The following is a 55,934-nucleotide window of genomic DNA, read 5'->3' on the forward strand; positions in this document are numbered from 1 at the left end:
ATCTCGTCTAAACAGCCGCCGAGGCGGGCGTTTTCGGGCATAGATCACTTTGAAAACGCACCGCCTCACCTTTCAATCCTTATCTGAACACCGCCCCGGCGGAGCGCCGCCGAACGACGGCGAGTCGCCTCACAGCGACGCGTCGGCACTGACGACGTCCCACTCCGAGGGGTCGACGACGGACGCCTCGAGAGCGTCGTGTTCGGGGTACGCCGTGAACACGAGGTACTCCGCCCGTCCGTCGAGGTACTCGACGAGCGTCGAGAGGTTCCCCGCGGAGAGCCCGCCGAGCCGGTCGAGAAGCAGGACCGGAACGTCCTCGCCGACTTCGAACGCCTCGTGGCCGGCCAGCGCGGCGACGATCCCGAGCAGCTCCAGTTCTCCCTCGCTCAGTGCGTCGAGCGAGGCGGTCCGACCGTCACGGGCGACAACCAGTTCGAACTCGCTCGTCAGCCGCGCGGTCTCGAAGCTCGTGTCGAACCGATCGAGGAGGTCGGCGATCGCCTCGTCGAACGCCTCGCGCGTCCGGCGTTTCATCTCAGTCTTCCGGTTCCGTAGCTCCTCGATCTCCTCGCTCAGCGCCTCCCGCTCGTCCGTCAGCGTCGAGCGTTTGTCGGCGTGACGCTCTAGGTCCTCCAGTTCCTCGCGGCGCTCCTCGAGTTCGGTCTCCACCCGCGCGAGATCGCTCGCGACGTCCGTGACCTCCTCGTCGCGCTCGGCGACCGTCTCCTCAAGCGACTCGATCCGTCTCTCGAGTTCCGAGAGGTGCTCGCGCGCGGACTCGAGGCTCTCCTCGCGGTCGGCCAGTTTGGCCTCGAGGTCGCCGATCCGGCGGTCGAGCTCGTCGCGGCGCTTCGTCGCGTTCCGGATCCGGTCGCGGCGTTCCTCGAGCTCCTCCACGCGGTCGTCGTACTCGGCGCGCTCGGCGGTGAGCTCGGAGATGCGGTCGCTGAGGTCCTCGAGGCGCTCGCGGAGGCTCTCCTCGTCGGTCTCGGTCCCACAGAGCCAGCAGGCGACGTCGTCGCCGAGCAGACCGCGGTCGCGGTCGGTGAGCAGTTCGACGCGGCCCTCCGTCAGCACCCGGCGGTTCGCCGAGTAGACGGCCCGCAACAGCTCCACGTCGGTTCGGATCGACTCCCGACGGTCGCGGATCCACGAGAGCTCCTCGCTCACGTCCTCCTCGGGGACGGTGAGCGACTCGCGCTCCTCGCGGAGCTCGGCCAGCGTCCCCTCGATGCGCTCGACCGCGTCGGAGAGACGGTCGACGCGCCGTTCGGTGCGGGAGCGTTCGGCGCGCAGGCGACTCAGCTCCTCGCGTTCGGCCTCCTCGCCGTCCGCGTCGTCCGGCTCCGTGAGCGATTCCCGGCGCTCCCTCAGCTCCTCCAGCCGGGCGTCAAGCCGGGTCACTTCCTCTTGGACCGACGGAAGCCGGCTCGCGGCGTCCTCGGCGTTCGACAGCTCGGCGTCGACGCTCGATCGCTCGGACCGCAGCTCGGCGATCCGTTCCTCGATGTTCTCGAACTCCAGCGGCCGGGTCAACAGGTCCGCGAGGTCCTCACCGCGGCGGACTGCGTCGCGGATCGCGTTGTCCTCGTCGAGGAACGCGTACAGGTCCGCCCGGATCCGGTCGTACTCGTCGAAGAGCAGTCCGGACCCGCTGCTGACGACGGTTCCGTCCCGTCGCTCCAGTTCGACGACGTGAGTCCCGTCGGGTGTCTCGAGTTCGACCCGGCCCGCGTCGGCGTTCTCGGTGAGCGGCGCGGCCGTTCCCATGGCCGTCTCGATGGCCTGGAGGAAGCTCGACTTTCCCTGCCAGTTCGCGGCGCGCACGACGTTGTTCCCCGGGTCGATCCTCGCGGACCCCTCGCGGATGCCAGCGACGTTCTCGATCGTGAGCTCCCAACCCATAGCGGCCCTTCGTAGCGGCCGCGTTAAGTTTTACTACTGCGGAACCCGACGGTCGGGTAACCGATGCGAGGACCCCAACCGCATGAGTTGTAAGATCGACGCCGCGATCGACGAGTACGGGGTCGACGTCCCCCAGCCGGGGTACGACGGCGTCGACGACTACCTGCTCCGGCGGTGGCGCGGCGACGACGGCCGGTCGGCCGACGGCTACCGGACGCTGACCGACTGGTTCAACAAGCGCCTGCTCAAGCGGGTGTACGACGAGCACAATCGTGAGGCGACGGGCGTCCGGCTCGAGGGCGAGTACGAGGCGTTGCAGTCCGACGACGACCTCGTCCGCCGGGAGGTCGCCGACGACCTCCGAGGGGACGGGATCGAGGTCGAGGAACTGACCACGAGCATGCCCTCATGGAGCACGATGCGCCACCACCTGAACGACTGTCTCGAAGGGTCGAAACCGACGGAAACGGCGACTTCGGAGTGGGAACTCGAGAGCGTCCGGATCGCCGCCGACCGTGCCGCGGAGAAGGCCGAGAAGGCGGTGGGATCGCTGGCTTCGAAGGGAGAACTCGTGGATGGCGACGACATCGAGGTCGACGTCGACGTCCAGTTGACCTGTCCCGTTTGTCACGTCCGGACCCCGTTCCGGGAGGCCGTCGACCGCGGGTACGTCTGTCGGGAACACGCGGAGAGGGAACGCGCGGAGGGGATCGACGGGGACGCGAGCATGGGGGAAGCCGCGAACACGGGCGCGAGCGGTGACCGATCGTAACGATCGACGAACTGACCGATCGACGGATCGATCGGCCGTGACCACCGGGCTTCAGTCGAAGTCCGGGCGGCGTCCTTCGAGGAACGCCTCGACGCCCTCCCGGTGGGCGTCGGTGTCGTACGCGAGCGTCTGGAAGTGGGCCTCGCGGCGGAGCCCGTCGTCGATCGGCTGCCCGAGGTTCTCGTGGAGCGCCTCCTTCGCCAGCGCGAGGTTCTCGGTCGGCCGGGCGGCGAGCGTCTCGATGAGGTCGTCGACGGTCGCCTCGAGTTCGCCGTCGGGGGCGACCTCGTTTATCAGGTCGAGCGCCGCGGCACGCTCGGCGTCGATCAGGTCGCCGGTGAACGCGAGCTCCTTCGCGGTTCTGAGCCCGACGAGCCGGGGGAGCGTCACGGTCCCGCCGAGGTCGGGGACGAGCCCGACGTTGATGAACGACGCGCCGAAGCGCGCGTCGGGAGCGGCGTACGCGAAATCCGCGGCCGCGACGAGCGAGAGGCCCGCGCCGACTGCGTCGCCGTTCACCTTCGCGATCACGGGCAGGGGCGCGGTGAGGACGGCCTCCGCGACCCGACCTAACGTCCCGCGGACCCGGTCGTACGCCTCTCGGGCGCTCTCCTCGCGGTCGGCCATCGCCTGAACGTCTCCGCCGGCGCTGAACGCGCTGCCGGTGCCGGTGATCACGACCGCGTCGAGCGCGTCGGGATCGAGTCCCTCGAGCGCGCCCGCGAGGTCACGGGCGACGTCGGCGGTGAGCGCGTTCTTCGAGTCGGGGCGGTCGAACGTGACGTGTCTGACGCCGTTCTCGTCGCGAACGTCCATGTGAGTACCGTGCGAGCGGCGCGTATATATTGGTTGGCAGCGCGCTTGGTTGGCGGCGCGCCGACGGTTCACCGGATCGATCCGGTCGATCGGATCAGTTCGGCTGGATCGACGAAAGATAATAGAAAAATAATACCAATCTATCAGTCATTTCGGGGCGGATCGTGTGGGGAGAGGGGATCGCCGTGACGTGCCTCGAGTAGATCGAACCGATCGATCACACGTCGTCGCCAGCACGGAGGGCGTTCACGTGGGAGAGATCGGAGGTATTCGGCCGAAATTCCGGTAAAAACGCCGAACAGCCAGCCGTCGTGTCACTCCCAGAGATCATGGATATCCGACTGAGTTCCACCCCGTGACGCGCGACACGGAATCGCACTTCACGCCTCCTCGTCCTCGATCCTGGGTCTCGCCGGAACCGCCGACGAGCCGTCTCGAGCTCCCGCACGCTCCGTCTCGCGCACCGTTTCGTGCGCCGGCGAACGCTCTCGAGGGCACACCACCGCGAACGCAGCCGGTTCGGATGGATCGGAATTTGACGCCCGTTGAAATACAATACTACGTATGCTTTTGTATTTTATCAATATATTTTATATAATATATCGCCGTGACTGACAGTTGAAGACGAGGGTCGACCGTGGAGACGCGCGGTCGAAGAGCGGGCGACGACGGTCGGACGGTCTCGCCATCGATCGACCGCTACGACCGACGATATCCCGGAGACGAAACGTTGAAACGCCGTTCGGGCGAATCACGGGTATGGAACTGCGGGTCATCGAGAAGACCGACACGGAACTCCGCATCGAGATCGCCGGCGAGGACCACACGTTCATGAACGTGCTGAAGGGCGCGCTGTTGGAGGCCGACGACGTCGCCGCCGCGACCTACGACATGAACCCCGAACAGTCCGGCGGCCAGACCGAACCCGTCCTCACGGTGAAATCCGAGTCCGGCGATCCCCTCGACGCCGTCGAGGCGGCGGCGACCTCGATCACGGACCGGACGGCCGCGCTTCGCGACGCCGTCACGGCGGCCTGAAGGACGGTACGGTCACGTTTTCGTTCTCCCCGAGTCCCCTCGACCACGCTCTAGTCGATCCCGTTTCCGGCCCGTTCATCCGGGCGACATCGACCCCGTCGACGACGAGGGACCATAGCTAAGTAGCGACTTCCCATTCGTAGGCGTATGCCGCCGAGCGTGCTCATGTTAGGTTGGGGGTATCCGCCGAACGTCACCGGCGGGTTGGACGTCCACGTCGGGGAGCTGTTCTCCGGGCTGCGAGACGAGTTCGGCGTGGACGCGAAGCTGGTGTTGCCCGCCGAGTTGGCACCCGACGACGAGCCGGGGCTGGAAGGCGTCGAGACCGGCGAGGGAGACGTGGCGACCCGCGTGGGTCGTCTCAGCGACCGCTTCGTCGAGCTCGCGCCCGACTACGACGTGATCCACACCCACGACTGGTTCGGCTACGGGCCGGGCCGGGAGGCGTCGCGGGCCTCTGACGCGACGTGGGTCTCCTCGTTCCACTCGCTGGCGAGCGACCGCAACATCGACCCGCCCACGCGCGAGGTCGAGACCGAGCGCCGGCTCGCGAACGCCGCCGACACCAACATCGCCGTGAGCGAGATCGTCCGCGAGGACATACGAGAGCTGTACGGGGCCGACTCGCGGGTCGTCTACAACGGCTTCTCGACGCCGAAGTTCTCCGGGAAGGACGTGCGCGAGGACCTCGGTATCGACGGCGAGATGCTCTTTTTCGTCGGACGGCACACCGACCAGAAGGGCATCTCACACCTGCTGTACGCGATGAAGAAGCTCCGCGGGCGCGACGTCACGCTCGTCGTGGGCGGCTCGGGTCACCAGACCGAACAGCTGAAGCGGTTCGTCGAACTGGTCGGAATCGAGGAGAAGGTCGAGTTCGTGGGCTACGTGCCCGAGGCAGAGCTCGGCGACTACTACGCCGCGAGCGACGCGTTCGTCTCTCCTTCCTTCTCGGAGCCGTTCGGGATCACGATCACCGAGGCGCTGGAGGCGGGCACGCAGGTCGTCTCCACGCGCTGTGGCGCGGCCGAGATCCTGCCGGAGGGCTGTCTGATCGAGGTCACGCCGGACTCGGAGTCGATCGTCGACGGGCTCGCGGCCGCGCTCGACCGAGAGTCGCCGCCGGAGTACGAACGGCGCGACTGGTCGGCGGTCGCCAAGGACACGCTCGCGGTGTACGAGGACGTCGCCTGAGCGGGCCGACCGGCGACGCTTCTAAGCTCCTCGATACACGTCGAACTCGGTCACCGGTTCCGGGTGCCGGATCCGGAAGCCGTCGGCGGTTTCGATCACGCCGCGGGTGCTCTCCGTGGCCCCGCGGTACGGCGTCCCGTCGTCCTCGCGAGCCGCCGCGCCCTGGTACGGCGAGGTGTACGGCGACGCGTACGACGACTCCGAGACCGGATCGTCGAATCCCTCCGGGGGGAGGTAGATCCGCTCGCCGCTCTCCGATCGTACGACCACCGCCACGTCCCGCGTCCCGGTCACGTCGATGACGGTCCGCTCCGCCGTGACACGCGTGTCGATCCCGACCTCGCTCGCCTCGATGTCGGCCATGTCCCTCCCTGTGGACGGGAGCGGTTTAGCTGTGCCGGACGGGAGGGGGTGAACCCTTTTGTGCGGTGGCGTCGAAATCGCGACCGATGGACGTCAACAGCCATGCCGAGGAGCTCGCCTCCGACCTCGGCGTAGACAAGGCGGAGGTCAAAGCGGACCTGGAGAACCTACTCGAGTACAGCGTCCCGATAGACGAGGCCAAACAGAGCGTCCGGCGGAAACACGGCGGCGGTGGCGGCGGGTCGAGCCCGACGCCCGAGTCGGTCGATCTGTCCGAGATCACGACCGATCACGGCAACGTCACGGTCACCGTCCGGGTGCTCACGCGCGGCACCCGCACGATCCGGTATCAGGGCGACGACCTCACGATCCGCGAGGGGGAACTCGCCGACGGGACGGGGACGATCTCCTACACCGCCTGGCAGGACTTCGGCTTCGAGCCGGGCGATTCGCTCACGATCGGCAACGCCGGCGTGCGCGAGTGGGACGGCGAACCCGAACTCAACCTCAACGAGTCGACGACGGTGGCCATCGCCGACGAGTCCGTCACGGTCGATCAGGAGGTCGGCGGCGACCGCGACCTCGTCGAGATCGCGGCCGGCGACCGCGGCCGCAACGTGGAGGTCAGGGTCCTGGAAGTCGAGTCGAAGACGATCTCCGGCCGGGACGGCGAAACGGAGATCCGCGAGGGCGTCGTCGGCGACGCGACCGCGAGGCTCCCCTTCACCGACTGGGACCCGCGTCCGGAGCTGGAAGCCGGCGCGAGCCTCCGGATCGAGGACGTGTACGCCCGCGAGTTCCGCGGCGTCCCCTCGATCAACCTCACCGAGTTCACGACGGTGACGCCGCTCTCCGAGTCCGTCGAGGTCGCCGAGAGCGCGCCGCGGCTGTCGGTCGCGAAGGCGGTCGCCTCCGGCGGGATGTTCGACGTGGAACTCGTCGGAAACGTCCTCGAGGTTCGGGACGGCTCGGGGCTCATCGAGCGCTGTCCGGAGTGCGGTCGGGTGATCCAGAACGGCCAGTGCCGGAGCCACGGCGAGGTCGACGGCGAGGACGACCTCCGCGTGAAGGCGATCCTCGACGACGGCACCGACACCGTCACCGTCGTGCTCGACGACGAGCTCACGGCGGAGGTGTACGGCGGCGGGCTCGAGGACGCGCTCGCGGCCGCCAAGGACGCGATGGACAAGGAGGTGGTCGCGGAGTCGATAGCCGAGACGCTCGTGGGCGGGGCCTACCGCGTCCGCGGGAGCCTCTCCGTCGACGAGTACGGCGCGACGCTCGACGCGACCGGGTTCGAGGCGGCAGACGACGACCCCGCCGACGCGGCCCGCGAGACGCTCGCGGAGGTGCGCGCATGAGCGACGACGGACCGGGCACCCGCGAGGTCGCCCATCGGCTGTTCGCCGCGGAGTTCGACGACGCCTCGCTGTCGTACTCCGAGAGCGACGAGGAGCGCGCCCCGAACTACGTCGTGACGCCGACGGGCGCGCGTGTCAACCGGCTGTTCGTCGCGGGCGTGCTCACGGAGATAGAGCGCGTCAACGACCAGACGAGCCGCGGCCGGGTCGTCGACCCGTCCGGCGCGTTCGTGACGTACGCCGGCCAGTACCAGCCGGACGAGCAGGCGTTCCTCGAGCGGGCCGACCCGCCCGCGTTCGTCGCGCTGACGGGCAAGGCCCGGACGTTCGAGCCGGAGGACTCCGACCGAGTGTTCACCTCCGTCCGCCCGGAGAGCCTCAGCGAGGTCGGCGCCGACACCCGTGACCGGTGGGTCGTCTCCGCGGCCGAGCGGACCCTCGACCGCCTCGCGGTCCTCGAGCGAGCGCTCGAGTCCGACCTCCGCGGCGAGGAGTTGCGGGGCGCGCTCGAGACCGGCGGGGCCTCCGCGTCGCTCGCGGCGGGGATCCCCAAGGCGCTCGCCCACTACGACACCTCGCCCGCGTACGTCGAGGCGGTCCGACGGATGGCCGTCGACGCGCTTGAGCTGATCGCCGGCGAGCGCGACGAGGTCCGTGCGCCCGATATCGCGCCCGGCGACGACGGCGACGCGACGATCGGCCCGCTCCCTGACACCGACGTTCGGATCGAGGCTGCGGCGGCCGGAGCGGACGCGACGACGCCGAGCGAATCGGGCGAACTGGAAGGGTCGGACGAACCAGACGAACCGGACGAATCGATCGAGACGTCGATCGGATCCGCGGAACCGACTGACGAATCCGCGGAACCGACCGACGAGTCGACGCTCGACGCCGGAGACGCGTCCTCGGACGACTCCACCTCGAGCGAGTCTCCCCCGACCGCGACGCTCGACGACGGACCGGAGGATCCCGACGCCGCGGGCAGTCCCGACGGTCTCGGCGATTTCGGCGGCTCCGAGAGCCTCGACGACGACGGCGTCGATGACGCCGACGATATCGACGTCTCCGACCCCGACGACCCCGTCGACTCCGCGGACGACGACGGGGAGCCCGGTCTCGGAGACTTCGACGACGGCGGGACCGACGAGATGTACGAGCTCGACGACGAGGAGCGCGAGGAGATCGAAGCCGAGTTCGGCACCGACTTCTCGACCGGGTCCGAGGTCGACGAACCCGGCGAGGCCGACATCGACGTGCCCGAGCCCGACGAGCCGTCCGAGGACGCCGGAGACGTGAGCGACGCCGAGCCCGTGGACAACGGAACCACCGGCGAAGACGACGACGCCCCCACTGAAGACGCCTCACCCGACGACGTCGACCTCGAGGCCGCGGCGGTCGAGGAGATGGAGGCGCGCGACGACGGCGACGGCGCGGACCGCGAGGCGGTCGTCGAGGCGGTCGCGTCCGAGTACGGCGTCGACCCCGAAGCCGTCGAGGACGCCGTCCAGGACGCGCTGATGGGCGGGAAGTGTTACGAGCCGGGTGACGGGCTACTCAAAGCGATCTGATGGCCGCGGTCGAGCCGGTCGTCGGCGAACCGGCGGCCGTCGCCGATCTGGGCGAGAAGCGGGCGCTGCTCGTCGCGGACGTCCACGCCGGCATCGAGATCGGCCTCCGCTACGAGCGCGGGGTGGAACTCGAGAGTCGCGCCGCCGAGCGCCGTGACCGGCTGTGTTCGCTGATCGACGAAACCGGCGTGGACCGGCTCGTCGTCCTCGGCGACCTCGCCCACCGAGTCGGCGCGCCCGAAGGCGAGGAACGAGCGGAGCTGGAGACGCTCGTGGCGGCGGTCACGGACCGCGTCCCGATGACGCTGATCGAGGGGAACCACGACGCCGGCGTCGCGGAGGCGTTCGCGGACGATATCGACGTGATCGACCCGCGCGGAGGAGTCCTTCGCGGGAACGGTGGGGGACCCCACGGTTCGGGCGTCGCCGTCCTCCACGGCCACACTCGGCCCGATCCAGCGCTCCGGTCCGCGGACGTGGTCTGTATGGGCCACGAGCACCCGCAAGTCAGACTCGAGGACGCCGTCGGCGGATCCAGAACCGAGCGCGCGTGGCTGCGCGGTCCGCTGAAGCCGTCCGTCTTCGACGACGACGCCGACAGTGGGCCGAAAGACGGGGCGGATCCTCCGAGTGACGGTCCCGAACTGATCGTGTTTCCGGCGTTCAACGAGCGCTCCGGCGGCACGTGGATCAACGTCGAGGGCGGGTCGTTCCTCGCGCCGTTCCTCCCAGAGGGGCTCGACGCCGGCGACGCGTACCTCCTCGACGGGACGCGGCTCGGCGATTTCCGTCGGATCTAGACCACGACCTCACTCGACGGGGTCGTCCGAGAGCGGCCAGCCGTCCTCGACTGCCGCGGCGTGGTCCGCCGGCGTCCGCGCGTTGCGGTAGAGGTGTTCGAGGTTCTCCAGAGTGCGCCACACGTCGTATCGCTCGACGGCCGCCCTCGTGTCTCGATCCGTCGAGAGGCACGTCTCGATCGCCTCGATCATCCCCTCGAGGTCCCCGTGGACGAAGCGTTCGCCGTTTCCGGAACCGATCGTCTGGTCGAACGGCGCGACGTCGGCCGCGGCGACGGGCGTGCCGCACGCGTTCGCCTCGAGCGTGGACAGCCCGAGCGTGTCACCGGTGGAGGCCGTCACGAACGCGTCCACGGAGGAGTAGAAGGTCGGCAACTCCTCGCGTGGGAGGAAATCGCGGAGCTCCACGTTGGAGGGCGCGTCACGTTCGAGCGCCTCGCGGCGCGGCCCCTCGCCCACGACGACGAACCGGTACTCCGGCAGTTCTTCGGCGACTCGCAGGATCTCCTCGACGTTCTTTTCCATGCTCAGACGACCGCTGTAGCCGATCACGGTTTCGTCGGGGTACCAGTCCTCCGCGGTCGGTTCGAAGAAGTCCATGTCGATCCCGACCGGCAACGGGACGTGCTCGACGTCGCGGTCGATCCGCTTCGTCGAGGCAGTCACCACGTCGAACGTCCGGAGGAACGCGTTCTCGAGCGGGACGTACAGCCGCGAGAGGGCCGACGCGACCGCCTCGGACCCGACGCTCTGGTGGAAGTACTCCTCGAGCGGTGTGTGGTGGGTGTACACCGACGGGAGGTCGTGTTTCCGGGCGTAGTACCGGCCGAGCATCCCGACCGGCGCGGGGCCGTGACAGTGGACCACGTCGAGCGCCGGCAGCGTCGAGAGGCGACGGTACGTCGGGATCCGGTACCCCTTATAAAACGGGTTCGGGAGGGACCTGACCGGAATCTCCCGGTCGTCGGGCTCGTAGTCGCCGTCGGGATAGATCACGTACACCTCGTGGCCTCGGGACTCCAGCTTCTCGCGCCAGAGGTCGATGGTGTAGGTGACGCCGTCGATCCCGGGGAAGTAGCTGTCGGTGAAGAAGCCGATCCGCACTCAGATCACCTCCTCGTACAGCGACCGGTAGCGCCCCGCGACCGTCTCGAGTGAGAACTCCTCGCTCCGTTCGGCCGCGTTCGCGCCGAGCCGCTCGCGCAGGTCGGGGTCGGCGAGCCGCTCGATCGCCTCGACGAAGGCGTCGACGCCGGCGTCCGCCGCGGTCTTCACACACTCACGGCCGTCCTCGAGCCACTCGAACGTCTCGATGTCGCGGACGACGACGGGCTTTCCCGCGGTCATCGCCTCCAGCAAAGCGATCCCCTCGTTCTCCTCGTGGGTCGGGAAACAGAACACGTCGCCGGCGGCGTACGCTCCCCGGACGTCGTCGACGTAGCCGGTGAACGTACAGTTCTCCGGCGACTCCTCGATCAGCGCGGTCGTCTCGCGGCCCTTCAACGAGAGGTCGAGCGGGCCGAACCACGCGAAGTCGACGTCGGGCAGTCGGCGAGCCGTCTCGACGAACGTCTCGAGGCCCTTGCGCTTGATCACGTGGCCGACGAGGAAGACGACCGGCGCCTCGAGGTCGTACCGCTCGCGGTACTCCGCCTCCAGCTCCTCGAAGCCGGCGAGCTTCTCGCGGTCGACCCCGTTCGAGATGACCGTCGTCGGGACGTCGGCGTACGACTCGATCACCCCGCGGTTGTACTCGGAGGGACAGACGAGCGCGTCCGCGAGGCCGTACGCCCACTCGAGGTACGGCCGGAGTGGCCTCGCGAGCGCGTTCGTAAAGCGGAAGCTGTCGCCGAAGTCCTCGGCGGTGACGTGGGTGTTCGCGACGACCGGCACGCCGCGGCGGGCCGCGCGACGCGCGTACCACGCCGACCGGGGGCCGAGCAGGTTACAGTGGAGCACGTCGGCCTCGAGCGTCGGCTCCGTCGTGTACTCGATCCCGAGCCGATCGAGCATCTTCCGCTGGTGGGCGACGGACTCGCGGATCCCGCCCGTGACCCGCGACTCGAACTCGAAGTAGTGGCTGACCTTCATCGTCCGACCGTCACTCCACTTCGAGCCACGGCACCTCCATCAGCGGCGGGATGTGGGTCTCGATGTGGTGTTCCCAGACGCCCTCCTCGCCGAACGCCTCGCCGTGGTCGGCGGTGACGACGACCGTCCCGTCGAGTTCCTCGACCAGGTCGGAAACGGACTCTAAGGCGATCCGCAGGTTCTCCTCGTAGAGCCGGAGCGCGGTCACGCGGGTCCCGTCCGTCACGAGGTCGGTGGGATCGAGCTCCAGCCACAGCCCAGCCTTCTGGGCGAACTCGCTGTCGTCCAGCCGGCTCTCGATCTTCGGCCGGATCGAGTCGCTCAGCGAGGAGAGGAGTCCGTCGCTTCCGTCGTCGCCGTCATTGTCGGCTTCCGCCTCCTCCTCCTGGCGTTTGATCCCCTTCTGGATCTGTTTGAGCTTCTGGCCCTTGCCGCGAGAGAGGTACGGCGCGTGCGGCTGCATGTAGTGGAGCACGGTTCGGTCGGCGGCCTCGACGGCGTCGAGGTTGTCGTGGAACGCCTCCGCGATTCCCTCCGGCGGGACGGTCCCGAGGTCGTCGTCCCACCCGCTCTTCCAGACGTCGTGGATGTCGCTGATGTGGTCGGAGGCGGTCCACTCGTAATCACAGCTCGCGCCCCACTTGAGCTCGTTTAACGGGATCCCCAGGTCGTTGATGAAGGGGTTCCCGGAGAAGTACGCGATGTCGTGATCGGCCGTGAAGGTTCGGTAGGCCCACTCGGGCGTCGAGGAGCCGACGCTCCAGCGCTTTTCCAACTCGCCCTCGAGGTAGTCGTCGTAGACGTCCCGGAACACGTCGTATCGGCACGCGTCGAGCACCAGACAGTAGTCCCACTCCGATTCGAGGAAACGCTGGTCTTCCATCGGTTGCGGGTACGTTTCGGATCGAACGTTGTATTCTTATTGATCCGGATCCGTCGCCGCGGCGACCGATCAGACGTTTCAAGTTCGCTACCGCGATAGGGTCGGGTATGGCCGACGGGAACCGCCGCGCGCTGCTTCTCGGGTCCCTCGCGGCGGTCGCCGTCCTCGCGGTCCTGTTCGTTCTCGTGGGCGCGGGAGAGGTCGTCGACATCCTGTCGTCGGCCGATCCGCGGTTCGTCGCGGCGACCATGGCGTTCGCGCTCTGCTGGCTCGTCGCCTGGGGGCTGATGCTGCGGACCGTCCTCGGCTCGCTCGACGTCTCGATCCCCGTCCACACGTCGGTGCTCGTCTACGTCGGGGCCGTCTTCGCCAACAACGTGACTCCGTTCGGACAGGCCGGCGGCGAACCGGTCGCCGCGCTGCTCATCTCGAAGGTCTCCGAGTGCCGGTACGAGACCGGCCTCGCCGGCATCGCGAGCGTCGACGTCCTCAACGTCGTCCCCTCGCTCTCTCTCGTCTTCGTCGGCGTCGGCTACTACGCCACCACCGCCGCCGTCGGCGACCGCCTCGGGACCGCGGTCGCCTCGGCCGTCGCGCTGGTCGGCGGGGTGGTTCTCGCGATCGCGGTCGTCTGGCGGTACCGTGAGACGCTCATCTCGCGGCTCCCGGCGCTCGTCACCCCGTGGGTCGGTCGGATCAGTCGAGGGCGGTACGACCCGGCGACGCTCGAGAGTAACCTCACCGGGCGATTGACCCGCTTTTTCGACGACATCGAGCGCGTCGGAACCGACCGGTGGCGGCTGTCGGCCGTCGTCGCGCTGTCGCTTCTGGGCTGGCTCGCGCAGGCGGTCGCGTTGATGGCGGCGTTCGCCGCGGTCGGTCACGCCATCCCGCCGTACGTGGTGCTCTTCGCCATCCCGCTCGCGAACCTCGCCGGCGCGACCCCGATGCCGGGCGGGCTCGGCGGGATCGAGGCCGCCTACGTGGCGCTGCTCGTGCCGATAACCGGGATCGACGCCTCCGCGATCACCGCCGCCGTGCTCGTGTTTCGCGGCGGGACCTACTGGACCCCGGTCGTCCTGGGCGGGATCGTGACCTCGACGCTCGGCGTCCACACCCTCCGGTGATCGAACGACGTCGATCTACTCGACCGGCCGGAACCGGAACCCGTCCCACGACTGGCTCTCGGGCTCGCGGATCCCCGCGCCGGGCTCGCGGAGCTCGCCGGCGTAAACGGGCTCGACGCGGTCGCCGATGGCGACGTCGAAGGTCCCGCCGTCGGGGTCGGCCGCGACCTGTCCGAGCGCGCGGACCGGCGGGCCACTGCGACCGCCGTCGTTGTCGTTGTCGTCGTCGCCCAGGTCGAACTCGACGATCGCGAGCGTGTTGGGCTCGCGGACGCCGGGCGGCGTCGCCGTCGAGGTGGTCCACGTCACGACGCGCGCCTCGCGGTCGCGGAGGTCCACGGTCCCGACCCGCTCCGCGCCGTTCGGGCCGACCGGATGCGGCGGGTAGGTGACCGTCCCGTCGGCGTACTTCGCCGCCTCGAAGACCGGATCCTCGTCGCCGTCGCTTCCGTCCGCCGATCCCGTCGCGTCTGAAGTCTCCGTCGTGTCGTCGTCGCTCATTGGTTTCCCTCCAGAATCGCCGTCGTCACGCAGTTCCCGAACCCGCCGACGTTACACGCGAGTCCGGTGTCGGCGTCGACCTGCCGCGGGCCGGCGTCGCCGGTGACCTGTTTGAATATCTCGTACACCTGTGCGACGCCGCTCGCACCGAGCGGGTGCCCCTTCGATTTGAGCCCGCCGGAAGTGTTTATCGGGAGGTCGCCGTCGCGGTCGGTGATGCCCGCCTCGACCGCCTTCCAGCCCTCGCCCTTCTCGAAGAAGCCGAGGTCCTCGCTCTGGAGGAACTCGAGGATGGTGAACATGTCGTGTAGCTCCGCGACGTCGACGTCGTCCGGCCCGATCCCGGCCATCTCGTAGGCGATCTCCGAGGAGTCGACGACGCCGCCCATCGTCGTGGGGTCCGCGCGTTCGTGGACGACGTGGGTGTCGGTCGCGCCGCCGATCCCGGAGACGACCGCGTACTCGTCCGCGGGGACGTACTCCTCGGCGACGGACTCGGGACAGAACACGAGCGCAGCCGAGCCGTCCGTGATCGGACAGAAGTCGTACAGCCGGAGCGGGTCGGCGACGACCGGCGACTCGAGGACGGTCTCGAGGTCGACCTCCTTGCGGAACTGCGCGTGAGGGTTGTCCACGCCGTTTTTGTGGTTCTTCACCGCCACCTTCCCGAGACTCTCGCGAGGGGCGTCGTAGGTGTCGAGGTAGAGCCGCGCCGTGAGCCCCGCGAACGAGGGGAGCGTGACGCCGTGTTTGTACTCGACGGGGTGGGTGAGCGAGGCGATCACGTCGGTCGCCTCCGCGGTGCTCCGGTGGGTCATCTTCTCGCCGCCGACGAGCATAGTGAGGTCGCTCGCACCGGAGGCGATCGACTGCCAGGCGGCGTAGACGCCCGCGCCGCCCGACGAGGAGGTCTGGTCGATCCGGGCGGTGTAGGCGGGCTGTGCCGCGAGGTCGTGTGCGAGCGCGTTCGGGACGCCGGTCTGTCCCTCGAACTCGCCGCTGGCCATGTTCGAGACGTACAGGTGATCGAGGTCCTCGCCGGCGATCCCGGCGTCGGCGAGCGCCGCCTCCCCGGCCTCCGCGAGCAGCTCTCGCACCCACGCGTCGCGCTGCCCGAACCGGGTCATCGACGCGCCGATGATCGCTACGCGTTCCATGTCTCGCGGTCGCTCCGACGCGGCAAAAGCGTACCTCTCCGCGGCGGGCGGGCCGGCGATCACTCCGAGCGCCGGCCGGCGTGTCCCGGGTAGTCGCGCTCGAATCGGGACTCCAGTTCCTCGCGGTCGAGCCGGATCACGACCGGTCGGCCGTGCGGACAGGCGTAGGGGTTCTCACAACCGTCGAGCCGCTCGAGGAGGTCGACGACGCGCCCCTCCGTGAGCGACGTGTTCCCCGTCACGGAGGGGTAACACGCGAGGTCGGCGAGCAGCTCGTCGACCGCGTCGGTCACCGGATTCTCGCCGCGGGTGTCGCCGTCTTCGTCGTCGTCGGATCCGACCGACGGATCCGCGGTCCGGGCCGCGCCCGCGACGAACTCGGTGAGGACGTCCCGGAGGAGTTCGGGGTCGAGCGCAGCGTCGAAGACGGCGGGGACCGCCTCGACGACGACCTCGCGCTCGGCCGCGCGCTCGGCGCGGAACCCGATCCCCGATAATTCCCCGAGGAACTCGCCGAACAGTGCCGCCTCCCGCGCCGTCAGCTCGATCGTCACCGGCTCCGCGAGCGCCTGGGCCGGAGGGCCGTCCGCGAACTCCTGCCTGAGGCGCTCGTAGTTCACCCGCTCGTCGGCGGCGTGCTGGTCGATCAACACCAGCCCGTCGGGGGCCTCCGCGACGACGTAGGTGTCGTGGAGCTGGCCGAGCACGCGAAGCGAGGGGAGCGAGTCGTACGCGCGCTCGGCGCTCGTCTCCTCGCCCCCGAGGGTGCGCTGGTTCGTCGGGGCGCGCCGCGACGTCGGATCGGATTCCGACCCGAGACCGTCGCCGGACCCGGATCCGTCGTCAGATTCCGGTCCGATGGCCGATTCGGGTCCGGTGGCGGGATCGGAACCGGAGTCGGCAGTGAGACCGGAATCGTCGGCAGCGAGACCGGAATCGTCGGCAGCGAGACCGGAATCGTCGGCGAACGAGTCACGGTTTCCGATCGAATCTCGGCCGGCGTCGACTCCCTTCGCGCCCGTCTCCGCGCCGTCGGACTGCCAACTCCGCGGCGAAGGACGGTCCGATTCGGAGGATATCCCCCCGGTGGCGCGGTCGCTGTCGCGGTCGCGGTCGCTGTCGCGGTCACTGTCGCGGTCCGCGTCGCCGCTTCCCGAGTCTGCGAGCCCCTCGACGGCCCAGGCGTCCTCGTCGTCCGGGTCGAGTTCGGTCGCCGACGCGGGATCCGGGTCTGTGCTCCCGTCTCGGCCCCGATCGACCTCGTCCGGCCCACGTCCGCTTCGCCCGTCCGCGGCGCCCGCCCCGCCGACGACCTCGCCGTCCGCGGCGCCCGCCCCGCCGACGACCTCGCCGTCCGCGGCGCCCGCCCCGCCGACGACCTCGCCGTCCGCGGCGCCCGCCCCGCCGACGACCTCGCCGTCCGCGGCGCCCGCCCCGCCGACGACCTCGCCGTCCGCGGCGCCCGCCCCGCCGACGACCTCGCCGTCCGCGGCGCCCGCCCCGCCGACGACCTCGCCGTCCGCGGTCTCGGGAGCGACCTCGACCTCGTCGGGGGCGGACCGTCCGCGCGGCGCGGTCGACCGGATCAGCCCGTGATCGAGAAGCGCCTCTTCGACGGCCGACTCGACCGCGGCTCTGATTCCGGCCTCGCGATCGAACCGAACCTCGAGCTTCCGCGGGTGGACGTTCACGTCCACCTCGTCGGCCGGGACCTCGACGAACAGCACCGCGAACGGGTAGCGGTCGGGCGCGAGCTGGCCGCCGTACGCCTCCAGCACCGCCTCGCGGAGCGCGCCGGCGGTGACGTAGCGGCCGTTGACGTACGTCGCGAGGTAGTCGCGGGCCGACCGGGTCGTCTCCGGATGCGAGACGAGACCGGTGACGCGTTTCACGGGGTGGTCTCCGCCCGCCGTCGAGGGGCCGGGTTCCCAGTCGACTTCGAGCATCGACTCCGCGACCTGCCGGCCGTACACCGCCAGCACCGCCGACCGGAGGTCGCCGTTCCCCTCGGTCGCGAACGTCTCGCGCCCGTCGTGTTCGAGCGAGACGGCCACGTCGGGGTTGGCGAGCGCGTACCCCGTGACGACCGTGTTGACGCGGTCGAACTCCGTGGTCACCCGTTTGAGGAACTTCTTGCGGGCGGGGGTGTTATAAAAGAGGTCCTCGACCACGACGGTCGTCCCCGTCGGACAGCCCGCGGGACGCACCTCGCCGACGTCGCCGCCCTCGACGGCGACCTCCGCGCCCGCCTCGGCGTCAGGGGGGCGCGACCGGATCGTGAGCCGCGAGACCGCGCCGACGGTGTATAACGCCTCTCCGCGGAATCCGAGCGTCCCGACGCCCGCCTCGAGGTCGTCGATGTCGGCGATCTTCGAGGTGGCGTGTTCGGCGACCGCGGCCTCGAGCTGGTCTTCCGGGATCCCGACGCCGTCGTCGCGGACGCGGATCCCCTCGGTTCCGCCGGCCTCGACCGAGACGGCTACGCGGCTCGCGCCCGCGTCGAGGCTGTTCTCGATCAGCTCCTTCACGACGCTGGCCGGGCGCTCGACGACCTCGCCCGCGGCGATCCGCTGGATCGTCCCTTCGTCCAACCGTTCGATCTCGGGCGGCTCCATCACTGCTCGTGGGTGGGGGAAGGGCGTACTTGAAACCGTCCCCGACGGGTCGCCCCCTTATCGTCCTCGGTCCGGCTCGAACGCGGTGGCGCGCCTCCGAGCGGCCCGCTGGGGCACGCAGAGCGCCGGCGACCGACGAGGCAGGGGAGGTGTTCACCGCGCCGACAACGATGTACGCTGAGAGTCGGAGACGTACCATCGGCCATACTCAAAGGCATTCATTCGCCGAACGCGCCAAGACTCGACTGGAGGTCGCGGTCGGGAATCTCCTCGGTGAGTTCGTATCCCACCAACTCCCGCGCGTCGACGGCGTACGTCGAGCCGTTGCGGTCGATCACCAGCACTCGGCCCTTCCAGCCGCGGACCGTCCCGGCCGCCATCGTCTCCGCGACCGGCCGCTCGTCGAGGTCGAGCCCGTACTCGAAGTCGAACCGCTCGATCGGGTCGAACCGCTCGACCAACGCCTCCCACGCCTCTCCGTCGACCGCCCGACCGAAGCCGTCGAGCTTCGTCGGCACCCGGACGCGGTCGACGAGGTCCGGTCCGCTCGCGAGCTCGGCCTCGACCTCGCGGGCGACCCGGCCGTCGGGGAACGTCCGGACGTGTGCCGCCCGGTCGGCCCCCTGCTCTCGGAGTCGGGTCTCGAGCCGCCACAGCCGGGTGACGCCCACCTTGAACGTGTCGGGCGCGAACGCCGCGAGGTACATCGCGTGCTCCTCGTGACAATCCATCTCGTCTTTGAGACACGTTCCGGTACACCGCGCGCACACCCAGACGCTCGAGTGCGCGTCACAGTAGGGGGCGCCGTCGGCGTCACAGGAGACGTGACCGCCGTCGTGGACCGTCCCGGCACACCGACGGTCGCCGAGCCCGAAGGAGAGGTCGGTGCCGGGGGCGGCGTCGACGTACTCCACGTCGCCGTCGACGGCGACGTGGAACCCGCCGCCCCCGGCCGCGCCGCTCCCGGACGCGTTTCCGTCATCGACGCCACCCGTCTCGTACCCGACGACCTGCACGGTCGAGATAGGGGATTCGGCGACTAATAACGTTCGCACGCCCGGCGTGATCCGCCGTTTCTCACTCCGTCCCGTCCCCGTGAACCGCGCGCTCGACCGCCGCCGCCAGCCGCTCGCGCGTCCGGTGACTCGACTCGGCGTCGGTCCGCACCTCGATCAGGTGGGAGCCGTCCGCGTCGCGGGCGCGGCGGTACGCGGCCGCGAGCGCGTCGGTCGGATCAGCCGTCTCCGACCCGGATCCATCACCCGACCCGGGCCCATCGCCCGATTCCCCTCCCGATCCGGGGCGGGCGTCGATCCGGACGTACTCGAGCCCGTGGAGGTCGGCCATCGGCTCGAACTCGAGCCCGTGCGGCGTCTTGAACTCCGACGTGAAGGGCGGGTCGAACGACTCGATCGGGAGCGCGTGGAAGATCCCGCCGCCGTCGTTGTTGAGGAGCACGACCGTGACGTCGACGTCACACCGGTCGATCGCGAGCAGCCCGTTCGTGTCGTGATACAGCGCGAGGTCGCCGACGACGAGGGTGAGGTCGTCAGTGGTCGCCGAGCCCGCGCCGAGCGCGCTCGAGACGATCCCGTCGATCCCGGAGACGCCACGGTTGCCGAGGACCGTCAGGTTCGTCGTCGACGGCGGGACGAACCGGTCGAGGTCGCGGACCGGCATCGAGTTGGAGACGAAGAGCGTCGACGGGTCCGGGGCCTCCTCGGCGACGACACGAAGCACGTCGCCCTCGTGGAACCCGCCGGGTCCCTCCAGGTCGGCTCCATCATCGTCGACCTCTCCCCGGTGGAACTCGCTGGCGGCCCGGTCGGCCGCCTCCCACTGCTCGCGCCACGCCGGGTCGCCGCTGCCGGCGACGAGCCGCGAGAGGCGGGCGCAGAGGCGGTTCGGCTCGGCGACGACGAGGTCCGTCGCCGCGAACTCGGCCTCGCGCCATCGTCCGGCGGGATCGACCGCGTACTGGTCCGCGCCGGTGCCGGCGAGGTACTTCCGGAGCCGCTTCGAGGTCGGCGACGCGCCGAGCCGGATCACGACCTCGGGGTCGGTCCAGCCGTCCGCGACGGGCAGCTCGTCGTCCGCCCCGCCATCGCCCGCAACCGCCGCCGACAGGTACGCGTCGTAGTTGCCGACCACCGGCGCGACCCGCGTGTGCCCGCCGAACCGGAGCCCCGAGAGCGGGTCGGCGAGGATCGGGTATCCCGTGGCGTGGGAAAGCGCAGTGACCGCCTCGGGATCGAGTCCCGGCGGATCCGCCGGTCCGGCCACGATCAGCCCGCGGTCCGCGGAACACGCCTCCGCGAGCGCCCGGAGGGCGGTTTCCTCCGGCTCCGGTGACCCCGGCATCACGTCGACGTACGGCCCCTCGCGACCCGTGGCCGCGGTCGTCTCGAGGTCGTCCGGCACGTCGCCCTCGACCGGCGTCGGCTCGAGCGGCTTCGCGAACGGAACGTTGAGGTGGACGGGTCCCGCGTTCGCGCTCTCCGCGGTCGCCACCGCACGATCGACCGTGGTCCGGAGCGAGCGGAGCGCGCGGTCGGTCGCCGCTGGCTCGGAGAGGTCCTTGTAGAGGCGGACCGCGTCCCCGTACAGCTTCTCCTGGTCGGCGGTCTGGTTGGCCCCGGAGTCGCGGAGTTCGGGCGGCCGGTCGGCGGTGAGCGCTAAAAGTGGCACGCGAGCGTTGTCGGCCTCCATCACCGCGGGGTGGTAGTTGGCGGCGGCGGTGCCGGAGGTACAGATCAGCGGCGTCACGCGGCCGGTTCGACGCGCGCGGCCCAGAGCGAAGTAGGCGGCCGAGCGCTCGTCGAGCTGGGAGAACAGGTGGAGATCCTCGTGGCGCGCGGCGGCGACCGTCAGCGGCGTCGATCGACTGCCGGGCGAGACGACGACGCTATCCACGCCCATGGCGACGAGTTCGTCGACCATCGCCCGCGCCCACAGGGTGTTCCGGTTCGGTGCGGTCATCACCGACCGTAAGTCGTGCCGGGATAAGTAACCCGGCAGGTCGCGGTCGTTCGCGCCCACGGTCACGTCACGGTCGGCGATCGCGGCCACGTTCTACAACGCTTATACACGCCCGCGGCCTTCGATCGGACATGAGCGAAGACGACGCCGTCGAGGTCGAGTCTCCGGGAGAGCCCGACGCGACCGCCGATCCAGCCGAGGGCGAGACGGTCGGAACCGCCGACGCGACCGAGGAGGCCGGAACCGACGGATCGGACGCGGACGAGACCCTCCTCTCTGACCGCGTCGCCGATCACGACGAGGCGCTCGCCGAGGAGGTGGCGGAAATCGAGGCGGAACTCGAGGAACGCCGCGAGGAGGTCGACGAGCTGACGAGCAAGCTCGCGCGCGTCCGCGCCGACTTCAGCAACTACAAGCAGCGGGCCAAACGCAAACGCGAGGAGATCCGCGAGCGGGCCTCAGAGTCGCTCGTCGAGCGGATCGCGCCGGTCCGAAACGACCTCGTCCGGGCGCTCGATCAGGAGGACGGCAGCGACATCCGTCCGGGCGTGGAGTCGACCCTCGAGAAGTTCGACGAGGTGCTCGAAGACGAGGGCGTCGAGCCGATCGAGCCGGAGCCCGGCGCGGAGGTCGACCCGGCGCGCCACCAGGTCATGCTCCGCGTCGACAGCGACCAGCCCGACGGCACCGTCCACGAGGTGTACGAGCCCGGGTACGAGATGGGCGACCGCGTCATCAGCGAGGCACAGGTGACCGTCAGCAACGGCGGCGAGTGACGAGTAGCGGGCTCTGACGCGCTACTCTCGGTCACCGTACCGCTCCGCGAGCCCATCGAGCGCGCCGTTCGTCGCGACGTCGTGCGGGACGGAAAGCGGCGAGACCGACACCTCGCCGTCGACCACCGCCCGCCGGTCGGTGCCGACCGGGTCGGGAACGTCCGCCTCGGTCATCCGTCCCCAGATCGGGTCGTCGAAGGTGACTCCGCCGTTCCCGTCGCGTTCGGCGGTCATGCCGTACCAGTCCGACGGGCGCGTCACTCGCATCGGCGCGCGATCGCCGTCGGCGATCGGCGCGTTCACGTTGAGGTAGTCGACGGCCTCGAAGACGCCGGCGTCGAACGCGTTGTCGAGGAGGTACCGGGTGGCGCGAGCGGCGTGATCGAACTCCCCTGCCTCCAACTCCCGCTTCCACCAGTCCTCGCCGCCCGGAACGTACATCGACGTCGCCACCGCGGGAACGCCGAAGAACGCGGCCTCCACGGCGGCCGAGACGGTCCCCGAGCGGCCGAGGACGTACGATCCGAGGTTCGCCCCCTCGTTACAGCCGGCGATGACGCAGTCCGCGTCGGGGACGAGCTCGTCCAGTCCGGCGACGACGCAGTCGACGGGCGTCCCCTCGACCGCGTAGCCGAGCTCGTGTTCCGAGACCGTCGCGCCGTCCGACAGCGCCCGCCCGACTGACGAGCAGTCGCCGGTCGGAGCCACGGTCACGACGTCGTACTCGTCCGCGAGGGCGTCACGGAGGGCTCTCAGACCGACGGCATCGATGCCGTCGTCGTTCGTCAACAGGATCCGGTCGGCGCTCACACCGAACGCTGGTCGGGTTCGGAGAAAAGTCCATCGTCGCACCGAGGAACTCGCGATCCGACCCGACCCGATCCGTTCCGCGGCGAACGGAAAAGCACAGGTAGCGCCGGGACGACGCGTCGGTATGGGATTCGGCGACACCGCGAAGAAGATCCAGACGCTCGCCGACAGGGCGGAGCGCACGTACCAGAAGATCAACGAACTCCGGACGGAGGTCGAGGAGACGCAGACGACGGTGCTCGACACCTCGGAGCGCGTCCAGGCGCTCGAAAACGAGATGGCCGAACAGCGCGCGGTCCTCGACGCGGTCGCTCGCGAAGTCGGCGTGGACCTCGACGCGGTGAGCACCGAGGCGCACATCGTCGAGGCCGAGACCGGAAGCGACGGCGACAGCGACGAGGCCGAAAGCGACTCCGACGAGAACTGAGACGGACGATATCGAACGATCGTCAGGCGCTCGAGGACGCGGTCCCGTCGTCGTCGTCGGCTCGGGAGACGACCTCCGCGGGCACGCCCGCGACCGTCGTCCGCGGCGGGACGTCCTCGGCCACGAGCGAGTTGGCGGCGACGCGCGCGCCATCTCCGACCGTGACGCCGGGGAGGACGACCGCGCCCGCGCCGATCATCGCGCGGTCGCCGATCACCACGTCGCCGAGGCGGTACTCGTCCTGGAGGAACTCGTGGCACAACAGCGTGGCGTCGTAGCCCACGATCGCGTCGTCGCCGACGGTGATCCGCTCGGGCCAGAACACGTCGGGCGTCGACTCGAGCCCCCAGGAGACGCCCACCCCGACCGTCACGCCGATCCACGAGAGCAGCCGGTTCTTGAGCCGGAGGCTCGGACAGATCCGCGCGAGGACGATCACGAGGTAGTTGCGCACGACGACGAGCGGCGACTTCGCGTCGGGCCACGACCACAGCGAGTTCCGAACGCCGCCGGTCCGGTGACGCTCCAGCCGGTCGGCGCGCGTCTCGGCCCCCAGACTCCGGCCGTCACCGTCGCCCTCGGCCGATCGGTCGGTCCCACCGGTCCCGTCGGTCGTGTCCTCGTCGCTCACGCCCGTCCGTTCGCGGCGCGGGGCTAAAAGGCTCGCTTCCGGCGAGGGCCGGTCCAGATCTCCCGGTCGTCGCGACCCCGCCGCCGTGCGCCGACACGCCGAGGGTTCAAACCGGTTGCCGCCGCAGACGGCTCACGACGGATCGACGGCTCACGGCAGGCCTGAGCGGGTGTGCGGTCTACCGCCGTGAGGAGAAGAGAGGAGACCGCCTGTTCGCTATCCCGAGTTACTCCCGGAGTTCGGCCATGTGTTCGGTCCGTTTCTCGAGCAGTTCCGGCTTCCCGATGTCGTGGCGGATCCGGACGCGGTCGCCCGCCGCTGACAGCGCTGCGTCCGCCTCCGCCTCCGCAGCCGCGATGGAGTCGCCGCGGCCGACGACCGCGAACGACCGCGAGGTGGTCGTGTAGATCCCGTCCTCGCGCTCGTCGACGCTCGCGTAGTAGAGCAGCGCGTCGCCGACGCTCTCCTCGTCGACCGCGATCCGCGCGCCGCCGTCTGGGTCCGTCGGGTACCCGTCCGGGACGGCGTACTTACACACGGTCGCCTCGCCCGAGAACTCGAGTTCGGGCAGCGCGTCGCCGTCGCGGGCGGCGGTCAACACGTCGATGAACGGCGTCTCGAGGACCGGGAGCGTGTTCATCGCCTCCGGGTCGCCGAAGCGCGCGTTGAACTCGACCACCTTCGGTCCCGCCGCGGTCAGCATGAACTGGCCGTAGAGGACGCCCTTGTAGTCGGGGAGCGCGTCGACGACCGCGTCGAGCACGTCGAGGGCGGCCTCGTAGTCGCCGGCTTCCATGAACGGGAGCGAGGGTCCGGTGTCGGAGTACGAACCCATCCCGCCCGTGTTCGGCCCCTCGTCGCCCTCGTAGGCCCGCTTGTGGTCCTGGACCGCCGGCGTCGCACGGAACTCGCCGTCGGCGACGAACGCCTGGATCGTGAACTCCTCGCCGACCAGTCGCTCCTCGAGGACGACGCGGTCGTATCCGGACTCCCGGAGGTACGTCTTCGCCTCCTCGGCGGTGACCTGGTCGCCGATCACTTTCACGCCCTTGCCGCCGGTGAGGCCGGCGGGCTTCACCGCGAGGTCGCCGTCGTACTCGTCGACGTACGCACAGGCGGCGTCCATGTCGTCGAACACCTCGAAGTCTGGACAGCCGGGCACGTCCGCCTCGCGCATGAACCGGCGCTGGTACGCCTTGTCGGTCTCCAGCCGCGCTTCCGCCTCTCGCGGACCGAACGCGTACACGCCGGCGTCGTCGAGGGCGTCCGCGACGCCGGCTTCGAGCGCCGACTCGGGACCGATGACCGCGAGGTCCGCGCCCACGTCGGTCGCGAACGCGACGATCGCGTCCGCGTCGGTCTCCTCGACCGTCTCGAACCCGTCCGCGAGCCGGCGGATCCCGGGGTTTCGGTTGCTCGCACAGGCGTACAGCGAACAGTCGTCGGCGAGCGCCCGGGCGATCGCGTGTTCGCGTCCGCCGCCGCCGATCAGGAGCGCGGTCTCCGTCATGGATGACGGATACCCACATCGTAGTGTAAGTCTTGCCCTCTCGATCGACTGATCGATCCATGATTGTGGGTGTTCGAAAGAGCGGATCGCCAACGGCGGATCGCATCGGAGGATCTGGCCGCGCCGTCTCGTCCGGCCTCGTGTAGCGGGGTTTTTCCGACGCGCGGGCCAATCCGGCCCATGTCACAGCCGACGGAACGGAACCGGCTCGACGAGGAGCCGAGCCCGTACCTCCAACAGCACGCCGACAACCCGGTCAACTGGCAGCCGTGGGGCGAGGCGGCGTTCGAGCGCGCTCGCGAACACGACGTGCCCGTGTTCGTCTCCATCGGCTACTCCGCCTGTCACTGGTGTCACGTCATGGAGGAGGAGAGCTTCGCCGACGAGGAGACCGCGGCGCTACTCAACGAGTCGTTCGTCCCGATCAAGGTCGACCGCGAGGAGCGTCCCGACGTCGACAGCACCTTCATGACGGTCTCACAGCTCGTCACGGGCGGCGGCGGGTGGCCACTGTCGGCGTGGTGTACCCCCGACGGCAAGCCCTTCTACGTCGGGACGTACTTCCCGCCGGAGCCGCGGGGAAACCATCCCTCGTTCCCGGGGCTCTGTCGCCGGATCGCCGACTCCTGGAGCGACCCCGAACAGCGCGGGGAGATGGAGCGCCGCGCCGAGCAGTGGACCGCGAGCGCGCGCGACGAGATCGAATCCGTCCCCGACTCCTCGGGTACGAACGACCCGCCCGGTTCGGGACTTCTCGACGAGGCGGCCGCGACAGCGATGCGGAGCGTCGACGAGGAGCACGGCGGGTTCGGTTCGAGCGGCCCGAAGTTCCCGATGCCGGGACGCGTGGACCTCCTGATTCGGGCGGCCGCGCGGAGCGGCCGCGAGGAACTCCTGCGGGCGGCGACGCGGACGCTCGACGGGATGACCGCGGGCGGGATGTACGACCAGATCGGCGGGGGGTTCCACCGCTACGCGGTCGACCGCGAGTGGACGATCCCTCACTTCGAGAAGATGCTGTACGACAACGCCGAGCTGCCGATGGTCTACCTCGACGGACACCGACTGACCGGCGACGCCGCCTATGCCCGCGTGGCCGCCGAGTCGCTGGCGTTTCTTGAGCGCGAGCTTCGTCACCCGGACGGAGGATTCTTCAGCACGCTCGATGCGCGCAGCCCGCAACCCCCGAGCCGCGCCGGCGACGACCCCGACGAGCGGGTTGAGGGCGCGTTCTACGCGTGGACCCCCGAGGAGGTCGACGCCGTTCTCGAGGAGCCGGCGGCGTCGATCGCGCGGGCCCGGTACGGGATCGAACCCGGCGGGAACTTCGAGCGCGGGACGACGGTTCCGACGCTGGCGACTTCGATCGCGGAGCTGGCCGCGGAGCACGACCGGTCCGAGTCGGAGATCCGGGAGATCCTCATCGAATCCCGGACCGCTCTCTTCGACGCTCGCGAGGAGCGCCCGCGACCCGCCCGCGACGAGAAGGTGCTGGCGTCGTGGAACGGTCGGGCGATCTCGGCGTTCGCGACGGCGGGAACCGTGCTGGGCGAGTCGTACGCCGACCTGGCCGCGGAGGCCCTCGCGTTCTGTCGGGACCGGCTGTACGACGCCGAGGAGGGACTACTCGATCGGCGATGGCTCGACGGCGACGTGGCCGGGCCGGGCTACCTCGACGACTACGCGTTCCTCGCGCGCGGCGCGCTCGACGTGTACTCGGCGACGGGCGACGTCGACGCGCTCGCATTCGCGCTGGAGCTGGCGGAGGCGCTCGTCGACGACTTCTACGACCCGGACGCGGGAACGATCTACTTCACCCGCGATCCCGACGGCGACGAGGGTGGTGAGGCGGACGGGACGGACGGAAGCGACGCGACGGGCGGCTCCGACTCGGGCGGCGACGGGACGCTCTTCGCTCGGCCACAGGAGTTCGCGGACCGGTCGACGCCGTCGAGTCTCGGGGTGGCGGCGGAGACGCTCGCGGTTCTCGACGGGTTCCGGACCGACGACCGGTTCCGCGAGATCGCCGAGACGGTCGTGAGGACCCACGCGGACCGGATCCGTGCGAGCCCGCTCGAGCACGTCTCGCTGGTGCGGGCGGCCGAGCGCGTCGAGGCCGGCGGGATCGAGGTGACGGTCGCGGCCGAGGAGATTCCCTCGGCGTGGCGCGAGACGCTCGCTGACAGCTACCTCCCCGGAGCGATCGTCGCGCGTCGCCCGCCGACCGATTCCGGGCTCGACGAGTGGCTCGATCGACTCGGGCTCGAGGACGCGCCGCCGGTCTGGAAGGGCCGCGACGCCGACGGCGACGAGCCGACCGTCTACGTCTGTGAGGGGTTCACGTGCTCGCCCCCCGAGACCGACCTCGACGCGGCGCTCGAGTGGCTCGCGGACCGCGAGTGACGCCATCGCCGAGGTCGCCGCGACGGACGGTTTCCACCCGACGATCGAACGCGCTTAACGGGTCGAGCGATCCGGGACGGGTATGAAGCGGTACGACCTCCTCTACCGACTGTACGACGAGTTCGACACGGCGGCACTCCGGGAGCACCAGTCGTTCGTCGACCTGTTTCCGCCGGTCGATTCGCGGGTCGCGCTGGATCACTGGGAGGACGCGAGCGAGGAGCTGACCCGGCGGAAGACGGCGATCGCCGACGCGATTCCACACGGTGAGACGTTCGCGGAGGTGGCGTCGTACGCCGATCGCGAGACCGCGTTCACCGCCCTCGATCTACTGAACCGGTACGGTCGCGCGGTGGACGCGCTCGTGCTCGACGTCGACGAGACGCTTCGATCGGCGGGCGGGACGGACAACGAGATCCCGCGCGAGACGCTCCACATGCTGGGAAAGCTCCACGAATCCGGCGTCCCGATCGTCGTCTGTACGGGACAGACCCTCGAGAACGTCAAGGGGTTCGCGATCCAGGGCCTCGGCAACGAACTCGTCCACTCCGGCACGCTGTCGATCGTCTACGAGGCCGGCAACGGCGTGTTCACGCCCGGGCACGGCTCGCGCACGAAACGGTTGCTCTACGAGGACCTCGGCGAGAAAGTCCGGACGGTGTTCGACGAGGTGCGCTCACGCGTGCTGCCGGCGGCCCCGCGGAACGTCCGCCGCGGCTGCCATCTCCAGGGCAACGAGTTCAACGTCACCCTGAAGCCGAACTTCGAGACCGGCAGCGACGCCGCCGAAACGGTGATCGATGACGGGTTGGTCCACCTGATCGATCTCCTCGGCGAGGCCGTCGTCGAGACGGTCGAAGGGAACGCCGGAGCGAGCGAGACGAACGACGAGCCGGCCGGTGACGGAGCCGCGTGGGCGCGCGCTCACTACGCGGCCGCCGACCCCGAGATCCGTGAGGTGCTGGCGTCGAACGCTGCCGGTTCGGACGACGACACCGGCACGAACTCGGACGGCGACACCTCGGTCCCGGACGTCGACATCGGGTCGATCCCGGAGGCGGTCCGGGCGCTGTTCGACGGGATCGACGTCGGGTACTACCGCGCCGACGCGGCCGAGATCGGCTCGTTGGAGCTGAACAAAGCCGCCGGCGTGGAGGCGGCACTCGACGTGCTCGGCGTCGAGGACCCGTTCGTGCTCGTGATGGGCGACAGCAAGTCGGACCTGCGCGTGATGGAGTGGGCTGCCGAGAACGCCGCCGGGATCGCCGCCGCGCCGGAGCACGCCTCCGCGGACGTCCTCGCTCACGTCTGTGGAGGCGACGAACTCGTATACGGACGCGGACAGGCGGCCGAGATCCTCCGAGCCGTCCACGCGCTGAACCGGCTCGCGGACCTCGACGACGGTTCCGCAAGCGGGCGCCCGACGGCCGAGACGCGCGATCGACGACCGCTTAATTAAATACGCGGGCGACGTGCCCACGGACATGTACGACTTCGTCGTCGTCGGCGCGGGCCCGCCGGGGTCGCGGTTCGCCCGCCGGGCGGCCGAGAACGGGTACGACGTAGTCGCCTTCGAGAAGGGCGAGATCGGCGAGCCGCTGGCCTGCTCCGGGCACGTCTCGACCGACGTCTGGGAGTACGTCCCGGACGAAGCGCGGAGCGAGCTGTTTCAAAACCGGGTGTTCGGCGCGCGCTTCCACGTCGGCGGACCGGGATCGAAGCCGTACCGGTTCTACAAGCGCGAGCCGGTTTCGAACGTCATCGACCGCGTCGGGCTCGACCGCGCGCTCGCGGAGTGCGCACGCGACGCGGGTGCGGACGTCCGGGAGGGCCACACCGTCACGGGTATCGAGGAGCGCGCGGACCGCGTCGTCGTCGAGGTCAGCGTCGCCGGCGGCGGCACCGAGACCGTCGAGGCGCGGATGGTCGCCGGCTGTGACGGGCCGACCTCCCGCGTTCGCCGCGCCGTCGGGATCGACGAGCCGGAGGAACTCCTCCACGGCGTGCTCGCGTTCGACCCGGAGCCGGACGACCGCGACTACGTCGACGTCCACCTCACCGCGCCGCGCTTCTTCGCGTGGCGGATCCCGCGCGGGGACGCCGGCGTCGAGTACGGGCTCGCCGCCCCGCCCGGCGAGGACGTGTCGGCCCGGTTCGACCGACTGACCGACGCCTACGGGGTCGACACCGAGCGGTTCTGTTCGGGCGCGATCCCGATCGGACCGCCGGAGTCGGTGACGACCGATCGGGTCCTCCTGATCGGCGACGCCGCGGCCCAGACCAAGCCGTTCACCGGCGGCGGGATCCTCTACGGGATGACCGCCGCGGACGTCGCCGCGGAGACGATCGATCCGACGGACCCGGGGACGCTCGCCGACTACGAGGCGGGCTGGCGAGACGAGCTTGCGACCGAGATCCGTCTCGGAAAGCTGATCCGGGCGTGCTACTCGCTTCCCGAACCGATCCAGCACCTGGGGTTACGGGCGCTTTCCGGCGAGATCGGCGTCCACATGGACCGGCCGTCCTCGTTCCTCTCGCGTGAGCACCTGCGGCGACTGCTCTCCTGAAGAGTCTCCGCCACTCCGGGTCGAGGGTGGTCAGTCGTCGAGCACGGACGCGAACGAGACGTTCTCGCGGACGCTCGTGATCTCGACCGTGATCTCGTCGCCGAGCTCGGCGTCGGGGACGATGACGACGTAGCCCCGCTCGATCTTCGCGATGCCGTCGCCCTTGTCGCCGAGCGTCTCGATCGTCACCTCGCGGACCTCCCCCTCCTCGACGGGCGGTCCGGAAGCGCCGCGTCCGGCACCGGACCCGGCGGTTCCGCCGTTCGATCGGTGGTCTCCGTCGGTATCCGACGAGGTCCGCGCTCGGTCCCCGTCGTCCGTACTCCGTCGGTCACGGTCGATCACGGCGACCCGGTACGTCTCGCCGGCCGTCACGGCACCGTGTTCGATCTCGCGTTTCGGTACGGACACCACGTATCCCCCTTCACCGTCGACTTCCAACTCCGCGGTGAACAGACAGGTGAGCGACTCGGTTATCTCGACCATACGACCCGTTCGTGGGGGGTTAAGGAAAACGCTCCCCTTCGATTCGCCGTTTCGACGCCCGATCTCACTGGTCTCCGCTCGGAACGGACGGTCGAGTCGGATCCGGAGCATAAACGCTTACTGTGATCCGAATTAACGTCTCGGCATGAGCAGGAACTACGAGTCGCTTCACGACCCGAACGCGGAGTACACGATGCGGGAGCTCTCCGCCGAGACGATGGACGCAACCCGCTCGCGCGGCGGCGGTCGCGACCTCGAGATCACGGACGTTCAGACGACGATGGTCGACGGGAATTTCCCCTGGACGCTCGTGCGCGTCTACACCGACGCGGGCGTGGTCGGGACCGGCGAGGCGTACTGGGGCGCGGGCGTTCCCGAGCTGATCGAGCGGATGAAGCCGTTCGTCGTCGGGGAGAACCCGCTCGACATCGACCGCCTCTACGAGCACCTGATCCAGAAGATGTCCGGCGAGGGGTCCGTCGAGGGCGTCACCGTCACGGCCATCTCCGGGATCGAGGTGGCGCTTCACGATCTCGCGGGTAAGGTCCTCGAGGTGCCCGCCTACCAGCTGCTCGGCGGGAAGTACCGTGACCGGATGCGCGTCTACTGCGACTGCCACACCGAGGAGGAGGCCGACCCCGAGGCGTGTGCCGACGAGGCCGAACGCGTCGTCGACGAGCTCGGTTACGACGCGCTCAAGTTCGACCTCGACGTTCCGTCGGGGCTCGAGAAGGACCGCGCGAACCGCCACCTCCGTCCCGGGGAGATCCGCCACAAGGCGGAGATCGTCGAGAAGGTCACGGAGCGCGTGAAGGACGAGGCCGACGTCTCCTTCGACTGTCACTGGACGTTCTCGGGCGGCTCCGCGAAGCGGCTGGCGGACGCCATCGAGGAGTACGACGTCTGGTGGCTCGAGGACCCCGTGCCGCCGGAGAACCTGGAGGTCCAGGAGGAGGTAACGAAGAACACGACCACGCCGATCGCGGTGGGCGAGAACCGCTACCGCGTCACCGAGCTCCGCCGGCTCATCGAGAACCAGGCGGTCGACATCGTCGCGCCGGACCTGCCGAAGGTCGGCGGGATGCGCGAGACGCGGAAGATCGCGGACGTGGCGAACCAGTACTACGTGCCGGTCGCGATGCACAACGTCGCCTCGCCGGTCGCGACGATGGCGGCCGCCCACGTCGGCGCGTCCATCCCGAACTCGCTCGCCGTCGAGTACCACTCCTACGAGCTCGGCTGGTGGAGCGACCTAGTCGAGGAGGACGTCATCGAGGACGGCTACATCGAGGTGCCCGAGGAGCCGGGCCTCGGCGTCACGCTGGACATGGACGCCGTCGAGGCGCACATGGTCGAGGGCGAGGAGTTGTTCGATCCGGCGTAGCCGGATCGGGCTCGATAGACGAGCGGAGCGAGTCTATCGGTGTTCGACGAAGCGTAGCTTCGTCGTGCTCGGAAATCTCCGATTTCCGGTGTTTGACGAGGCGTAAGCCGAAGTCAAGCTCGCCTGACGGAGTCAGGCGGTGTTCGACTGAGCGAAGCGAAGTCGAGCCAGCAGCGCGGAGCGCTGCGTCGTTCGACGAAGCGTAGCTTCGTCGTGCTCGGGAATCTCCGATTTCCGGTGTTCGACGAGGCGTAAGCCGGAGTCGAGACCGTCTCACCGAGCGTCGATCTCGACCGGCTCGAGCCCGCGATCGTCGAGTTCCTCGCGGATCCCGGCCGCCCGTGGGTCGATCGCGTCCGGCTCGTGGCTATCAGTCCCGACGGTCACGCCCACCCCGTGATCGACGAGCGCGTCGAGGAACGCCGGCGCGGGATGGAACTCGCCGTACTCGTCGAGCAGCCGACCCGCGTTGATCTCCGGGACCGTCCGGGATCGCTCGAAGGCGGCCGCGACCCGCTCGTAGTGCTCCGCCGTCGCGAACCCGCGCAGGTGGGGGTTCCGCTCGATCAGGTCGGGGTGTGCCGCGATCGCGAACAGCTCGGCGTCGACCAGCGCGACCAGCTTCTCGAAGTAGCGGTCGACGAGGTTGCGGCGCTCCGCCTCCGAGCACTCGGCGAAGTACGACCGCGCGTGGACGTTGACGCCCTCGAGGTTGTGGACGCTCCCGATCGCGTAGTCGAACTCCGCCTCCTCGAGGAACGTACAGATGGCGTCCTCGTAGTCGGGGTGGTAGTCCATCTCGACGGCGTCGAAGACGAGGATCCCGGCGCGGTCGCGGGCGACGTCGATCGCCTCCCGGCGACGCTCGTAGGTCGCGTCGAGGTTGAACCCGAGCAGCCGTTTCCGTCGACGTGCGCCCTCCTCGGGGATCACGGAACAGTGGTCGGCGATCCCGATCCCGTCCAGCCCGGCGGTCTCCGCCGCCGAGACCATCGCCTCGAGGAACGACCCGTCCGAGTACGTCGAGTGGACGTGGTAGTCGTACATGCCGGAAGTGGGCCGGCCGGGGACACGTACCTTGCGGTGACGCCGCCGCTCGGAGACCGGCTCGGGGTGTGCGGTGTCGGTCGATTTTAACTCGATTGGCGATAGTCCCGATAGTGTATGACACGCACGGACGGCGGCGACCGCGGGAGCGACGGCGCACGAACCGATGGCGGAAGCGAGAAACGCGAGTACACGATCGACCACCACCTCTCGGACGCCGAGGAGAACGTCCACCGGGTCTGGGACAACTCGCTGGACCCGATCCTGACGGTCTCCGACGGCGACGTGGTCCGGTTCGAGTGCCGCGACGCGGTCGACCGCCAGCTCGACACGGAGTCGACCGCCGAGGACTTCGCGAACGTGAGCTTCGATCCGGTCCACCCCCTCACGGGTCCCGTCGCCGTCGAGGGCGCGGAGCCGGGCGACACCATCCAGGTCGACCTCCTCGACTTCCAACACAAGGGATGGGGGTACACTGGCTTCATGCCGGGCGAGATGGGTCTCGGACTGCTCCCCGAGGACTTCCCCGACGCCGACGTCCACGTCTGGGACCTCCAGGGCGACGTGGGCCACTTCGTGAACGGCATCGAGGTGCCGCTCGACCCCTTCCCGGGCGTCATCGGCCTCGCCCCGGGCGAGGACGGCGAGCACGACACGCTCCCGCCGCGCTCGGTCGGCGGGAACATGGACGTGAAACACATGACCGCGGGGTCGACGGTGTACCTCCCGGTCGAGGTCGCCGGCGGGCTCTTCTCGACGGCGGACTGTCACGCCGCGCAGGGCGACGGCGAGGTGTGCGTCACCGGCGTCGAGGCTCCGATGTTCGTCACCGCGCGCTTCACGCTCAGAGAGGACATGTCGATCGAGCAGCCGCAGTTCGAGACGAGCGGGCCGTTCACGCCCACCGGTCGCGACGAGCCGATGTACGGCACGACCGGGATCGCGGACGACCTGATGGAGGCGACGAAGAAGGCGACCCGCCACATGATCGACCACCTCGCCGAGAACCGGGGGCTCACGCGCGGGGAGGCGTACATCCTCTGCTCGGCCGCGATGGACCTGAAGGTGAGCGAGGTCGTCGACGCGCCCAACTGGACCGTCTCGGCGTACATCCCCGAGAGCATCTTCCCCGAGGAGTAGGACCGTCTGAGGCGCGGCCTGCGGGCGGTTTCAATACCCGGTCCCAAGGAGCGCGTTGCCGGCGATGACGAGGAACGCGACGCCGAAGAGGCCGGCCAGCACGCCGAAGGAGACCGCCCAACCGAACAGGTCGGCGGTGAGGCCGACGCCGACCGATCCCGCCGAGCCGATGACGGTGTAGACGGTGCGGACGAGTCCGAAGCCGGCACCCCGCTCGGCCTCGCTCATCGCGTCCATGAACCGCGGGTCGATGGCGGAGAAGAAGCTCGAGCCGAACCCCGCGAGCAGTACGGCGACCGCGAGACCGACGTATCCGGGCAGCGCCACGAAGCCGGCGGCACCGAGCGCCCCGGAGAGCATCGCCATCCCGATCGCGCCGTCCCGCCCGGCGCGGTCCGAGAGCCGGCCGATCCCGACCTGTGCGGCCGCGCGAACGACGAAGAACGCGGAGAAGACGCCGCCCGCGAACGACGGCGAGTATCCCCGGAAGTCGACGAGGAACGTCGGGAGAAACGAGATGACGCCCTGCGCGACGTAGGTGCCGATCGTCGCGATCGCGAGCGGGAGGAGGACGCTCGGCCGCGAGAGGAGTTCGACGAGCGGCCCGAGCCGCAGCCGATCGCGCATCGACTGGTCGGGGCGACGCGGCTCGGTCGGCCGGACCCGCCAGGCGAAGATCACGAAGATGGGGACGCCGACGAGCGCGGCGAGCGCCACGCCCGGCCGCCAGCCGTAGCGAACGCCGACCCACGCGGCGGCGATCGGCGCGACGAGCCCCGCCAGCGGCCCGCCGATCGAGTGGAGCCCCACCGCGGTGCCGAGGTCGTCGAACGTCCGCGAGAGCAACGTCGTCGCCACCGCGTAGTGGAGCCCGGCGACGAGTCCGAGGAGGAACGCGATCAGGACGAACGCGGGGAACACCGGCGCGAGCGCGAGCAGGAGGCTGGCGACCGTCGTTCCGCCGACCGCGACGAGGATGACCCGACGCTCGCCGAACCGGTCGGCGAGGATGCCGCTCGGGAACTGCGAGAGGCCGTACGCGAGCCACATCCCCGAGAGCGCCACGCCGACCGCGGTGTTCGAGACGCCGAAGTCGGCGGTGACGAACGGGACCACCGGGCTTATCGCCAGCCGCGCGAAGTACGTCACGAAGAAGGCGAGCATACACAGCGTCAGGACGGTGTGGCGGTACCGCCAGTTCAATTCGACCACCGTCTCCGGTTCCGCCGGGCCCGTCGGATCGATCGGCCCGCCGGTTCGAGTATACGGTTCACGCTCTACGTGGGACGTACCGAGACGAACCAATAAACGGTCGGCTACCGGCCGAACCGACCGTGGGATATCGGATCGGTCGGCCGCCGGTCATCGGATCGGTCGGCCGCCGGTCATCGGATCGGTCGGCCGCCGGTCATCGGACGGTCGTCGGCCGACCTCGACCCGGCTCCCGACCCACGGCAGAGTGACGAGCAGGTCCTTCCGTTCCTCCCCGTGTTCTCACTCTGCTACTCGAACGTTCCGGCGGTGAGATACCGCTCGCCGCTGTCCCAGAAGACGGTGATCACGAGCGGTTCCTCGCCCGCGTGGGCCCCGGACTCGCGGAGCTCCTCGGCGACGTCCTTCGCGGCGAGGTTCGACCCGCCGGAGGACTGCCCGACGAGGATCCCCTCTTCGCGCGCCAGCCGGCGACACTCGGCTTCGGCCGCCTCGAGGTCGACGACGTGAACGTCGTCGATCAGCTCGCGGTCGAGGTTCTCCGCGACGAATCCGGGGCCCATCCCCTGGAACTCGTCGCCGGTCACCGCCTCGCCGGAGAGCACGGCGCTGCCGGCCGGCTCGACCGCGTCGATCCGCACGTCGGGGAACTCCTCGCGCAGCCGGCGGCCGATCCCCGAGATCGTCCCCCCGGTGCCGACGCCGGCGACGAGCGCGTCGACGGTGCGGTCGCCGACCTGTTTCAGGACCTCCGGGCCGGTCGTCTCGTAGTGCGCCCGCGGGTTCGCGGGGTTCTCAAACTGGCGGAGCTGGACCATTCCCTCCTCGCGTTCGAGTTCGTCCGCGCGCGCCTTCGCCGCGGAGATGTTGCCGTCGACGACCTCGACGGTCGCGCCGTACGCCCGCATCAGCCGGCGGCGCTCCACGGACTTGCCCGCGGGGATCACGAGCGTCACGTCGTATCCCTTCACCGCGCCGACCATCGCCATGCCGATGCCCGTGTTCCCCGAGGTGGGCTCGACGATGCCGTCCCCCGGGTCGAGCTCGCCGTCGCGCTCCGCGGCCTCGATCATGTACAGTGCCGGTCGGTCCTTCGCGGATCCGCCCGGATTGCGCGACTCGACCTTCGCGGCGACCGTCGTCCCCGGCGGCGACTCCACTCGGACCAGCGGCGACCCGAGCCCCTCCAGGATGTCCTCGTCCATCGGATCCCTCGAGACGCCGGCGACTCAAATGCTCGACGGACTCCGGCAAGCCCCTCGGGGTCGTCGGGGTCGTCGCCGCGAGTTCTCCGTCGTCCACCGAGCGCGGCCATCGTCGCCGCCGCCGCGCCGTTCATAACCCTCGCCGCCCAACGAGGGCCCATGACGCTCGAAACGCTCGCGCCCGACCCGTCGTTCGACTCCGAGAGCCTCGATCCGGCCGTCCTCGACGCCCTCGCGGGCGACTACCGGTACAAGGTGTGGGGCGGTGACTGGTGTGGCGACTGTCAGCGACAGCTCCCGGCGTTCGGGGCCGCGCTCGAGGCCGCGGGCGTGCCTGACGACCGGATCGAGTCGTTCGCAGTGACCAAAGGCCCGAACGGCAAGGAAGGCCCCGGCGTCGAGGAGTACGACGTCGAACTGATACCGACGGTCGTCGTCGAGGACGCCGACGGCGAGGAACTCGCCCGCTTCGTCGAGGACGCGGACGTCTCCATCGCCGAGGCGCTCGCCCGCGACCTCGCGGACGTCGAGGCGACGGCGTAAGCGACGCCTGAGAGCGGATCTCGGAGCCGGTTCGCAGATCCGGTCCGGCAGATCTGAGCCGTCCAGTATGTCCCGTTCAGTTCGATCTACTCACGGGAACGAGAGGACGAGCCGACCACTATCGGCTACGAATCGACTGTGAAGGAAGTCCGCCCTCCCCGAATTGAACGGGGGACAAGCCGATCTACAGTCGGCTGCTCTACCAGGCTGAGCTAAGGGCGGTCACTGAATTCTAGCCGCTGGATCTGACTTAAGGGTTCCCTTTCGACGCCGGTTCGTGCCCGAGTATCGCACGCCGGAGACGCCGTGGCGACCGCACTCGTCGCGTGATCGACGACCACGAACGCGGCGCGCCGTCGTTAAGTCGGTCGCGGCTGGAGCGATGTACATGAGCGATGACGGGCCGGAGCGACAGGCCACGTTCGGAGTCGATGGCAGCCTCGAGACCGACACCACGCCGGAGGCGACCGGCGAGAACGACTTCGGCGAGCGGAAGGCCGAAAACGAGACCGACGGCGGCTACAGCCGGTACGCCGTCTCCAGTCTCCTCCAGAAGGCGGTGCGCCGCTCGGACGAGGAGGTCGCGGCGTGGGCCGCCTGGGAGCTCGCTCGCTCGGGCTACGGCTGGAACCTCTGGGACCGCCTGAACCTCTACGTCGTCGAGGACCTCCGCGCGGGAAGCGAGGTCGCCCTGACGATAGAGCGCTACGAGGAACTCGCCACCCAGCGGTGGGAACCGGACGAGTGGCGCGGTCGGCTGTGTGCGGTCCACGCCGCGCTCGCGGCCGCTCGCGGCCGCTCGACCCGCGAGGCGGCCAACGCCGACGCCTACTTCTCGGCGGCCGCCGAGGAGCGCGCCGAGGCGCACGAGCGAGGCGAGGCCCCCGATCACGACTTCCCGGTCGACCACCTCGAGGCGGGCGGCGAGTTCGACGTCGCCTTGGACGGTCACACCGGTGAGGGAGCCAAACGAAACCGCGGGACGCGCTTCTTCAAGACCCGCGGCGCGCGCGTCGGCCCCGAGGGGGAAGACGAGACGAGCGCCCGCTGGCAGCGGCTCGCGATGTCGCTCGACGACGACGTCGACTACTCGGCCGCCGAGCTGGATCGAGCCGTCGCGCCGGTGGACCCGGACGATCCGTGGACGGAACCCGAGGAGGTCGGTGGCGACGACGGCGGGAGGAACGACGCCGGCGGGGCAACCGACGACGCGAGCCCGGACGGGTCCTTGACCGACTTCTCGGAGTAGGGTGTCGGGAGGGGCTCACGCCGGGATCCGACACAACCGATTTGACGCCGCGTCTCCACGATCAGGTCGTGACCGACAGCACGGGCGAGACGGCCGAAGCCGCCGATGAGGCGACTGCGAGGCGGCTCCTCCGTGAGATCGGAGCCGATCGTGACTGGCCGTTCGACCCGGAGACGGTCCCGATCGACGACGCGACCGTCCTCGAGCACCTCTCGCCCGTCGTTCGCCGGTGGTGGGTCGAGACGTTCGGCGCGTACGTCGCGGGGAACGGCGGGCTCTTCACCCCGCCACAGCGCGGGGCGATCCCGCACGTCGCCGCCGACCGGAACTGCCTCGTGGCCGCACCGACGGGCAGCGGGAAGACGCTGGCGGCGTTCACCGCCGTCCTCGACGACCTCTTCGCGCGCGACCGCGCCGGCGACCTGGAGAACTCGGTGTACTGTCTGTACGTCTCGCCGCTCAAGTCGCTCGCGAACGACGTCGAACGCAATCTGGAGACGCCCCTCTCGGAGCTGTCCGAGCGGATCGCGGCGAGCGGCGGCGGAGACGGTGCCGGTCGCGACGCCGCGGGCAGCGACGGCGGCGACGACGGCCCGAACGTGCGCCAGGCGATCCGCCACGGCGACACCGACGACGCCGACCGACGGGCGATGCTCGAGGAGACCCCGCACGTCCTCAACACCACGCCGGAGACCCTCGCGATCCTGCTCAACGCGCCGACGTTCAGGGAGAAGCTGCGGACCGTCGAGTACGTGATCGTCGACGAGATCCACTCGCTGGCGGCGAACGAACGCGGCACGCACCTCTCCGTCTCGCTCGAACGTTTGGAAGAACTCGCTGACTGCTCGCCGACCCGCATCGGCTGTTCGGCGACGGTGGACCCCTTGGAGGAGGTCGCGGAGTTCCTCGTCGGTCGCGAGCGGGTCGCCGGCGAGGTCGGCGATCCGGACGGGTTCGCGACCCGCGAGTACGAGGTCGTCGACGCGCGGTTCGGCCGGGAGTTCGACCTGGAACTCCGGACGCCGGCCGCCGACCTCGTCCACACGCCGCGGTCGGTCGTCACCGACCGGTTCTACGGTGAGCTCCGGGAACTGATCGAGGACCACGAGAACACCCTCGTGTTCACGAACTCCCGGTCGGGAGCGGAGCGCGTCCTCAAGGAGCTCAGGGAGCGGTTCGACTACGACGAGGCGGACTCCGGCTGTCACCACGGGAGCCTCGGGGAGGCCCAGCGGCTTCGGGTCGAGGAGGGGCTGAAGTCCGGCGACCTCGACGTGGTCACCACCTCGACCAGCCTCGAACTCGGCATCGACATGCCCCACCTCGATCTGGTCGTCCAGGTCGGGTCGCCGAAATCGGTCGCCGCGCTCCTCCAGCGGGTCGGGCGGGCGGGCCACAGCCCCGGCGAGACCGTCGAGGGGCGGGTGTTCGCGCTCGACCGCGACGAGCTGGTCGAGTGTGCGGCCACGGTCGCCCGCGCTGAGGCCGGATTCGTCGACCGGGTGACCGTCCCGGAGAACGCCGCCGACGTCGCCGCCCAGCACGTGTACGGGATGGCGATAAACCGGATCCGTCCCGACCGGGAGGTTCGAGAGGTCCTCCGCCGGGCGTGGCCGTATCGGAGCTTCGGCGAGGAGCGCTACGAGTCGCTGCTGCGGTATCTCACCGCGGATTACGAGGGGTTGACCGACCGAAACGTCTACCCGAAGGTGTGGCGGGACGTGAACGACCCGCCCGGCGGCGCCCACCATCACGAGGGGTTCCCGGTCGGCGAGACGCTCGTCGGCAAGCGCGGCCGGCTCGCGCGGGTCATCTACATGACCAACGTCGGGACGATCCCCGGTTCGTTCAGCTGTGACGTGTACGACCGCGGGGACGAGCGGGTCGGCACCCTCGACGAGGCGTACCTCGACACGATCGCCCCCGGCGACGTGTTCGCGCTGGGCGGCGAGCGGTTCGCATTCCGTTACCGCCGCGGCTCGAACGTGTACGTCGACCGGACCGAGGAGCGGGCGACGGTCCCGACCTGGTACGCCGAGCGGCTGCCGCTGTCGGCCGACCTCGCCCGCGAGGTGCTCGCCTTTCGGGCGGAACTGCTCGATCGGCTCGAGGAGGGCGGCCCGCCGGCCGTCCGCGCGTGGCTTCGCGAGCACTCTCTCGACGGGAACTCGGTCCGAGCGATCGCCCGCATGTACGACGAACAGGTGCGGTACGCCGGCGTCGAGAGCGTTCCGACGCCCTCGCGGGTCGTCGTCGAGGAGGAACTCGACAGGGAGGCGTACAAGCGGCGGTTCTACGTCCACGCGCCCTACGGCCGGCGATTCACCGACGGCCTCTCGCGACTGGTGGCCGCCGAGTGTTCGGCTCGGACCGACGCTCAGATCGTTCGCGCCGTCGCCGACGACGGCTTCAGCCTCTCCGTCCCGCTGAACCGCAAGGTCGACGTGGCGGGGGTCATCGAGGGCCTCGATGCGGATTCGGTCCGCGAGGACCTCCGTGACGCGCTCGAGGGAACCGACCTGCTGAAGCGTACCTTTCGGATCGTCGCCGGGCGGGCGCTCACGCTATTGAAACGCTACAAGGGCCGGGAGAAGACCGCCGCCCAACGGCAGGTGTCTGCGGAGATGCTGCTCCCGTTCGTCGCCGATCTCGAGGACTTCGCCGTGACGGAGGAGACCCACCGGGAGCTCGCGGAAGACCGGCTCGACGCGGCGGGGATCCGTGACGTTCTCCAGGGGATCGATCGCGGCGCGATCCGGGTCGTTCACCACACGACGGAGTCGCCGACGCCGCTGTCGTTCGGGCTGGCGACGCTCGTCGACTCCGACGTGGTGATCGCGGACGACGAGGCGAGCGCGCTACGCGAGTACCACGCGAGCGTGATGGCGGCGATCGGAGACGAGTGAGCCGTCGACTCCGCTCTCACCCGGAGCCGACGACGTCCGGCGGGACCTCCGGAAGGCTCTCGAGGACGAAGACGGTGTAATGTAGCAGGACGAAGACGACGACGACCGACAGCAGGAGGAGAAGGACGACGATCACGCGGTCGTCGGTCCGGATGGTCGCTCGGGAGTCCGACCGGATCGATCGGCCACGGTCGCATCCACGCATCGGTGAAAATAAGCGAGGATTCGGATAAAAACGTCGCGGTACCGCTGTCTAACAGTCCCCTTGAGTCACATTCGCGTCTCGTTCGGTCAGTACAGCCTAAGCAACGAGCGATGGCGGTGGCGTCGCCGGCGCAAAGCGCCGGCTGCCAGAGGCGCTCTGCGCCTCTGGCAGCCGGACGTAGTCCGGCGACGAGGCTGGGGAGGCGTGAGGTGCGGTGCTGTGCTGTCGGGTGGGACTCAAAGGGGCAGCCGCGAGGGCGAAGCTCACCGACGTAAGCACTGGAAAGAGCGAGCAACGCGAGCGACTGAAGCGCGCAGCGAGGTGCGCGAGTCCTCGCGGCTGGGGCTTTGGCGGTGTTCACCGCTCCAGCAACGATCCCCTTCTACCCACCTCGACCACTATCGAAACACCTGTTCTATAAGCGATAGGATCCCACTGACGAATTCGATCATCCGCCGGTGCTCCGATCGCCGATGATCGATTCCATTAGGGTCGGTACGGTTCCGGACGGGTGACCGATTTCACCGCGTCGAACTCGACGAACCCCGAGTTTTAGGCCGTGCGAAAAGTGTTTACATGTTGATAAGATATAAGTGGGTACGGGCCGTACGGTAAGTCGTCATGAGCACGCAGAAAGAGACCCGACAGCGCGCGGGCACCGTCGAGGAGAACGCCCTCAGACTCGAGACCGAGAAGGCCGAACAGATCATCGAGGCGCTGAACTCCGATCTCGCGGACGCCTACGTCCTCTATCACCAGCTCCACAAACACCACTGGAACGTCGAGGGCGCGGAGTTCCTCGACGTCCACGTCTTCCTACAGGAGGTGTACGAGGACGTCGAGGCGGCCGCCGACGAACTCGCCGAGCGGCTCCAGGCGCTCGGCGGCGTTCCCCACGCCAGCATGACCACGCTCGCGGAGAACGCCACCGTCGAGGCCGAGGACGAGGACGTCTACGACGTGCGTACGTCCCTCGCGAACGATCTCGAGATGATGGGCGACGTCATCGAGAGCTACCGCCAGCACGTCGAACTCGCGGAGGGACTCGGCGATTACACCACGAGCGAGATGCTCCGCGAGCAGCTGGAGACCATCGAGGAACACGCCCACCACGTCGAACACTACCTCGAGGACGACACCCTCGTCGTCGACTCCGCGACGCACTGAAGCGACCGCCGGAGCTCGAGGTCACCGAACGTCCGGGGCGGTATCGTCGGTTCGTCCGGGCAGCTCCACTTCGATCTCCAAACTCGGCTCACCGGTCCCCTCGAAGTCGACTTCGAGTTCGACCGGTTCGCCGAACGCGAACGGTAGCTCCCACTCGTCGGTCGCGAGCCGGAGTTCGTCGCCGTCTTGGAGCTTCTCGCCCAATTCGATCAGAAACGTCCCCGCCTCGCTCGCGTCGAGCCGATACTCGCGCTCGAAGTTCCGGCCGGAACGGATGAGCGCCGGGCCGGACGCCGTCTCCGAGGACGGACCGTCCTCCTCGTCGCGATCGCTCGCGGACGGGCTATCGACCGCGGGCGAGTCGTCGGCGTCGGGCGCTTCGTCCCCCGTTACGGCGTCGTCGGGATCGGTCATCGGCGGATATCGACGGGGTCGTCCATCGCGATCCATCCGTCCGTGTTGTCGGATTCGATGAACACCGATCGGCCGGGACCGCACTCACAGACCGTCACTTCCGGCTTCCGGGCCGAGTCGGGTTCGCGATCGAAACCGTGGCGGGGCTCGCTGCGGGACTGCGCTCCTGGTGACATCGACTTTATTTAGGCACACCTAAAACAAAAAGGGTCCGGTCGTGAGCGACGCCCCCCGCGTCTCGAACGCGGGTTCGATCGAGTCACTCCCGCAACGGCGAGGGGGGCGGGGCGTCGGAGTGGGCGTTCGCGGCGCGATCGTCGCCGTCGACGAGGAGAGTGACGAGTCGGTCGGCGACGTCGGGACTCAGCAGGCCGGCCATCTCCATGGCCTCGCGCTCGTGCGCATCGAGGTCGAGGACGTCCCGGAAGAACCACGAGAGCGCGACGTACGTCTCGTGGAGGTCGCTCGCGCGCTCGCGACCGCGGTCGGTCAGAGTCACGCCGTGATACGGCTCGCGATCGACGAGACCGTCCGCCTCGAGGCGCTGGAGCATCTCCGTCGCCGCGGCGGGAGAGCGGTCGACCGACTCCGCGACGCGACCCGGGGACACCGGCGGAGCCGAGCGGTGTTCCGCGACGTACAACGCGAGGAGATACCGCGCCGTCCGGGTCATCGCCGCTCGCCTCCTCGCGGGCGTCGGGTCGATCGACTCCCATCGATCTCGGGCCGCGTCGAGTCTCTCGACACACGATTTAGGCCGACCTAAATACACAAAACGATTCCGATTTTTAGGCTCGCCGAAACGCGACGGTCGCGGAGGCCGACTCCGATCCGGCGCCCTCGTACCGCGGTACCGACTCTCAACGGGGATTTTTGCCGGGGCGAGTCGTGTCACTCGCCATGAGCGACACCGAATCCGCTACGGGCCCGGACGCCGAGTCGCCGCCGACTCCCGACGCCTTCGGTCGGGCGATCCGGGACCACCACCGCGGCGAGCGGACCGAACCACTCCTCCACTCGGACGGGGCGGAGACGACGGAACACCCCATCGAGTCCTTCTACTTCGCGTCGTTCGACCCGGAGGTGGGGACGAACGGTTGGCTCGGATCTCACCTCCAAGGTCCGCTTCTCGACGTGGGGGCCGGAACCGGCCGGCACGCGCTGTACTTTCAGGAGCGGTTCGAGACCGTCGCGATCGAGCCGAGTCCGGCGCTCGTGGAGACGATGCGCGAACGCGGCGTCGCGGACGCTCGCGAGGGGAGCATGTTCGATCTCAGGGGGGACTTCGAGCGGGATCGGTTCGGTTCCGCGCTGTTGAACGGGACCCACCTCGGACTCGTCGGATCGATGCGAGGACTCTCCGCGTTCCTCGCCGACCTCTCGTTCGTGACCCGACCGGACGGGACCGCCGTCGTCGACTGCTACGACCCGGATCACCCCGCCACGAGCGAGGTGATCGGGTACCGTGAGGATCCGACGCCCGGGCTCGCCCACCGCGTGATGTTCTTCGAGTACGAGGGCGAGCGGAATCCGATCCTCCAGCTCCGGCTGTTCAGCCCCGACCGGCTGCGGGAAGCCGCCGTCGGAACCGGCTGGGAGGTCGTCGACGTCGCTCGCGGCGAGGACGGCTACCACTACCGGGCGGCGCTCTCGAAGCGGTAGCGGTCGACCGGACGATTCCCGAAACGCGAACCGTCGGTTCCGCTGCGATCCGCGTGGATGACGCGTTTCGATTGACGTGCCGTCCGGAGTCGCCGCGTCACGGCTCCGATCCGTCGCGCGGAAGCGTTAGGTGCGCGGCGGCCGACCGCGACGACATGGACCCCTCGCGAGCCGACGTCGAGGCGGCGCTGGAGGCGTATCGGGCGACGGAGCCGCTGTACACCGTCGAGTCCGAGGCCGTCGAGACCATGCCCGACGCCTTCCGAAGCGGCGAGTACGGTCGGCGGGACGCCCAGTGGGTGGTGCGGTGGTACGGCCGTCGCTACCTCGGTGACGAGCCGGCGGGCACGGACCGAAGCCGGCGGGAGGAAGCGTTCGAGGAAGCCGATTTCGAGGCGGTTCGAGACGCGATCGCGACCGCGGTCGAGGCGGATCGGGAGGCGTACGGGAAAGCCGTCGACGCGCTGACCGCGCTACCAGGCGTCGACCTCCCGATCGCCTCGGCGTTCCTCGCGTTCGTTCACCCGGACCGATTCGTCGTCGTCGGACCCCGTGAGTGGGAGATCGTGTCCGACCTGACGGACCTCGAAGGATCGTACCCGGATCCGCCCTCGGTCGGCGAGTACGACGACTATCTCACGGCGTGTGACGCCCTCGCGGACCGGTACGGGATCGACCCGTGGGAGGTGTACATGCTGGTCTGGCGTCGACGAGAGGACCACACCGAGTCGTGACGCGGTTCCGCGGGACGCGCTCGCCCGTCACGCCCTGAGCCACGCCTTCGGGTGGGCCTCCCTGAGGTGTCGTTGGTAGGCGGCGATCAGTTCCGGATAGGAGTCGGCGACGGCGTGCCATCCGCACTGATCACAGCCCCGTTCCACGGCATTGTCGCCGCCCTGGACGTATCCGCCCCGTCGATAGGTCACCATCGGCATCCCGCCCCTCGGACGAACGTCATTAGGGCGTACGGACGTGCCCGACGGGTTTGAACCCCTCGCCGACCAACTTCATCCGTCATCCTCACTCGACCACCATCGCCGATCATCCTCGCCGACTGCCTCCCTCTGACCCCGAGTTCTCCGATCGATCGATACCACGAATCATTGCTATCGATCGTCACGATCTTGTTAAGGGTAACTGACGTGTAAATAGACTTACGTCACGTGGTGCCCACTGTTCTCATGGATCATTCGTGAAAGCAGTAGTGTATCAGGGACCGTACGAGGTCGCTGTCGAGGACGTGGAGGAACCGGACATCGAGCACCCGAACGACGTGGTCGTGGACATCACGACTTCCTGTATCTGCGGGTCGGACCTCCACATGTACGAGGGTCGAACCGCGGCCGAGGAGGGGATCGTCTTCGGCCACGAGAACATGGGGGTCGTGAGCGAGGTCGGCGAGGCCGTCTCCACGCTGGAGGAGGGCGATCGCGTGGTGATGCCCTTCAACGTCTCCTGCGGGTTCTGTCAGAACTGCGAGGAGGGGTACACCGGCTTCTGTACCAACGTCAACCCCGGATTCGCCGGCGGCGCGTACGGGTACGTCGCCATGGGACCGTACCCCGGCGGACAGGCCGAGAAGCTCCGCGTTCCGTACGCCGACCACAACGCGCTGAAGCTGCCCGAAGGGCGCGAACACGAGGACGCGTTCTCGCTTCTCGCGGACATCTTCCCGACCGGATGGCACGGCACCGAGCTGGCCGACCTCCAGCCCGGTGAGTCGGTCGCGATCTTCGGGGCCGGTCCGGTCGGGCTGATGGCCGCCTACAGCGCCAAGATCAAGGGCGCGGCGGAGATCTACGTGGTGGATCAGGTACCGAGCCGGCTCGAATTGGCCGAGGAGCACTGTGACGCCCACGCGATCGACTTCTCCGAGGGCGACCCGGTCGATCAGATCATCGACGTACACGGGGGGATGGTCGACAAGGGAGTCGACGCGGTCGGGTACCAGGCGACCGACCCCGACGACGTCGACACCGAGACGGAGGACTACTCCTACCAGCCGGCCAAGGAGAACCCGGCGGTCGTGATCAACAACCTGATCCGGGTCGTCCGGCCGACCGGCCAGCTCGGCGTTCCCGGGCTGTACGTCCCCGAGGACCCCGGCGCGCCGGACGACATGGCCGCACAGGGGCGGCTCGGAATCGACTTCGGGAAGTTCTTCGAGAAGGGCCTCAAGTGTGGAACCGGTCAGTGTAACGTGAAGGCGTACAACCGGTACCTGCGCGACATGATAATCGAGGGGCGCGCGGACCCGTCCTGGGTCGTCTCCCACCGGGTCAACCTCGAGGAGGCGCCCGAGATGTACGAGGCGTTCGACGCTCGCGAGGAGGGCGTCACGAAAGTCCTACTCGAGCCCTGAGCCGGCCGCGACGCCGACACGACGACGCACCGTTCTCCCGTTTTTTCGCCGCCGCCAACGCTTATGACCGACCGGGGCGTTCGCCGATACATGTGCCAATACTGTAACTGGGCGTTCCACGACGGGTGGGGCGAACTGCTCCAGTACGACGAGGTGTACCAGTCCGCCGTCGGCGCCGAGACCGAGTCCACCCACGGCTTCCACGAGGACTGGGACGACCTCCAGGCGGAACTCGGGATCTGAACGGGGCACTCGCGGCCGCGACCGAGTACCGATCGGACGACGCGGCGGCGACGCGACCGGTACGTCCCGGTACGGAGCCCTCGGGAGACCACATAGCAGGTCCTATACTCGCGACGCGGCAGCCACGACTCATGACCCGACCCGACGACGCCGACTCGCCGGCCGACGCCTCGTCCACCATCACGAGAGAGCTCCACGCGCGGCGGCGGACCCTCCTGGCGGGGACCGCCGGGGTCGCCGCGGCGGGCGCGCTCGGACTCGCGTACACGGACGGCGGAACCCCGACGGACGCCGTCGACCTTCCCGAGCCGGATCCCGACGCCGATCCCGCGCTCATCGCGCACCGCGGGTTCGCCGGCGAGAACCCCGAGAACACGGTCGCGGCGATGGAGGCGGCCGCGGGCCGCGACGTTCCCGACCCCAGACGAGCGGACCTCGTCGAGGTCGACGTCGTCCCGACCGCCGACGGCGACGTGGTGGTCTTTCACGACGACCGCTTGTCCGGGCGCGCCGGCGGCGCGCTCGGGCTCACCGACGCCGAGGGGGTCGTGTGGGAGACGGACACCGAAACCGTCACTGACGCCGAGGTGCTCGGAAGCGGCGAGACGGTCCCGATCCTGCGGGAGGTGCTCGCGGCCGTGCCCGCCGACGTGGGCGTGAACGTCGAGTTGAAGAACCCCGGCCGCGCCGACCTGCGACCCGGAGAGAAGCTCTCGGGGGACGAGTTAGCCGAGCGGACCGCGGCATGGCGGCCGTTCGTCGAACGCGTCGTGGAGGTCCTCGACGGCCACGACAACGCGATCCTCCTCTCGTCGTTCTGCGAGGCCGCGCTGGCGGCGAGCCGCGAGGCGTCGTCGTACCCGGTCGCGCCGATCCTTCACGAGTCGGTCGACGACGGCCTGGCGATCGCCCGCGAGCACGACGCCGAGGCGGTCCACCCGCCGATCGATATGGTCCGGGGGACGCCGTTCACCGACGACGCGGGGACCGCGGGCGTCGACCTCGTGGAGACCGCCCACGCGGAGGGTCGCGACGTGAACGTCTGGACGGCCGAGACGTGGTACGAGGCCCGCTGGCTCGCCGCGGCCGGCGTCGACGGGGTCATCGCCGACTACGCCGGGCTGCTCGATCGGTGGTCGTGACCGGCGCACGAGCGACGGGCTGAACCGGACGGCAGGGTATATACCGCTCCGTACGACTCTGATCCGTCCGTACACCTCTTAGCAGAGGCTTTTAGGCCGCTTTCGTCACGTTCGGTCGCATGACGTCCAACAACGACGCGACGCGCGGGATCTCACGCCGACGGACGCTCGCCACGACCGGGGCGACGCTGGCCGCGACGACCGGGCTGTCGGGATGTATGGGCCTCGGTGGGGGGAGCGCGGCGGAGTTCTCGCCGGTCGCCGAGGAGCTCACGGCGTGGCACGCCATGGGCGGCACTAACGGCGAGACGCTCGATCAGATAGCGACGGACTTCGAGGACGAACACGGGATCGCGGCGAACATGGAGTTTCAGGACTCCTACGAGAACGTCCTGACGAACACCCTCGCGGCGTTCGATTCGGGGAACGTCGCGGACATGTTCCAGGTCGACAGCCTGTTCGCCCAGCAGGTGTTCGACACCGACCAGGTTCGGCCGGTCGCCGAGATCCTCCCCGACGACTTCGACACGGGCGTCTTCCTCGACAACGTCACCGAGTTCTTCACCGTCGACGGCGAGCTCGCCTCGCTCCCGTTCAACAACTCGAACGCGATCATGTACATCAACCGTGACGCCTTCGAGGAGGCGGGGCTCGACCCGGACGACCCGCCGAGTACGCTCGCCGAGGTACGGTCGGCATCCGAGACGCTCGTCGACGAGGGCGTCACTCAGTACGGGATCACGTGGCCGAACCACGTCTGGTTCGTGGAGACGTGGTACGGCTTCGAGGGCGAACTCATGACCGACGCGGAGAACGGCCACGCCGGCGACCCCTCCACGTTCTACACGCCGGACGCCGTCTACGACCTCTACGAGTGGTGGAAGGGGATGGCCGACGACGGCCTCTACACCAACCCCGGCATCGAGGCGTGGGGCGAGGCCACCTCGCTTTTCATCGAAGAGGAGGCCGCGATGGTCCTCACGAGCACCGCGTCGGTCGCGGGGCTGATCGCCGACTCCGAAGATTTCACCGTCGACGCCGCCCCGTATCCCGGAATCAGCGAGACGCGAGTGGGACCGGTCATCGGCGGGGCGTCGTTTTACGTCCCGGAGGGGCTCCCCGCGGACCGGTACGAGGAGATCGGGCAGCTCCTCCGGTACATGGCCCAACCGGAGGTCCAGACGGAGTGGCACAAGGGCTCGGGGTACTACCCGATCACCCAGCCGTCCGTCGAGTCACTCCGAGAGGAGGGGTGGTTCGAGGAGAACCCGATGTACAACGTCGCGCTCGAACAGCTCCAGAACGGGGACGCCTCCGACCCCGCCACGAAGCGCGCCTTGCTCGGCCCGGCGAGAAACGTTCAGACGGTGATCCAGAACGCATCCGTCGACATCGTCAACGCCGACGACGTCGGGTCGGAGATCGAGGCGATGAAGTCGGAGGTCGAGTCCGTACTGAGCGACTACTACGAGTGATCGAGGTCGATCGATCCGATGTCCACACGAGAGATATTCGACGGACGGCTGGAGGCCGCCCTCCTGCTCGCACCGACGGCGATCGTCTCCCTCGTCTTCCTTTATTATCCGACCGCGCTCGCGTTCCGGACCAGCTTCTTCGACTCCGGCTTCGGCCGCGTGCCGGAGTTCGTCGGCCTCGAGAACTACGCTTCGCTGCTCGGAAACCCGGAGTACCACTCCAGCGTGCTGCTCTCCGTGATCTTCGCGGCGATCGTGGTCGTCGGGGTGATCTCCGTCTCGCTGTACCTCACGTTCCTCATCCACGAGGTCGACGCCGGACAGGGGTGGTACCTGATCTCCGTGATCTGGCCGTACGCGCTGCCTCCCGCCGTCGGCGCGTTAGTGTTCCTGTTCATCTTTCACCCGACGCTCGGCGTGCTCACGGGACCGATCGAGGCGCTCGGGATCGAACTCGACTGGTTCAACGACGGACCGCAGGCGTTCGTCGTGGTGGCGCTCGCGGCGATCTGGAAACAGATCGGCTACAACGTGATATTCATGATCGCGGCGATGAAGAACATCCCGGACGCGCTCACGGAGACCGCCGAACTCGACGGCGTCGGCCGGCTCCGCCGGCTCGTCTCGGTGTACGTCCCGATCATGACGCCGACGCTGTTCTTCCTCGTGATCATCGACACGATCTACGCGTTCTTCGGCACGTTCGCGTTCGTCGACCTGCTGACGAGCGGCGGTCCCTCCAACGCGACGAACGTCCTGATATTCGACCTCTATCGGGAGGCGTTCTCGTTTTTCAACTTCGGGACCGCCTCGGCGAAGTCGGTCGTACTGTTCCTCGTGGTGGCCGCCCTGATGGCCGTCCAGTTCAGACTGACCGAGGAGTACTCCTACTACGGTGCCTGAGATGACGGGAGCGATCCAGTACGCGAAACGGCGGTTCGAGTCGGCTCGTGCGGCGATCGGAGCCGAGACGGGTTCGGAAACGCCCGAATCGACGACGGATCTCGGAGCCGCCGGGATCCACTTCCAGCTCTGGCTGCTCGCGGGCCTCGTCCTCTTTCCGATCCTCGTCACGGTCGTCGTGAGCACGAAACAACAGGGGATCGTGACGAGCCTGCCCGACCTGCTTCCGGGGACGTACGCGGTCGAGAACTACCGTGAGGCGATCGTCGACTACGGCTTCGGCCGGTTCATGTGGAACTCGCTTCTCATGTCCGTCGTGATCGTCGTCGGGAAGCTCGTCGTCTCGGTACTCGCCGCGATGGCGATCGTCTACTACCGGGTTCCGTACAAGGACCTCGTGTTCCTCTTCGTCCTGTTCACGCTGCTTTTGCCCGTTCCGGTCCGGTTCGTCCCGCTGTTCCAGCTGATGAACGACCTCGGCTGGAGCAACAGCCTGCTCGCGATCACGGTGCCGTACATCGCGAGCGCGACGACCGTCTTCATCCTGCGACAGCACTTCCTCTCGATCCCGACCTCGATCGTCGAGACCGCGAAGCTGGACGGCGTCGGCCCGGTGAAGTTCACCCTCCAGGTGCTCGTCCCGATGTCGCGGGGCGTCCTCGTCGGCGTCTCGATCATCATGTTCGTCTACGCGTGGAACCAGTACCTCTGGCCGCTGGTGATCATCGACTCGGAGGCGAACCAGGTCGCACAGGTCGGACTCCAGCTGCTCCAGGGCGACGTCCAGGGGGGCCAGCTCTCCTGGTCGCTCGTGATGGCCGGCTCGGTGTTGACGCTTCTGCCCCCGCTGGCGCTCATGATCCTCTTCCGGAAACCGCTCTTAGAGACGTTCGCGATCCAACAGAAATGACATGACCACGATAACGCTACGAAACCTCCGCAAGGAGTTCGACGACGTCGTCGCAGTGAACGGGCTGGACCTGACGGTTCGGGACGGCGAGTTCCTCGTCGTCGTCGGCCCGAGCGGCTGCGGGAAGAGCACGACGCTTCGGCTGCTCGCCGGGCTCGAGACGGCGACCGACGGCGAGATCCGCATGGACGACCGCGACGTCACCGGCACGGAGCCGAAAGACCGGAACGTCGCGATGGTGTTTCAGAACTACGCGCTGTACCCGCACATGACGGGTCGACGGAACGTCACGTTCGGCATGAACGCCGGCGGGTCGTTCACCGACGAGGAGATCAACCGGCGCGTCGCGGAGGCGGCCGAGACGCTCGATATCACCGATCTCCTGGATCGAAAACCGCAGGCCATGTCCGGCGGGGAGCGCCAGCGCGTCGCGCTCGGCAGGGCGATCGTCCGCGACCCGGACGCGTTCCTGATGGACGAGCCGCTCTCGAACCTGGACGCGAAGCTGCGGATCCAGATGCGCGCGGAACTCACGCAGCTCCACGCCGAACTGGGCACGACGACCGTCTACGTCACGCACGACCAGACCGAGGCGATGACGCTCGGCGAACGGGTCGTCGTGATGGACGACGGACGGATCCAGCAGGTCGACCCGCCCCAGTCGCTGTACGACTTCCCGGCGAACCGGTTCGTCGCGGAGTTCATCGGCGACCCGGCAATGAACATGATCGACGTGGCGGTCGAGGAGGGGGTCGCGGTCCACGACGCGTTCCGGATACCGCTTCCGGCGGGGAACGCGGCGGACGAGACCGGGAGCGGGAGCGAGACCGAGTCGCTCGCCGATCCCGATGCGGGCGATCGCTCCCACGCGGTCCTCGGAGTTCGACCCGAAGATCTCCATCTTGCCCGCGAGCGGCCCGATCTCGGCGAGACCGAGTTCGACGCGACGGTCGACGTCACGGAGCCGCTCGGTGACAGCCTCCTGGTTCACTGTTCGGTCGGGGACGCGACCTTCAAGATGAGCGCCGAACCGCGGTCGTCGCTCGATCCCGGCGGGACCGTCTCCGTGACCTACGACTCGGAGCGACTCCACCTCTTCGAGCCGGAGACCGGCGAGGCGTTCTACCACTCGGCGACCGCGCCCGCCCCGTCCGACCGGATCGAACGGGTCGTGACCGACTGAGATCAGATCGGGAAGACGTCCTCGGCGGTCCGGTCGTCGCCGTCGCCGTCACCCTCGCTCGCCTCGCTCGCGACCGTCAGATCGTCGAGTTCCGCCCGCAGCCGACCCTCGTCCATGTCCTCGCCGATGAGGACGAGCCGCGTTCGTCTGTCGTCTTCGGGGTCCCACTCGCCGATCGGACCGGCCTGTACCGACGGGCCGGCCTGACTCACGCCGATCACCTCCTCGGAGCCCGCGACGGCGACGAACCCCTTCGCACGGATCACGGAGCCGTCCCAGTCGCCGAGCCAGTCCGCGAACGCTCCCGGCGCGAACGGGTCGCCGTTGCGGTAGACGAACGAGTCGACGCCGTGGGCGGCCGCCGCGCCCTCGGCGTGATCGTGTGCGTGACCGCCGTGTGCGTGCTCGTGGTCGGCGTGGTCGTCGCCCTCTCCGCCGTCGCCCGTTTCCGCCTCGCTCTCGGCGATGGCGCGCTTCCAGCCCGCCGAGCGCTTCGCCTCCTCGAAGTCGAACCGCCCCGTGTCGAGCACGCGCTCGGGGTCGACCTCGGAGTAGGTCGTCCGGATCCGCTCGGCGCGGGGGCCGAGCCTGTCGGCCACCGACTCGATCCGGTCCATCACGTCGTCGGGGACCATGTCGGTCTTGTTCAAGAGCAGGACGTCACAGAACTCGATCCCCTCGACGAGCACGTCGGCGAGCGGGCGGTCCGCGCCCGCCCCGGCGTTCGCACCGCCCGGCAGGTCCGCGCCCGCGTCGAACTCCTTCCAGAACCCGTAGCTGTCGAGGACGGTCACCATCGTGTCCAGCCGGAACCGCTCCGTCGGATCGATCTCCGAACCCTCCGTCCCGTCGAGGAAGGCCCGCGCGACCGGGACCGGCTCGGAGATCCCCGAGGACTCGACGAGGAGGTAGTCGAACTCGCGGGAGTCCGCGAGCGCGTCCGCCTCCGTCAGCAGGTCGTCTTGGAGCCGACAGCAGATACAGCCGTTCGAGAGGTCGATCACGCCCTCCTCGTCGTTCTCGCGCGCGATCAGTTCCGCGTCCACGTTCACCTCGCCCATGTCGTTCAGGATCACGGCGATCCGTCGGTCGCCCGGGTCCTCCAACAGGTGGTTCACGAGCGTCGTCTTCCCGGCGCCGAGGTATCCGCTGAGGACGGTGACGGGGATCCGATCGTCGCGTGTCATGCGTACTCGTACCCAATCGTGCCGGCAGTATGAAACGATCGATCGACGGGATCCCCGGACGTCTTCACGGCTCGGGCGCGACGCTCGCGAGCCATATCGCTCCGGATACCGGCGGCGAGCGGCGGTTGTGAGACGTTTATGTGTCTCGATCGGTTAGGGATGACACCGAATGGTCTCCCCGTTCGACGTCTTGGACCTCGAGGAGGACGCCGAGGACGACGACGTCGAACGGGCCTACCGCGAGCGGGTGAAGGAGGCGCACCCGGACACGGGCGGGTCGGTCGAGGAGTTCCAACTCGTCAGGCGGGCCTACCGGGAGCTGTCCGAGCGCGACCTGAACAGAGGGGGGAAGAACGGAGTCGAGGGGGACGATCCCGCCGACATCGACCTCACGGAGGAGGAGGAGGGACGGGGATCGATCCGCGTTGAGTTCCTCGATTACGAGGCGGTCGCCGACCGCGGGTGGGGTCTCGAGGACGACGACCTCTTCGCGAAGGCCGCCGACGCCGACCTCGCCCCGGCCGACCACGGTCGCCTGCTCGTCGAACCCGACGAGAGCCTGCTCGAGGCCGCCGAGAACCGCGGGTTCTCCTGGCCCTTCTCGTGTCGCGGCGGCGCGTGCGCGAACTGCGCGGTCTACCTCGTCGAGGGCGAACTCTCCCAGCCCGCGAACCACATCCTCTCGGAGGAGCACGCGGAGCGCGGCTTCCGGCTCTCGTGTAACGGCTACCCGCTCTCCGACGACCTGAAGGTCGTCTTCAACGTCAAACACCTCCCGGAGCTCGACGAGCTCCGGCTGCCGCCCGGTCCGTTCCGGCGGGCGACCTCGGAGTGAGAAGGGAGTCGACGGCGGGCGACGAGCGGCGAGCGACCCTAGAACTGCTCGGCGATGGCGGCGACGACGGCGTCCTCCACGGCGTCGCGCTCGCCGGAGAGGAAGCCGATCTTGCCCTCGCGGAGCCCGGCGGTCGAGACGTCCGCGGCGGGGGCGATCTCGTCCGCGCGAGCCGCGACCTCCCGCACCGACAGGTCCGCGGTCGACCGGACGTACAGCTCGTCGGTGCCGATGCCGACCGTGGCGAACGGGTCGCCGTTCGCGTTCCGCCGATGGAGGTCGTCCAACAGCAGCGGCGTCGGCGGGAAGTCGAACCGGTGGGTGTACTCGTCGGTGTCGAGCAGCGCGAACTCGACGCCGTCGACGGACTCGGTGACGACGTTGGCGCTCGCGGTCTCGATCTCGGTCTCGAGCTTCTCGCGGAATTGCTCGGAGACGTGCGCGGCGAGGTCGCCGCCGTCCTCGAACAGCAGGTCGGTGATGAGTTCGCGTTTGTCCTGGTACGACTGGTAGTACGCCTCGAGCGCGACCGCCTCGCGGAGCTCCGCGATACGCTCGCGGTCGTAGCCGGCGTCTCGCGCGAGGTCGACGTAGCGGTCGGGGGCGTCCGCCCAGTAGCTCACGGCGGGCAGGTGGACGAGATCCGAGCGGACCTCGTCGTTGACCGCGGACGCGAGCGACGCGACGAGCGCGCCCGTCGAGAGGTCGTCGTCGACCTCGGCGAGCTCGGGCGAGACGAGCGTGTCGACCTGCTCGCGCGTCTCGGGGTCCGCGACC

53 protein-coding genes and 1 tRNA gene (1 of these 54 running past the window's edge) are annotated in these 55,934 nt (G+C 69.1%); 28 read left to right on the top strand and 26 right to left on the bottom strand.

Annotated features, from left to right (window positions below):
• Window positions 1-129 precede the first annotated feature (129 nt).
• Complete coding sequence (locus tag FN829_RS08700; RefSeq protein WP_142986594.1) at window positions 130-1,908, bottom strand: archaea-specific SMC-related protein; 1,779 nt, start codon at window positions 1,906-1,908, stop codon at window positions 130-132.
• Between the two features lie 82 nt (window positions 1,909-1,990).
• Here FN829_RS08700 and rdfA point away from each other — a divergent pair, with 82 nt between their 5' ends.
• Window positions 1,991-2,680: a rod-determining factor RdfA gene (gene rdfA / locus FN829_RS08705; RefSeq protein WP_185955724.1), complete on the top strand. Its 690-nt coding sequence runs from the start codon at window positions 1,991-1,993 to the stop codon at window positions 2,678-2,680.
• Window positions 2,681-2,731: 51 nt separating this feature from the next.
• Here the strand turns inward: rdfA and FN829_RS08710 are convergent, their stop codons facing one another.
• Entirely contained in the window at window positions 2,732-3,496 is a 765-nt protein-coding gene (locus tag FN829_RS08710; protein WP_142986595.1) for an enoyl-CoA hydratase/isomerase family protein, read from the bottom strand.
• 759 nt (window positions 3,497-4,255) lie between these two features.
• Here FN829_RS08710 and FN829_RS08715 point away from each other — a divergent pair.
• Both FN829_RS08715 and FN829_RS08720 read left to right on the top strand, forming a co-directional pair.
• Window positions 4,256-4,534: a DNA-directed RNA polymerase subunit L gene (locus tag FN829_RS08715; RefSeq protein WP_142986596.1), complete on the top strand. Its 279-nt coding sequence runs from the start codon at window positions 4,256-4,258 to the stop codon at window positions 4,532-4,534.
• 165 nt (window positions 4,535-4,699) lie between these two features.
• Complete coding sequence (locus tag FN829_RS08720; RefSeq protein ID WP_142986797.1) at window positions 4,700-5,728, top strand: glycosyltransferase family 4 protein; 1,029 nt, start codon at window positions 4,700-4,702, stop codon at window positions 5,726-5,728.
• A gap of 21 nt (window positions 5,729-5,749) precedes the next feature.
• Here FN829_RS08720 and FN829_RS08725 read toward each other — a convergent pair whose 3' ends face one another.
• Entirely contained in the window at window positions 5,750-6,091 is a 342-nt protein-coding gene (locus FN829_RS08725; protein ID WP_142986597.1) for a DUF7510 family protein, read from the bottom strand.
• Between the two features lie 86 nt (window positions 6,092-6,177).
• Between FN829_RS08725 and FN829_RS08730 the strand changes: the two genes are divergently transcribed.
• Genes FN829_RS08730 through FN829_RS08740 form a run of 3 tightly spaced genes read left to right on the top strand, consistent with a single transcriptional unit; the run spans window position 6,178 to window position 9,820 of the window.
• Window positions 6,178-7,452, top strand: a complete 1,275-nt coding sequence (locus tag FN829_RS08730; RefSeq protein ID WP_142986598.1) for a Single-stranded DNA binding protein — start codon at window positions 6,178-6,180, stop codon at window positions 7,450-7,452.
• On the top strand, window positions 7,449-9,020 hold the full coding sequence (locus FN829_RS08735; RefSeq protein WP_142986599.1) for a hypothetical protein: 1,572 nt from the start codon (window positions 7,449-7,451) through the stop codon (window positions 9,018-9,020). Before FN829_RS08730 ends, FN829_RS08735 begins: the two co-directional genes overlap by 4 nt.
• A complete protein-coding gene (locus tag FN829_RS08740; protein WP_142986600.1) occupies window positions 9,020-9,820 on the top strand; it encodes a metallophosphoesterase in 801 nt (266 codons plus the stop codon). The genes FN829_RS08735 and FN829_RS08740 overlap by 1 nt, the downstream gene beginning before the upstream one ends.
• 9 nt (window positions 9,821-9,829) lie before the next feature.
• Here the strand turns inward: FN829_RS08740 and FN829_RS08745 are convergent, their stop codons facing one another.
• From FN829_RS08745 to FN829_RS08755, 3 genes are read right to left on the bottom strand one after another with little or no spacing between them, the layout of a single operon-like run.
• The gene (locus FN829_RS08745) at window positions 9,830-10,924 is read right to left on the bottom strand and encodes a glycosyltransferase (protein WP_142986601.1); all 1,095 of its coding nucleotides are present in this window, start codon (window positions 10,922-10,924) and stop codon (window positions 9,830-9,832) included.
• Window positions 10,925-11,911 carry a glycosyltransferase family 4 protein gene (locus tag FN829_RS08750; RefSeq protein WP_142986602.1) on the bottom strand — a complete coding sequence of 329 codons (987 nt, stop codon included), beginning with the start codon at window positions 11,909-11,911 and terminating at the stop codon, window positions 10,925-10,927.
• A 10-nt stretch (window positions 11,912-11,921) separates the two neighbouring features.
• A complete protein-coding gene (locus FN829_RS08755) occupies window positions 11,922-12,794 on the bottom strand; it encodes a hypothetical protein (RefSeq protein WP_142986603.1) in 873 nt (290 codons plus the stop codon).
• A 107-nt stretch (window positions 12,795-12,901) separates the two neighbouring features.
• Between FN829_RS08755 and FN829_RS08760 the strand changes: the two genes are divergently transcribed.
• Window positions 12,902-13,921, top strand: a complete 1,020-nt coding sequence (locus FN829_RS08760; RefSeq protein WP_142986604.1) for a lysylphosphatidylglycerol synthase transmembrane domain-containing protein — start codon at window positions 12,902-12,904, stop codon at window positions 13,919-13,921.
• 15 nt (window positions 13,922-13,936) lie between these two features.
• On the opposite strand, the gene FN829_RS08765 is transcribed toward FN829_RS08760, so the two are convergent.
• The 5 genes from FN829_RS08765 to menD form a co-directional block, all read right to left on the bottom strand.
• Window positions 13,937-14,422, bottom strand: a complete 486-nt coding sequence (locus tag FN829_RS08765; RefSeq protein WP_142986605.1) for a hypothetical protein — start codon at window positions 14,420-14,422, stop codon at window positions 13,937-13,939.
• Window positions 14,419-15,579 carry a thiolase family protein gene (locus tag FN829_RS08770; protein WP_142986606.1) on the bottom strand — a complete coding sequence of 387 codons (1,161 nt, stop codon included), beginning with the start codon at window positions 15,577-15,579 and terminating at the stop codon, window positions 14,419-14,421. Before FN829_RS08770 ends, FN829_RS08765 begins: the two co-directional genes overlap by 4 nt.
• A 59-nt stretch (window positions 15,580-15,638) precedes the next feature.
• Entirely contained in the window at window positions 15,639-18,194 is a 2,556-nt protein-coding gene (mutL, locus tag FN829_RS08775; protein ID WP_142986607.1) for a DNA mismatch repair endonuclease MutL, read from the bottom strand.
• Between the two features lie 218 nt (window positions 18,195-18,412).
• Window positions 18,413-19,210 (bottom strand): DUF2797 domain-containing protein, encoded by a 798-nt coding sequence (locus FN829_RS08780; RefSeq protein WP_142986608.1) that lies wholly within the window; start codon window positions 19,208-19,210, stop codon window positions 18,413-18,415.
• Window positions 19,211-19,271: 61 nt separating this feature from the next.
• Window positions 19,272-21,173: a 2-succinyl-5-enolpyruvyl-6-hydroxy-3-cyclohexene-1-carboxylic-acid synthase gene (gene menD, locus FN829_RS08785; RefSeq protein WP_142986609.1), complete on the bottom strand. Its 1,902-nt coding sequence runs from the start codon at window positions 21,171-21,173 to the stop codon at window positions 19,272-19,274.
• Between the two features lie 131 nt (window positions 21,174-21,304).
• Here menD and FN829_RS08790 point away from each other — a divergent pair, with 131 nt between their 5' ends.
• On the top strand, window positions 21,305-21,949 hold the full coding sequence (locus FN829_RS08790) for a nucleotide exchange factor GrpE (protein ID WP_142986610.1): 645 nt from the start codon (window positions 21,305-21,307) through the stop codon (window positions 21,947-21,949).
• Between the two features lie 21 nt (window positions 21,950-21,970).
• On the opposite strand, the gene surE is transcribed toward FN829_RS08790, so the two are convergent.
• Complete coding sequence (surE, locus tag FN829_RS08795; RefSeq protein ID WP_142986611.1) at window positions 21,971-22,759, bottom strand: 5'/3'-nucleotidase SurE; 789 nt, start codon at window positions 22,757-22,759, stop codon at window positions 21,971-21,973.
• 124 nt (window positions 22,760-22,883) lie between these two features.
• On the opposite strand from surE, the gene FN829_RS08800 reads away from it, so the two are divergent.
• The gene (locus FN829_RS08800) at window positions 22,884-23,186 is read left to right on the top strand and encodes a DUF5798 family protein (protein ID WP_142986612.1); all 303 of its coding nucleotides are present in this window, start codon (window positions 22,884-22,886) and stop codon (window positions 23,184-23,186) included.
• Window positions 23,187-23,208: 22 nt separating this feature from the next.
• Here FN829_RS08800 and FN829_RS08805 read toward each other — a convergent pair whose 3' ends face one another.
• The gene (locus tag FN829_RS08805) at window positions 23,209-23,742 is read right to left on the bottom strand and encodes an acyltransferase (protein WP_142986798.1); all 534 of its coding nucleotides are present in this window, start codon (window positions 23,740-23,742) and stop codon (window positions 23,209-23,211) included.
• A 301-nt stretch (window positions 23,743-24,043) separates the two neighbouring features.
• Entirely contained in the window at window positions 24,044-25,327 is a 1,284-nt protein-coding gene (purD, locus tag FN829_RS08810; protein ID WP_142986613.1) for a phosphoribosylamine--glycine ligase, read from the bottom strand.
• A gap of 180 nt (window positions 25,328-25,507) precedes the next feature.
• Here purD and FN829_RS08815 point away from each other — a divergent pair, with 180 nt between their 5' ends.
• The 3 genes from FN829_RS08815 to FN829_RS08825 all read left to right on the top strand — a co-directional run bounded on the left by FN829_RS08815 (window position 25,508) and on the right by FN829_RS08825 (window position 30,297).
• Window positions 25,508-27,730: a thioredoxin domain-containing protein gene (locus tag FN829_RS08815; protein ID WP_142986614.1), complete on the top strand. Its 2,223-nt coding sequence runs from the start codon at window positions 25,508-25,510 to the stop codon at window positions 27,728-27,730.
• Window positions 27,731-27,812: 82 nt separating this feature from the next.
• Window positions 27,813-29,189 carry an HAD family hydrolase gene (locus tag FN829_RS08820; protein WP_142986615.1) on the top strand — a complete coding sequence of 459 codons (1,377 nt, stop codon included), beginning with the start codon at window positions 27,813-27,815 and terminating at the stop codon, window positions 29,187-29,189.
• 25 nt (window positions 29,190-29,214) lie between these two features.
• Window positions 29,215-30,297 carry a geranylgeranyl reductase family protein gene (locus FN829_RS08825; protein WP_142986616.1) on the top strand — a complete coding sequence of 361 codons (1,083 nt, stop codon included), beginning with the start codon at window positions 29,215-29,217 and terminating at the stop codon, window positions 30,295-30,297.
• A gap of 30 nt (window positions 30,298-30,327) precedes the next feature.
• Here the strand turns inward: FN829_RS08825 and FN829_RS08830 are convergent, their stop codons facing one another.
• On the bottom strand, window positions 30,328-30,783 hold the full coding sequence (locus FN829_RS08830) for a TRAM domain-containing protein (protein ID WP_142986617.1): 456 nt from the start codon (window positions 30,781-30,783) through the stop codon (window positions 30,328-30,330).
• A 145-nt stretch (window positions 30,784-30,928) separates the two neighbouring features.
• Here FN829_RS08830 and FN829_RS08835 point away from each other — a divergent pair, with 145 nt between their 5' ends.
• On the top strand, window positions 30,929-32,167 hold the full coding sequence (locus FN829_RS08835) for a mandelate racemase/muconate lactonizing enzyme family protein (RefSeq protein ID WP_142986618.1): 1,239 nt from the start codon (window positions 30,929-30,931) through the stop codon (window positions 32,165-32,167).
• Window positions 32,168-32,440: 273 nt separating this feature from the next.
• On the opposite strand, the gene FN829_RS08840 is transcribed toward FN829_RS08835, so the two are convergent.
• Complete coding sequence (locus FN829_RS08840; protein WP_142986619.1) at window positions 32,441-33,214, bottom strand: PHP domain-containing protein; 774 nt, start codon at window positions 33,212-33,214, stop codon at window positions 32,441-32,443.
• Window positions 33,215-33,331: 117 nt separating this feature from the next.
• On the opposite strand from FN829_RS08840, the gene FN829_RS08845 reads away from it, so the two are divergent.
• Complete coding sequence (locus FN829_RS08845; protein WP_142986620.1) at window positions 33,332-34,354, top strand: acetamidase/formamidase family protein; 1,023 nt, start codon at window positions 33,332-33,334, stop codon at window positions 34,352-34,354.
• Between the two features lie 30 nt (window positions 34,355-34,384).
• Here the strand turns inward: FN829_RS08845 and FN829_RS08850 are convergent, their stop codons facing one another.
• The gene (locus FN829_RS08850) at window positions 34,385-35,557 is read right to left on the bottom strand and encodes an MFS transporter (protein WP_142986799.1); all 1,173 of its coding nucleotides are present in this window, start codon (window positions 35,555-35,557) and stop codon (window positions 34,385-34,387) included.
• A gap of 299 nt (window positions 35,558-35,856) precedes the next feature.
• Window positions 35,857-36,771 carry a PLP-dependent cysteine synthase family protein gene (locus tag FN829_RS08855; RefSeq protein ID WP_142986621.1) on the bottom strand — a complete coding sequence of 305 codons (915 nt, stop codon included), beginning with the start codon at window positions 36,769-36,771 and terminating at the stop codon, window positions 35,857-35,859.
• A 159-nt stretch (window positions 36,772-36,930) separates the two neighbouring features.
• On the opposite strand from FN829_RS08855, the gene FN829_RS08860 reads away from it, so the two are divergent.
• Entirely contained in the window at window positions 36,931-37,314 is a 384-nt protein-coding gene (locus FN829_RS08860) for a TlpA family protein disulfide reductase (protein WP_142986622.1), read from the top strand.
• A gap of 148 nt (window positions 37,315-37,462) precedes the next feature.
• Here FN829_RS08860 and FN829_RS08865 read toward each other — a convergent pair.
• Window positions 37,463-37,536, bottom strand: a tRNA-Tyr gene (locus FN829_RS08865).
• A 166-nt stretch (window positions 37,537-37,702) separates the two neighbouring features.
• Here FN829_RS08865 and FN829_RS08870 point away from each other — a divergent pair.
• Both FN829_RS08870 and FN829_RS08875 read left to right on the top strand, forming a co-directional pair.
• Complete coding sequence (locus FN829_RS08870) at window positions 37,703-38,563, top strand: hypothetical protein (RefSeq protein WP_142986623.1); 861 nt, start codon at window positions 37,703-37,705, stop codon at window positions 38,561-38,563.
• 68 nt (window positions 38,564-38,631) lie between these two features.
• Entirely contained in the window at window positions 38,632-41,469 is a 2,838-nt protein-coding gene (locus FN829_RS08875) for an ATP-dependent helicase (RefSeq protein WP_142986624.1), read from the top strand.
• A 16-nt stretch (window positions 41,470-41,485) separates the two neighbouring features.
• Here the strand turns inward: FN829_RS08875 and FN829_RS08880 are convergent, their stop codons facing one another.
• Entirely contained in the window at window positions 41,486-41,674 is a 189-nt protein-coding gene (locus FN829_RS08880; protein WP_142986625.1) for a hypothetical protein, read from the bottom strand.
• Between the two features lie 621 nt (window positions 41,675-42,295).
• Between FN829_RS08880 and dpsA the strand changes: the two genes are divergently transcribed.
• Window positions 42,296-42,841 carry a DNA starvation/stationary phase protection protein DpsA gene (gene dpsA / locus FN829_RS08885; RefSeq protein ID WP_142986626.1) on the top strand — a complete coding sequence of 182 codons (546 nt, stop codon included), beginning with the start codon at window positions 42,296-42,298 and terminating at the stop codon, window positions 42,839-42,841.
• A gap of 21 nt (window positions 42,842-42,862) precedes the next feature.
• Here the strand turns inward: dpsA and FN829_RS16155 are convergent, their stop codons facing one another.
• The 3 genes from FN829_RS16155 to FN829_RS08900 form a co-directional block, all read right to left on the bottom strand.
• Window positions 42,863-43,117 (bottom strand): amphi-Trp domain-containing protein, encoded by a 255-nt coding sequence (locus FN829_RS16155; RefSeq protein WP_246066491.1) that lies wholly within the window; start codon window positions 43,115-43,117, stop codon window positions 42,863-42,865.
• A gap of 134 nt (window positions 43,118-43,251) precedes the next feature.
• Window positions 43,252-43,431 carry a hypothetical protein gene (locus FN829_RS08895; protein WP_142986628.1) on the bottom strand — a complete coding sequence of 60 codons (180 nt, stop codon included), beginning with the start codon at window positions 43,429-43,431 and terminating at the stop codon, window positions 43,252-43,254.
• 83 nt (window positions 43,432-43,514) lie between these two features.
• A complete protein-coding gene (locus FN829_RS08900) occupies window positions 43,515-43,928 on the bottom strand; it encodes a metal-dependent transcriptional regulator (RefSeq protein WP_142986629.1) in 414 nt (137 codons plus the stop codon).
• Window positions 43,929-44,155: 227 nt separating this feature from the next.
• On the opposite strand from FN829_RS08900, the gene FN829_RS08905 reads away from it, so the two are divergent.
• Complete coding sequence (locus FN829_RS08905) at window positions 44,156-44,917, top strand: class I SAM-dependent methyltransferase (protein WP_142986630.1); 762 nt, start codon at window positions 44,156-44,158, stop codon at window positions 44,915-44,917.
• A gap of 155 nt (window positions 44,918-45,072) precedes the next feature.
• Entirely contained in the window at window positions 45,073-45,651 is a 579-nt protein-coding gene (locus tag FN829_RS08910) for a hypothetical protein (protein ID WP_142986631.1), read from the top strand.
• A gap of 27 nt (window positions 45,652-45,678) precedes the next feature.
• On the opposite strand, the gene FN829_RS08915 is transcribed toward FN829_RS08910, so the two are convergent.
• Window positions 45,679-45,846, bottom strand: coding sequence for a DUF1059 domain-containing protein (locus FN829_RS08915; protein WP_142986800.1), 168 nt, complete (start codon window positions 45,844-45,846; stop codon window positions 45,679-45,681).
• Between the two features lie 263 nt (window positions 45,847-46,109).
• On the opposite strand from FN829_RS08915, the gene FN829_RS08920 reads away from it, so the two are divergent.
• From FN829_RS08920 to FN829_RS08945, 7 genes are all read left to right on the top strand, one after another.
• Window positions 46,110-47,279: a glutathione-independent formaldehyde dehydrogenase gene (locus FN829_RS08920; protein WP_142986632.1), complete on the top strand. Its 1,170-nt coding sequence runs from the start codon at window positions 46,110-46,112 to the stop codon at window positions 47,277-47,279.
• Window positions 47,280-47,369: 90 nt separating this feature from the next.
• Window positions 47,370-47,522, top strand: coding sequence for a hypothetical protein (locus tag FN829_RS15895; RefSeq protein WP_185955725.1), 153 nt, complete (start codon window positions 47,370-47,372; stop codon window positions 47,520-47,522).
• A 131-nt stretch (window positions 47,523-47,653) separates the two neighbouring features.
• Window positions 47,654-48,664, top strand: coding sequence for a glycerophosphodiester phosphodiesterase (locus FN829_RS08925; protein WP_142986633.1), 1,011 nt, complete (start codon window positions 47,654-47,656; stop codon window positions 48,662-48,664).
• 287 nt (window positions 48,665-48,951) lie between these two features.
• On the top strand, window positions 48,952-50,139 hold the full coding sequence (locus FN829_RS08930) for an ABC transporter substrate-binding protein (RefSeq protein WP_142986801.1): 1,188 nt from the start codon (window positions 48,952-48,954) through the stop codon (window positions 50,137-50,139).
• 18 nt (window positions 50,140-50,157) lie between these two features.
• Window positions 50,158-51,042, top strand: coding sequence for a carbohydrate ABC transporter permease (locus tag FN829_RS08935; protein WP_142986634.1), 885 nt, complete (start codon window positions 50,158-50,160; stop codon window positions 51,040-51,042).
• Between the two features lies 1 nt (window position 51,043).
• Window positions 51,044-51,952: a carbohydrate ABC transporter permease gene (locus FN829_RS08940; protein ID WP_142986802.1), complete on the top strand. Its 909-nt coding sequence runs from the start codon at window positions 51,044-51,046 to the stop codon at window positions 51,950-51,952.
• 1 nt (window position 51,953) lies between these two features.
• Window positions 51,954-53,135 carry an ABC transporter ATP-binding protein gene (locus FN829_RS08945; RefSeq protein ID WP_142986635.1) on the top strand — a complete coding sequence of 394 codons (1,182 nt, stop codon included), beginning with the start codon at window positions 51,954-51,956 and terminating at the stop codon, window positions 53,133-53,135.
• A 2-nt stretch (window positions 53,136-53,137) separates the two neighbouring features.
• Here FN829_RS08945 and FN829_RS08950 read toward each other — a convergent pair whose 3' ends face one another.
• Window positions 53,138-54,322 (bottom strand): CobW family GTP-binding protein, encoded by a 1,185-nt coding sequence (locus tag FN829_RS08950; protein WP_142986636.1) that lies wholly within the window; start codon window positions 54,320-54,322, stop codon window positions 53,138-53,140.
• 169 nt (window positions 54,323-54,491) lie between these two features.
• Between FN829_RS08950 and fer the strand changes: the two genes are divergently transcribed.
• A complete protein-coding gene (fer, locus tag FN829_RS08955; protein WP_142986637.1) occupies window positions 54,492-55,157 on the top strand; it encodes a ferredoxin Fer in 666 nt (221 codons plus the stop codon).
• 38 nt (window positions 55,158-55,195) lie between these two features.
• On the opposite strand, the gene FN829_RS08960 is transcribed toward fer, so the two are convergent.
• Window positions 55,196-55,934, bottom strand: partial view of a DHH family phosphoesterase gene (locus FN829_RS08960; RefSeq protein ID WP_142986638.1) — the final stretch only. Its footprint extends 1,412 nt past the window's final position; 739 of the gene's 2,151 nt are visible here — the last part of the coding sequence; its start codon lies beyond the right edge, outside the window — the gene reads right to left on this strand; it ends in the stop codon at window positions 55,196-55,198.

Origin of the sequence: Halorubrum cibi (genome assembly GCF_900182635.1) — an archaeon.
Lineage (GTDB): Archaea > Halobacteriota > Halobacteria > Halobacteriales > Haloferacaceae > Halorubrum > Halorubrum cibi.

What these genes read in the sequence shown, in the direction of transcription:
- FN829_RS08700 (WP_142986594.1), bottom strand. Translation starts at nt 1,908, where the DNA reads ATGGGTTGGGAGCTCACGATCGAGAACGTCGCTGGCATCCGCGAGGGG.
- rdfA (WP_185955724.1), top strand. Translation starts at nt 1,991, where the DNA reads ATGAGTTGTAAGATCGACGCCGCGATCGACGAGTACGGGGTCGACGTC.
- FN829_RS08710 (WP_142986595.1), bottom strand. Translation starts at nt 3,496, where the DNA reads ATGGACGTTCGCGACGAGAACGGCGTCAGACACGTCACGTTCGACCGC.
- FN829_RS08715 (WP_142986596.1), top strand. Translation starts at nt 4,256, where the DNA reads ATGGAACTGCGGGTCATCGAGAAGACCGACACGGAACTCCGCATCGAG.
- FN829_RS08720 (WP_142986797.1), top strand. Translation starts at nt 4,700, where the DNA reads ATGTTAGGTTGGGGGTATCCGCCGAACGTCACCGGCGGGTTGGACGTC.
- FN829_RS08725 (WP_142986597.1), bottom strand. Translation starts at nt 6,091, where the DNA reads ATGGCCGACATCGAGGCGAGCGAGGTCGGGATCGACACGCGTGTCACG.
- FN829_RS08730 (WP_142986598.1), top strand. Translation starts at nt 6,178, where the DNA reads ATGGACGTCAACAGCCATGCCGAGGAGCTCGCCTCCGACCTCGGCGTA.
- FN829_RS08735 (WP_142986599.1), top strand. Translation starts at nt 7,449, where the DNA reads ATGAGCGACGACGGACCGGGCACCCGCGAGGTCGCCCATCGGCTGTTC.
- FN829_RS08740 (WP_142986600.1), top strand. Translation starts at nt 9,020, where the DNA reads ATGGCCGCGGTCGAGCCGGTCGTCGGCGAACCGGCGGCCGTCGCCGAT.
- FN829_RS08750 (WP_142986602.1), bottom strand. Translation starts at nt 11,911, where the DNA reads ATGAAGGTCAGCCACTACTTCGAGTTCGAGTCGCGGGTCACGGGCGGG.
- FN829_RS08755 (WP_142986603.1), bottom strand. Translation starts at nt 12,794, where the DNA reads ATGGAAGACCAGCGTTTCCTCGAATCGGAGTGGGACTACTGTCTGGTG.
- FN829_RS08760 (WP_142986604.1), top strand. Translation starts at nt 12,902, where the DNA reads ATGGCCGACGGGAACCGCCGCGCGCTGCTTCTCGGGTCCCTCGCGGCG.
- FN829_RS08765 (WP_142986605.1), bottom strand. Translation starts at nt 14,422, where the DNA reads ATGAGCGACGACGACACGACGGAGACTTCAGACGCGACGGGATCGGCG.
- FN829_RS08770 (WP_142986606.1), bottom strand. Translation starts at nt 15,579, where the DNA reads ATGGAACGCGTAGCGATCATCGGCGCGTCGATGACCCGGTTCGGGCAG.
- mutL (WP_142986607.1), bottom strand. Translation starts at nt 18,194, where the DNA reads ATGGAGCCGCCCGAGATCGAACGGTTGGACGAAGGGACGATCCAGCGG.
- menD (WP_142986609.1), bottom strand. Translation starts at nt 21,173, where the DNA reads ATGACCGCACCGAACCGGAACACCCTGTGGGCGCGGGCGATGGTCGAC.
- FN829_RS08790 (WP_142986610.1), top strand. Translation starts at nt 21,305, where the DNA reads ATGAGCGAAGACGACGCCGTCGAGGTCGAGTCTCCGGGAGAGCCCGAC.
- FN829_RS08800 (WP_142986612.1), top strand. Translation starts at nt 22,884, where the DNA reads ATGGGATTCGGCGACACCGCGAAGAAGATCCAGACGCTCGCCGACAGG.
- purD (WP_142986613.1), bottom strand. Translation starts at nt 25,327, where the DNA reads ATGACGGAGACCGCGCTCCTGATCGGCGGCGGCGGACGCGAACACGCG.
- FN829_RS08815 (WP_142986614.1), top strand. Translation starts at nt 25,508, where the DNA reads ATGTCACAGCCGACGGAACGGAACCGGCTCGACGAGGAGCCGAGCCCG.
- FN829_RS08820 (WP_142986615.1), top strand. Translation starts at nt 27,813, where the DNA reads ATGAAGCGGTACGACCTCCTCTACCGACTGTACGACGAGTTCGACACG.
- FN829_RS08825 (WP_142986616.1), top strand. Translation starts at nt 29,215, where the DNA reads ATGTACGACTTCGTCGTCGTCGGCGCGGGCCCGCCGGGGTCGCGGTTC.
- FN829_RS08830 (WP_142986617.1), bottom strand. Translation starts at nt 30,783, where the DNA reads ATGGTCGAGATAACCGAGTCGCTCACCTGTCTGTTCACCGCGGAGTTG.
- FN829_RS08835 (WP_142986618.1), top strand. Translation starts at nt 30,929, where the DNA reads ATGAGCAGGAACTACGAGTCGCTTCACGACCCGAACGCGGAGTACACG.
- FN829_RS08840 (WP_142986619.1), bottom strand. Translation starts at nt 33,214, where the DNA reads ATGTACGACTACCACGTCCACTCGACGTACTCGGACGGGTCGTTCCTC.
- FN829_RS08845 (WP_142986620.1), top strand. Translation starts at nt 33,332, where the DNA reads ATGACACGCACGGACGGCGGCGACCGCGGGAGCGACGGCGCACGAACC.
- FN829_RS08855 (WP_142986621.1), bottom strand. Translation starts at nt 36,771, where the DNA reads ATGGACGAGGACATCCTGGAGGGGCTCGGGTCGCCGCTGGTCCGAGTG.
- FN829_RS08860 (WP_142986622.1), top strand. Translation starts at nt 36,931, where the DNA reads ATGACGCTCGAAACGCTCGCGCCCGACCCGTCGTTCGACTCCGAGAGC.
- FN829_RS08870 (WP_142986623.1), top strand. Translation starts at nt 37,703, where the DNA reads ATGAGCGATGACGGGCCGGAGCGACAGGCCACGTTCGGAGTCGATGGC.
- FN829_RS08880 (WP_142986625.1), bottom strand. Translation starts at nt 41,674, where the DNA reads ATGCGTGGATGCGACCGTGGCCGATCGATCCGGTCGGACTCCCGAGCG.
- dpsA (WP_142986626.1), top strand. Translation starts at nt 42,296, where the DNA reads ATGAGCACGCAGAAAGAGACCCGACAGCGCGCGGGCACCGTCGAGGAG.
- FN829_RS08895 (WP_142986628.1), bottom strand. Translation starts at nt 43,431, where the DNA reads ATGTCACCAGGAGCGCAGTCCCGCAGCGAGCCCCGCCACGGTTTCGAT.
- FN829_RS08900 (WP_142986629.1), bottom strand. Translation starts at nt 43,928, where the DNA reads ATGACCCGGACGGCGCGGTATCTCCTCGCGTTGTACGTCGCGGAACAC.
- FN829_RS08905 (WP_142986630.1), top strand. Translation starts at nt 44,156, where the DNA reads ATGAGCGACACCGAATCCGCTACGGGCCCGGACGCCGAGTCGCCGCCG.
- FN829_RS08910 (WP_142986631.1), top strand. Translation starts at nt 45,073, where the DNA reads ATGGACCCCTCGCGAGCCGACGTCGAGGCGGCGCTGGAGGCGTATCGG.
- FN829_RS08915 (WP_142986800.1), bottom strand. Translation starts at nt 45,846, where the DNA reads ATGGTGACCTATCGACGGGGCGGATACGTCCAGGGCGGCGACAATGCC.
- FN829_RS15895 (WP_185955725.1), top strand. Translation starts at nt 47,370, where the DNA reads ATGTGCCAATACTGTAACTGGGCGTTCCACGACGGGTGGGGCGAACTG.
- FN829_RS08925 (WP_142986633.1), top strand. Translation starts at nt 47,654, where the DNA reads ATGACCCGACCCGACGACGCCGACTCGCCGGCCGACGCCTCGTCCACC.
- FN829_RS08930 (WP_142986801.1), top strand. Translation starts at nt 48,952, where the DNA reads ATGGGCGGCACTAACGGCGAGACGCTCGATCAGATAGCGACGGACTTC.
- FN829_RS08935 (WP_142986634.1), top strand. Translation starts at nt 50,158, where the DNA reads ATGTCCACACGAGAGATATTCGACGGACGGCTGGAGGCCGCCCTCCTG.
- FN829_RS08940 (WP_142986802.1), top strand. Translation starts at nt 51,044, where the DNA reads ATGACGGGAGCGATCCAGTACGCGAAACGGCGGTTCGAGTCGGCTCGT.
- FN829_RS08945 (WP_142986635.1), top strand. Translation starts at nt 51,954, where the DNA reads ATGACCACGATAACGCTACGAAACCTCCGCAAGGAGTTCGACGACGTC.
- FN829_RS08950 (WP_142986636.1), bottom strand. Translation starts at nt 54,322, where the DNA reads ATGACACGCGACGATCGGATCCCCGTCACCGTCCTCAGCGGATACCTC.
- fer (WP_142986637.1), top strand. Translation starts at nt 54,492, where the DNA reads ATGGTCTCCCCGTTCGACGTCTTGGACCTCGAGGAGGACGCCGAGGAC.